Genomic DNA, 48,420 nt, shown 5'->3' with positions numbered 1-48,420 from the left:
AGCCACCACACGAGGCAAGACACCATCAGCCACACCCCATCGCCCTGGGCATTCAGAACATCCCGTCCTGAACACCAACAATCTTATGGAGACACCATGACCGAGCCCACCGAGGTCGTCGTGATCGGCGGCGGATACGCCGGCGTCATGGCCGCCAACCGCCTGACCCGCCGCGACGGCGTCGCCGTCACCGTGGTCAACCCACGCCCGCACTTCGTCGAGCGCATCCGCCTGCACCAGCTCGCCGCCGGCTCCGGCGACGCGGCCGTGGCCTACCGGGACGTCCTCGCCCCGCGCGTCCGGCTGGTCGTGGACAGCGTGACCCGCATCGACGCGGCCGCGCGCAGCCTGGACCTCGCGGATGGCGGCGCCCTCGCTTACGACTACCTGATCTACGCGGTGGGCAGCGCCGGCACGCGGGTACCCGAGTTCGCTTACCCCGTCACGACTTTCGAGGAGGCGCGGCGGCTGCGACCGGTCGTCGACGACGCGGCTTCGGTGACCGTCGTCGGCGGCGGCGCGGCCGGGATCGAGACCGCGGCCGAGCTGGCCGAGGCGGGCCGCGCGGTGACGCTGGTCTGCGGCGGCGAGCTCGGGCCCTACCTGCACCCCCGCGGCCGGCGCACGGTGGCCGCGCGGCTGGCGAAGCTGGGCGTGACCGTGCTGGCCGACGCGGCGGTGACGGACGTGACCCGCGACGCCGTCCGGCTCACGGACGGCCGTGAGCTGCCGAGCGCGGTGACCGTGTGGACCGCCGGGTTCGGCGTGCCGGACCTGGCCGCGCGCAGCGGGTTGAGCACCGACGCGCTGGGCCGCCTGCGCACGGACGAAACGCTGACGAGCGTGGACGACGACCGGATCGTCGCGGCGGGTGACGCCGCGGCGCCGTCGGACCTGCCGTACCGGATGGGCTGCCAGTCGGCGGTCCAGCTGGGCCCGCAGGCCGCGGAGACGGTGCTCAGCCGGCTCGCGGGCGCGGCTCCCGCGGCCGCCGACGTCGGGTTCGCCGGGCAGTGCCTCAGCCTCGGGCGCCGCGCGGGGGTCTTCCAGTTCTCCCGGCGCGACGACACCGCGATCCGGCTGCACTTGCGCGGCCGGCTGGGCGCGAAGGTCAAGGAGCTCGTCTGCGCGAGCACCGTCAAGCAGCTGGCCTCCGAGGCCCGCAAGCCCGGCGCTCGCAAGTGGTGGGTCAAGGACGCGCGGCGGCAGGAACGACTGGCCGCGCGGCCGGTTTCCGTGTGACGGGCCGGGTGCCGGGGCGAGCCCCGGCACCCGGCCGGCTACTGGGCCCCGCGCCGGACTTCGGCGGCCACCGCCGGGACCGGTGCCCCGGTGATCACGAACTGCGAGCCCGGCTCGATGACGACGTCACCCTGCGCCGAACCGGTGATCCGCACGTTCGTCAGCGTCGCGCTGCCGCGGACGCCGCTCATCGCGAGGATCCCGGCGCCGTTGTAGGTGGCCTGGTTCCCGTCGACGGCGTTGGCGACGGGGTAGCCGGGAAGCGCGCTGCTCGCCGACACCGTCCTGGTCAGGGGCACGTCGGCGAGCGCGGCGGGCTGCGCTGCCGGGCCCGGTGGCGGGCCGGCGGCGGAGGCGAGGGAGAGCCCGGCGGCCGACAGCCCCACGGCGAGGAAACCGGCGGCGAGCCGGGACAGGCGCGTTCGAGTCATGGCGGCTTCTCTTCTTCGAGACGGCGGGGAGGGGGCTCAGAGCCACCCGAGCATGCAACAAGTGAGCGCCGTCACGCAAGAACTTGACACCGTTCAGAAAATTTACGACTCCTTGGTCATCACTCGACTGGCTCAACCGGACGAACCAGGGCGAACCGCTCGGCGAACGCCGCCAGCTCCTCGCGCTGGGCGACCGGGTCGGCAGCCGAGGGGCTCACGACGAGCCGCGTCACGCCCTCGTCCGCGAGCCGCTCGACGTCCACTTCGGACATTCCGAGCGAGCCCCATCGCGTGTATTGCAGGGCATCCGGGTCGCGGCCGGCGTCGGCCGCGGCCGCCCGGGCGAGGCCGAGCTGGCGGCGGCGCTCGTCCGGGGAGAGCCGCCCGCCCGGGAAGTAGCCGTCGCCGCGCCGCCCGGCCCGGCGCGCGGCGGCCGGGCTGGAGCCCCCGACGTGGATCGGCAGCCGGCCGGTCGGCTTGGGGAAGCTGCAGACGTCGGCGAAGCGGAAGAACTCGCCGTCGTGGCTGACACCGGTCTCGTCGCCCTCCCACAGCAGCCGCAGGACGTCGAGCGCCTCGTCGGCCCGGCGGCCCCGGGTGGCGAAGTCGACCCCGGCCGCGGCGGCCTCACCCGGCAAAGCGCCGACACCGACGGTGAGCAGCCGCAGGCGACCGCCGGACAGCAGGTCGAGCGTCGCCAGCCGCTTGGCGAGCACGACCGGGTGGTGGTACGGCAGCAGCAGGACGCCGGTGCCGAGCAGGATCCGCCGCGTCCCGGCGGCGGCGAAGGCCAGGCACTCGAGCGGGTCACCGTAGGGCAGCGCCGGGTCCAGCGCCATCGCCCCGATCTTCGCGCCGGGCTGCAGGGCGATGTGTTCTGGGAGGTAGAGCGATTCGAAGCCGAGGTCTTCGGCGTCCCGCGCGAAGCGGGTCAGGGTGACGGGGTCGACGCCGAGGTGCGGGGTGCTGTAGCTGATTCCGAACTTCACGGAAGCCGACGCTAAACACTGCCGTCCACGTCAAGGCAACGCTCACCGCAGCGCGAACACCATCCCGATGTCGGCCGCCCGCTGGACCGGGTCCTGCACCGCCTCGACCGCGAACCCGCGCGCGGTGAACACCTCGCGGACGCGGTCGCGGTTGTCCGCCCACCGCTCCACCTCGACGACCGCCTGGCGGACCAGCGGCCAGTGCCGGTCTTCGATGCCCCGCAGCACGTCCAGCTCGGCTCCCTCGACGTCGACCTTGAGCAGGTCGACGCGGTCGATGCCCTCCTCGTCGAGCACCGGCGAGAGCGGCCGGACGCGGACGCGGTGCGTCTCCAGCTCGCGCATCACCCGCAGCTTCCGGCCGACGAGCCCGCGCAGCACGGGCGCCGGCACGCGGCGGGCCGCCGCGCCCAGGCCGCCCCGGCGGATCATCTCGACGATGCTGGCCGTGACCCGGCGGCGCTCGGCCTCGACGTTGCCCTCGTCGCGCCACGACGAGGAGAAGATCGTCGCGCCCGGGAAGTAGCTGAAGTCGAGTTCGTCCTCGGCGGCCGCGAGCCCGAAGGGCAGCGCTTTCAAGCGGCCCGCGAAGAAGTCCTCGCCGTTGCGCGCCAGCTTCTCGAACAGCGGCGGCAGCGGCTCGAACGCGTAGATCCGCACGTCGCCGGCCAGCCGTTCGTAGACGGCCGCGGAGAAGACGCCGACGTTGGCGCCGACGTCCAGGACGGTCGCGCCGGGCGCGAGCCCGACACCGTTGGCGAAGTAACCGCCGACCTCTTCGCGCAGGAACGACACTTCCCACGGGTTGATGCTGTGCAGGTCCATCGTCACGCGCAGAGCTTTATCAGTCCCGGCGCCCGGGAGCCAGCCCCATCGGTAGGTCACCCGATCGTGGACGGCGGCGTGGGCCACACTGGGAGGCATGACCGCAACGCTGCTCATCGCCCGCCAGCTCGAGGTGCACGACCACCTGCTGGCCCGGGGCTGGCGGCTCGACGGCGACACCGGCCCGGCCGACGTCAAGTTCCTCGACGACGCCACGGCGGGCTGGTCGTACCCGGCCAGCTTCGGCGGCCGGCGCACCAACGACGTCGGCGACACGACGCCGATGGTCCTGCAGTGCTACTTCACCTTCGGCGACGAGGGCGAAGTGGTGTTCGGGGTCCTCCCGGCGGGCAACCTGCGCGGCAGCGGGTGCGCGAAGCACGACACGAAAGAGCGGCTGTTCCCGCTCACCGGGACGGGCCACGTGGACCTCGTGACGCTCACGGCGATGGTGGACGAGCTGGAGCCCCTCGCGCGGGCGCACGACGTGCGCGCCCTGGTCGAATGCCGGTACTTCGGTCCGTGTGACGCGCGCCGGTAGCCGTTCCGGCGCATAACGCGACCCCTTGACGGACCCGCTGAGGGCTCTTTAGGTTGGCCGAACATAGGACGTCAGACATCCCATGTCCTACCTCGACGAGGAGGTCGAACCCGGTGCGCAGACTCGCCGCGACCCTGCTGGCCGCCGCCACCCTGGGCCTGCCCGGCGCCCCCGCCGCCACCGCCGCTCCCGGCTGCCTTTCCTCGGTGCCCTTCACCTCCGGCACCGAGGGCTACGACACGTTCCGCATCCCCGCGGTCGTCCGGGCCGCGAACGGCGCGCTGGTCGCCTTCGCCGAAGGCCGGCGCGACTCGGCCGGGGACTCCGGCGCCATCCAGACCGTCTCCCGGACCTCGCGCGACGGCGGCTGCACCTGGGGCCCGCTCTCCGTCGTCGACAGCAACGGCGACGCCACCGCCGGCAACCCGGCACCGGTGCTCGCGCGCGACGGCGACCTGGTCCTGCTGACCGTCCACAACGGACTCGTCTCGGAGAGGCAGATCATGTCCGGGCAGGCGTCCGCGCAGGACACGCGGCGCGTCTTCGTACTGCGCAGCCGGGACAACGGCCGCACCTGGTCCCCCGCGCGGGACATCACCGCCGACGCGAAGGCGCCGGGCTGGCGGTGGTACGCCACCGGTCCCGGGCACGCCACCCTGCTGCGCCACGGCCCGCACGCGGGCCGGATCGTCGTGCCCGCCAACCACTCCGGCGCCCCGCCCGCCGGCTCACCCGACGCCGGCACCGAGGCGAAGTACTACGGCGGCCACGACCTCTACAGCGACGACGACGGCCGCACCTGGCACATCGGCTTCACCGACGACCGCACCGACGGCGTCGTCGCCCCGAACGAGACGACGGCGACCGAGCTGCCCGACGGCACCCTCTACTTCTCCAGCCGCAACCAGGGCTCCGCCGCCGAGCACCGCGTCGACGGCTACAGCGCCGACGGCGGGAAGACGCTGGTGAAGCCGTACCAAGTGCAGCCAGGGCTCTCGGGACCGAAGGTCGAGGGCAGCGTCCTGCAGACGACCGTCCCGTGGCTGCTCGTGTACTCGGGCCCGGCCGACCCCGCCACGCGGGCGGTCCTGCAGCTGCGGCTCAGCACCGACCGCGGGCGCACCTGGCGCGCGGGCCCCACGCTCACCAGCGGACCCGCCGCCTACTCCGACCTGGTCCAGGCCGACCCCGCCACGCTCGGCGTCCTGTACGAGACCGGAACGGCGGGTCCGTACGAGAAGATCGTGTTCGAGCGGGTGCGCTCGGCCTCGGGACAGCTCGGGAACGCCCCCGCGAGGAGGTGATCGCCGTGGCCGATCTGCTGGGTCCGCGGGTGCCGGGACCGGCACGGCTGCGAGAGCTGCTAGCCGGCGACGAGCCGGTCGTGGCGCCGGGCGCGTTCGACGCGCTCAGCGCCCGGCTGGCCGAGGCGGCGGGGTTCCCGGCCGTGTACATGACCGGCTTCGGCACGACGGCGTCGCTGCTGGGCCGCCCGGACGTCGGCCTGCTGACCATGACGGAGATGGTCCAGGCGGCGGGCCGGCTCCGGCAGGCCGTGGAGGTGCCGGTGATCGCCGACGCGGACACCGGCTACGGCAACGCGCTGAACGTGATCCGCACGGTCCGCGAGTACGAAGCGGCCGGCGTCGCGGCGCTGCACCTCGAGGACCAGGTGGCCCCGAAGCGCTGCGGGCACCTCGAAGGCAAGCGCGTGGTCCCGGCGGAAACGATGGCCGACCGGGTCCGGGCCGCCGTCGCCGCGCGGCACGACCCGGACTTCCTGCTGATCGCCCGGACGGACGCCCGCGCGGTGGAGGGCCTGGACGCGGCGATCGACCGGGCCCGCCGCTACCGCGACGCGGGCGCGGACATGCTGTTCGTCGAGGCGCTGCAGTCCGAAGCGGAGATCGAACGGGTGGCGGACGTCTTCCGCGGCGTGCCGCTGCTGTTCAACTGGGCCGAGGGCGGCAAGACCCCGCCGCTGGGCCGGGACCGCCTGCGGGAGCTGGGGTTCCGGCTGGTCCTCTGTCCGATCTCGACACTGCTCGCGGCCACCGAGGCGATGCGCGCGGTGCTCGGCCGGATCGCCGCCGACGGGACCCCGGCCGGGGCGGTCCGCGACCTGCCGGGGCTGACCGCCTTCGCCGACCTGGTGGGCCTGCCCGAAATCGAGGAGATCGGCGGCCGCTTCGGCGACGGCTGAGCGGTTTTGTCGGTGCTGCCCGGTAATGTCCTGTCCGTGGAAGCACGGGAACGCATTCAGGAGCTCGCCGATCGCATCGTGGTCCTCCGCGACGCGTACTACCGGGGTTCGCCCGTCGTGGCGGACGCCGAGTACGACGCGGTCGAGGACGAGCTGCGCGCGCTCGTCGAAGCGAACCCGGAGCTGACCCCGGACCCGAACCCGCTCGACCAGGTGGGCGCGCCCGCCGTGCTGCACGCGCCGATCCGGCACTCGCGGCCCATGCTGTCGCTGGAGAAAGCCACCAAGCCCGAGCAGGTCGAGGCCTTCTTCGACCGGTTCCCCGGCCAGCCGGTCGTCGTGATGCCGAAGCTGGACGGCCTGTCGCTCGCCGTCGTCTACGAGGAGGGCCGGCTGCAGCGCGCCGTCACCCGCGGCGACGGCACGACCGGCGACGACGTCACCGTGCTGGTCCGGGCGCTGACCGACGGCATCCCGGAGCGGCTCGACGCCCCCGGCCGGGTCGAGGTGCGCGGCGAGGCCGTCATGCTGCGCTCGACGTTCGCCGCGTACAACGAGGCCCATCCGGACAAGCCGCTGATCAACCCGCGCAACGCCGCCGCGGGCACACTGCGGGCCAAGGACCCGGCGACCGTCGCCGAGCGGCGGCTCCAGTTCTTCGCGTTCGACCTCTACACCGACCCCGACAGCGCGGACACCGACCTCGGCGGGGCGCTGCAGACCCTCGGCTTCACCGCCGCCGACATGCGCCGGTGCGCCGACGCGGCGGCCGCGCAGGAGGTGATCGGCGAGATCGAGCGGCGGCGCAACGAGCTGGACTACGACCTCGACGGCGCCGTGCTGCGGCTGGCCGACCGGGACGCCTACGCGGCGGCCGGTACCCGCTCGAGCTCGCCGCGGGGTGCGCTCGCCTTCAAGTTCGCCGCCGAGGAGAAGACCACCGTGCTCGTCGATGTCCGCTGGGACGTCGGCAAGACCGGCAAGATCGCCCCGGTGGCGTGGCTGGAGCCGGTGTTCGTCGGCGGCACCACGGTCACCCGGGCGACGCTGGCCAACCAGGAGGTCATCAAGGCCCGCGGGATCAAGATCGGCGACACCGTGCTCGTGCGCCGCGCCGGGGACGTCATCCCGTTCGTGGCCGGCGTGCTCGACGCGTCGAAGCGCACCGGCGCCGAGCGGGAGATCGTGCCGCCGAGCGCGTGCCCGTCGTGCGGGCAGCCGCTGACCGAGCAGGGCAACAGCCGGGAACTGTTCTGCACCAACGTCTCCTGCCCCGCGCAGACCGTGCGGCGACTGATCCACTGGGCGTCGCGGGCCGCGGCGGACATCGACGCGATCGGCGGGGTGTGGATCGAGCGGCTGGCCGAGTCCGGCGACCTCGAAAACCCGTCGGACTTCTACCGGCTGACGAAGGAGCGGCTGCTGGAGTTCGACCGCATCGGCGAGGTCTCGGCGACGCGCATGATCGAGTCGATCGACGGCAGCCGGTCGGTCGGGCTGCGCCGGGCGCTGATCGGGCTCGCCATCCCGATGGCGTCCGAAGGCACGGCCGCCCGCCTCTGCCGGGCCGGGTTCGGCTCGCTGGAGGACGTCGTCGAGGCCGGCGTCGACGGGCTGGTCGCCGTCGAGGACATCGGGCCGAAGGTCGCCGCGTCGCTGATCGAACACCTCACGCGGCTGCGGCCCGAGCTCGAGCGGCTGCGGGAGCGCGGCGTTTCGCTGGACGTCCGCGAAGAGGACCTGCCGCCGGTCGTCGCGGCCGGCGCTCCCCTGGCGGGCAAGACGGTGGTCGTCACCGGCTCGATCAGCGACCCGCGTTCCGGCGAGAAGGTGCCGCGGCCGACGTTCCAGCGGCTGTGCGAGAAGGCGGGGGCGACCATCGCGTCGTCGGTGTCGGCGAGCACGGACCTGCTCATCACCGGCGCCGACGTCGGGGCCGCGAAACTGACGAAGGCCGAGAAGCACGGCGTCACCGTCGCCGACCAGAGTGAAATCTGGCCCCAGCTCATCGAAGCCGGGATCATCTGAGGCAGGGGCTCGTGAGATGCTGCGACCGCGCAGCAGGCTCGAGGGAGAGGCGGAGCAGGTGACCACCTGGACCGATGTGATCAACTACGTTCGGACGCGGTACGAGGTCTTGGAGGACACCGACGGCTGGCTCCGGTTCCGCTTGGAGGGTCCGGACGGCCGCACGCAGCAGGTGACCGCGCACCACGTGGAAGAACTGCACGGTGGCGCGTGGGTCGAAATCTCCTCACCGGTCGGCTGGGCCGACAAGATCGACCTGCGGCGCCTGCTCGAACTGGCGGGCAGCTCGGCGGTCGGCGGCGCCGCGATCGTGGACGGCGTCGCGCTGCTCAAGCACACCGTGCCGCTGGAAGACCTCAGCATCGAGCTCGAGTTCGAGCGGCCGCTCAAGTCGGTCGTCGCCCGGGCGGATTCGCTGGAGCACGAGCTGACCGCGGCGGACGAGTTCTAGACCCTAGACGTGCATCGCCAGCCACAGCGCCATCCAGGCGAGGCACGCGAGCGCACCCCCGACCCCGAACGCCAGCAGCACGCGGCGCAACCCCGCGACGACCCCGGCCCGGCCCGACACTTCGGTGATCCCTGCTTCAGTCATGGCTCTCTGGTGCCCCAGGCCGGGGACGGCAAACATCCGTTTCAGGAATCTTCGCCCATCACGAGGCCCTCGATCGTGTGCTTCTGCGTGATCGGCGTGAGGCTGTCGACGATCGGGCAGTCCAGGTGCGCGCGCACGGAGTCCGGCAGGGACGCCCAGAACTCGCGCGTCACGGCGGTGTCGTGGCGGTCGTCGTTGCCCGCGCCGGGCGCGTCGAGGCCGAGCACCAGGACCGGCCGCGACTTCGCCGAGTGGTTCGCGGTGCCGCGGTGCACGGTCAGCGCCGAGCGGATCGAGATGTCGCCCATCCGCGGGAACTTGCGCACGGCGAGTTCGCGGTAGCGCGGGTACGCCTCGCGCGGCGGGAACATGCCGTGGTCGAACGCGCTCCCGTCGTCCCAGTGCGTGCCGGGCGCGATCTCGAACGGGCCCATGTCCGGCTCGGTGTCCACAGCGGTCACGTTGACGGCGAGGGAGTTCAGCCTGCGGTGCCGCGCCGTCTCCTCGGGCATCGGGAAGTCCCGGTGCCACGGCTGGTCGACGGCACCGGCGAGCGGGACGTCGAACCCGACCTCGACGATCCGGTAGTCCGGCCCGAGCACGGACTCGGCGACGGCGGCGATCCACGGGTGCCCGGCCAGGTCGGCGAAGCCGCGCAGCTGTTCGGGGTGGATCTCGACGTAGAAGCGGTTCGGACCGCGGCCGACGGCACCGTCCGGCCGGGCGCGGGCCTCGGCGAACGCCGTGTCGATGTCTTCCCCGAGCCGGGCCACCCAGTCCCGGGTGAAGGCCTGGGGCAGGCCGATGATGCCGTCTTCGTACAGCCGGCCGGTCAGGGTTTCGACCTCGGCGGCGGTCAACGGCGAGGTCAGGTTCGTGGTCATGGGGACCTCCAAGGCGTCACGACGGCGTGGCGACTTCAGTTTGCAACGTGGCATGCCACGTTGCAAGAGGTACGCTGCGGACGTGAACCCGAAACTGCGGGACGTGGCCGAGCACGCCGGGGTGTCGGTGCGGACGGTGTCCAACGTGGTCAACGGCTTCCGCTACGTCGCCCCGGCGACGCGCGAACGCGTGCAGGCGAGCATCGACGCGCTGGGCTACCGCCCGAACATGGCCGCCCGGACGCTGCGGCGCGGCCGGACCGGGCTGGTGGCCCTGGTCGTGCCGGAAATCGACTCGCCGTACTTCGCCGAGCTCGCCGCGCGGACCGTCCGGATCGCCGAGCGCCGCGGCCTGACCGTCCTCATCGACCAGACCGACGGGGACGCCGAGCGGGAAAAGCAGCTGCTGCACGGCCGGCGCAGCCAGCTCGTCGACGGGGTCCTGTTCAGCCCCTGGGCCGTGGCGCCCGCCGAGCTGGCCGCCCGGACCGACACCGTCCCGCTGGTGCTGCTCGGCGAGCACGACGGCGCGGCCGGCGTCGACCACGTCGCGATCGACAACGTCGCCGCCGCGCGCGAGGCCACCGGCCACCTCCTCGCCGCCGGCCGCCGACGCATCGCCGCGCTGGGCATCCAGCCGCGTTCGCTCAACGCGACCGCCCGCCAGCGGCTCGCCGGGTACCACCAGGCGCTCGCCGAAGCCGGCGTGCCCGCCGAGCCGGACCTGGCGGTGCCCGTCCGGCGCCTGCACCGCGTGGACGGCCACCGCGCGATGCTGGAGCTGCTCGACCGGGCCGAGCCGCCCGACGCCGTCTTCTGCTTCACCGACGAGCTCGCCCTGGGCGCGCTGCGCGCGGCTGCCGACCGCGGCGTGACCGTGCCGGACGACCTGGCCCTGGTCGGGTTCGACGACATCGAGGACGGCCGGTTCAGCGTCCCGGCCCTGACGACGGTGTCGCCGGACAAGGACCGGATCGCCGAGCTGGCACTCGACCGCCTGTCCGCCGAACCCGGGCCGCCGCGCTCGATCGTCGCCCCGCACCGGCTCGTGGTGCGCGGGACGAGCGTCACGCCTGCCGGTTGACCACCCGCAGGATGAGCCACTGGTCGAACCACGCCCCGGCCGTCGTCACGACCAGCATCACGAGGCCGAGGATCAGGTGCGTGTAGCTGTGCAGCGGCGCGGCGCTGTCGGTCAGCTTGGTGAGGCCGAACTGGAGTCCCAGCCGCAGTGCGAAGAGCACGGCGACGAGTGCCAGGGCCTGCTTGCTGCGCCAGACCGCGCGCAGGTACTTGCGGCGCCGGGACAGCAGCGTGAACCACAGCGTCAGGTGCACCGCGAGCAGCGCGATCGGCAGGAACACGACCCAGTGGTACCGGTCGCTGAACTGCAGGCTGAGGTCGTTGGACGCCACCAGCAGCCCGACGAGCAGGAAGTACCAGCCCGGCAGTCCCTCGATCTTCCCCGGCCGGGTTTCGGCCACCGCGTCGTCCTCTCGCATGAGAAATCGGTTCATGCTCCCAGCTTCGCGAGGAAACGCGGGCAATCGATCAACCGGCGGTAGGAGATTCCGCCGCCGTCTCAGACCCAGGTACGAACTCCGGGCGCGAACGCGGCGCCGGGGCGCCGGGTGCGGCACCATCGGGCAGATGACCTCCGCCAGCCGGATCCCGTGGACCGGCCGCCGCGGCCCGCTGGTGGCCGAAGCGGCCGTGCTCGGCGTCCTGGTGGTGCTCGACATGGTCTTCGCGGCCCGGGCCGTGCCGGGCCAGGGCGAGCTCACCAGCATCGCGATCGAGTTCGCGCCGGGCGCCGGCCCGGTCGTCGCCGTGCTGGCAGTGCTGCGCCGCCGGTTCCCCGGCCACATCGCCGGGCTGGCCACCGCCGTCTCCGGGCTTTCGCTGCTGGGCTCGGGGATCGCGGCGGCGCTGGCCGCCACGGGCACGCGGCTGCCGCCGCAGCCGGGCGCGGCCGAGACCCTCGCGATCGCACTGGTGGTCGGCGCCGCCTGCCACCGGCTCTCGGCGCGCGCGGCCACCGTCCAGGCCGTGCTCGGCGGCTGCGCGGCGACGCTCGCCCCGATCCTGCGCTACGGCACCGGCTCCCCCGCCGCGCTCTACGCCGCGGGCGCCGCGGTGGTGTGGGGCGGCGCGCTGGCCGGCGGCCTGGTGCTGCGCGACGCCGACGTCCGCCACCGCGTCGACGTCCTCGAACTCCGCTCCGCCGAACGGCTCCGGCTCGCCCGCGAGCTGCACGACCTGGTGGCGCACCAGATCACCGGCATCGTCGTGCGCGTCCAGGCCGCGCACCGGGTCGCCGAGCGCAGCGGCGGCGACACCGCGACGTTCGCCGAGCTCGAAACCGCGGGCGCCACGGCGCTTTCCGCGATGCGCCGGCTGGTCGGCGCGCTGCGCACGGGCGACGAAGACCTCTTCGTGCCGCCCGCCGACCTCGCCACCGCTGTGGACCGCGCGGTACCCGACGACGACCGCATCCACCTCGACGTCAGCCCGGACCTCGGTGAACTAGCCGTCGCGCCGGAGGTCGTGACCACCGCACACCGGCTGCTCACCGAGTCGCTGACCAACGTCCGGCGGCACGCGCCCGACGCCGCCGAGGTCCACGTGCTCGTCCACCACGAACCGCCCGGCGAGCTGCGCGTCGAGGTGGTCAACGACGGTGCCGGCCGGCCCGCCCGCCGGGGCGGCTACGGACTGCTCGGGATGGCGGAGCGGGTCGCGGCGGTGGGCGGTACGGTGCACGCGGGACCGGCGGAAGGCCGGCGCTGGCGCGTGGTCGCGCGGCTGCCGCTGCGGCCGGACTGACCGCCGCGGGAGGGGAGAGCGGGTTGCCGACGCGAGTGCTGATCGCCGACGACCAGGCGATGGTCCGCGCGGGGTTCCGGCTGATCCTCGAAGGCGAACCGGACATCGAGGTCGTCGGCGAGGCCGCCGACGGCGACCAGGCCGTGCGGCTGGCCCGCGAGCTGCGCCCCGACGTCACGCTGATGGACATCCGGATGCCCGGCGTGGACGGGCTGCGCGCGACGGAACTGCTGGCGGGCCCGGACGTCCCGGACCCGCTGCACGTGGTGATGGTGACGACGTTCGGGCTCGACGAGAACGTGCACGCGGCCCTGCGCGCCGGGGCCTGCGGGTTCCTGCTCAAGGACGCCGGGCCGAACCTGCTGATCGAAGCCGTGCACGCGGCCGCCCACGGCGAGGCGCTCGTCTCCCCCGCGATCACGACCCGGCTGCTCGCGCACTTCGCGCGCGGCAGTGCCCGGCCCGCGCCCGAAACCCCGCTCACGCCCCGGGAACTGGACGTCGTGAAGGCCGTGGCGCGCGGGGCGACGAACGAAGAGATCTGCCGTTCACTCGTGGTTTCGCTGCCCACGGTCAAGACCCACATCGGCGCCGTCAAACGCAAGCTGGGGGCCCGGAACCGCACCGAAATCGCCATCTGGGCGTGGGAAAGCGGGCTCGTCCGCTGACCTCGGCACGCGTTCGACGACCGTGCGGGCCACGATGTCGCCGAACCGCTGCCGCCGGCGCGACACGAGCATCACGACGGTGCCCGCGAGGCCCCACGCGAACCCGTCGACGACCATGAGCAGGTCGCGGACGAACAACGCGCCCAGCGACGGGTGCCCGCCGTCGAGGGTCCGGATCCGCAGGCGCAGCCAGCGCATCGCCGGCGTCTGCCCGCCGTGCCGGTAGGGCCACCACACGTTGACGAACACCAGGCCGAGGAAGTCCAGCACCAGCATCGTGTAGAGGACGACCTTGAGGAACGTCAGCAGGCCCGGGCCGTGCGGGTGGAAGAGCCAGACCACGGCGATCGCGAGCAGCAACATCGGCAGGAAGACGAGCAGCTCGTCGAGCAGGAACTGCACCAGGCGGCGGCCGACGACGCCGATTCCCGGACGGGTCATCTGCCCATGATCCCGATCCTCCCGGGCGGGCGCGCGCTGAGCGGGCTCATCCCGCGTTGTCCGGCGCGACAACTTCCGCGGCAACGGTTCCGCGCCGCTCGGAAGGTGGCCCGCTTCGGGCCGGGCTCATACCCCGGGCCGAGGCCGCGGCGGCGAGTTCGTCCCCCGGGTTGATCACCGGCGGCGGGCGCCGGGCCAGGCTCGGGCGCACCCCACCCGGCGACGGAAGGACCCTTCGGTGCGCATCTCCCGGACAGGACTGGCGGCCGCGACGGCCGCCCTCTTCGCGGCGGCGGTGCCCGCCGCGGCCGCGGACCCGCTCACGCCGTACACGAGCCAGCAGCTCCAGTGGGGCGACTGCCCGTTCAAGCCGGGCACCGGCGACGCGGCCGTGCAGTGCGCGCTGGTCACCGTGCCGCGCGACTGGGCCGACCCGGCCGCGGGCACCGACTTGAAGGTGTCGATCAGCCGCGCCGCGGCGACCGGCGAGCGGCGCGGCGCGCTCCTGCTGAACCCCGGCGGGCCGGGCGGTCAGGGCACCACGCTGGCCGGCCCGCTCGCCGCGCTGGAGCCGTCCGTGCACCAGCTCTACGACTTCGTCGGCATGGACCCGCGCGGCACCGGCCACGCGGGCACCGACGACAAGGGCTTCCAGTGCCAGGTCCCGACCGGGCGGCTGCCGCAGGGCCCGCTCGACGCGCGCGACCGCTCGGCGGCCAGTATCGCGAACCACCAGAAGGTGCCGCGCGCGGTCGCCGAGGCGTGCCAGAGTGACGCGCTGGCGCCGTACGTCACGACGTGGCAGACCGCGCACGACATGGACCTGATCCGCACCCTGCTCGGCGACGAGAAGCTGAACTACCTCGGCTACTCCTACGGCACCTGGCTCGGCGCCAAGTACGCGTCGCTGTTCCCGGAGCACACCGGCAAGACCGTGCTCGACTCGAGCGTCAACTTCGAAGGCCGGCTGCAGGCGGACTTCGAGGCGTTCCCGGTGATCGACCAGCGGCAGTTCGACGACGTCTACGTGCCGTGGCTCGCGCGGAACTTCGCCGCGCAGCTGGGCGGGACTCCCGCCGAGGTGAAGGCGAAGTGGGAACGCGTCCGGGCCTACTACGCTGCCCACGGCGTCGCCCCCGACGGGTTCGACGGCATCTTCGTCGGCAACGGCAGCGAGATCCAGTGGCTGCTCGGCGCGCTGGTCTTCCTCCAGGGCGCGGCGGCGCTCGACGGCACCACGGCCACTCCCCCGCCGGCGTTCGCCGAGGCGATGGATGCCGCTTCCCGCAAGGCGTTCGGCGTGCCGGCGGCGTCGGTGACCCCGGCCGTGGTGGCCGCGGCGGCACCGGACTACACGCAGCGGTCCGGCACCCGCTACGCCGTCGCGTGCGGCGACCAGCCGACCAGGTCGGCGGCCTGGTACAAGCGGCTCAGCGACCAGCAGGGGCCGCGCTACCCGCTGTTCGGCTGGGCGTACGGCCTCGGCGAGACGTGCGGCTTCTGGTCGGACGCACCGCAGCACGCACTCCCGGACGTGCCCGCTTCGGTGGCGTCGAACATCCTGGTGGTGCAAGGCGAATTCGACCCGCAGACGGGCTACGAGCAGGCCTCGGCGGCAGCGCGCACGGCGAGGGTCCCGCTGGTGTCGGTCGACGACTCGCCGTACCACGGGCAGTACGCGCTGGCGGGCAACCCGTGCGTCGACGGGCTGGTGAACGTGTTCCTCACGAAGAACTCCCGCCCGGGCAGCACGACGTGCCCGGGAGTGCCGCTCCTCGGCGAGGACCAGGTGTACCCGGTGCCGGGCCCGGTGCGGAGCAAGGCGTCCGTCCAAACGCGACTGTCGGCGGAGAGCGGGTTGCGGAAGCGGGTCCAGGACGAAGTCAGCGCGGTGAACCGCTGACGTCCCGGCCGCGGCGCACCCGCTGCGCCGCGGCCGGTACCCCGGCGATCACCCACGCGCCGGAGGGCGACCTCGGCTCACCTCTCGATTCCGCATGGGCTTGGACCACAACCCGTACAGGGAGAAAATGGCGGCGACGACGAAACCCAGCCAGCCGATCTCGGCGACTCCGACGCAGTAGAAGACTATTCCGGCCATGAAGGCGGAATGCTGAGGGCGACAGGCCTGCGTGAGGTAGGCGTGCCAACGCCGATCGAAGAGCCGGAAAGAAACGCGCACCGAATATATCGAGCTCTCGTCGTCCATGGTCTCGGCCACCAGGGGAACCAGCGCCAACGTGAGGATGCCGAACACGATGGAAGTCCCGAGGCTCCACAGCGCGAGAGTCCGCATCGATTCGTAGCGGAAGTCGACGTTCTTCGAGGTGATCCACCCGACTGCCGCGACCGTGGTCACCAGGAGATAGTTGCTCCACTTCTCGAAAGCACCCAACGCCGCGACCTTGGGATCCCGACCAGTGGCTGCGTCGCCCTCTCTGCTCATGAGATCCTCCTCCGCCAAGTGATCCCGGTTCGCCCCGGGAGTCGTGGCCGATCGGTGACTCGGTACCGCCGCGCCCGGGCGCTTCGATCCTCTGAACCGGCCGGATCTCCGTACCGCCTCTCCGTAGTTGCCCCGACGTGCGTACCGCCGATCGGGGCGATCGTGGCCGCATGACGAAACAGCTTGTGGTGACCGAACGGCGGCGGCTCACGGCAGTGCGTGCCGCGAGGTTGTTCGATGGTGTCGGGTCCGCCCTCGTGGCCAACCCGCTGGTGGTGCTCGACGGCGCCACGATCCTGGGCGTCGAGTCCGGAGGGACCGCGCCCGAGGGGGCCGACCTCCTCGAACTGGGCGGGGCGACGCTGCTGCCCGGGCTGATCGACACCCACGTCCACCTCGCCTTCGACGCCAGTACCGAGCCGGTCGCCCGGCTCGCCGCCCGGGATGACGCGCAGGTGGTCGCCGCGATGGCCGAGGCCGGGCGGGCGTCGCTGCGGGCCGGGGTGACCACCGTGCGGGACCTCGGCGACCGCGGCTACCTGTCGCTGGCCTTGCGGGACCTCGCCGGCCAGCCGACGGTGGTCGCCGCCGGGCCGCCGATCACCAGTCCCGGCGGGCACTGCCACTTCCTCGGCGGCGTCGCGGAGGCGAGCGAGGCCGGGGTGCGGGCGGCGGTGCGCGAGCACGTCGACCGCGGCACCGACGTCATCAAGATCATGGCCAGCGGCGGGACGATGACCCCGGGCACGCGCCAGGAGGACGCCCAGTTCGACCGGGACGTCCTGCGCGCCGCCGTCGACGAGGCCCACCGGCACGGCCTGCCGGTGACGGCGCACGCGCACGGCACCTCGGCGATCGCCGACGCCCTCGCCGCGCGCGTGGACGGCATGGAGCACGTGACGTTCTGGACGGCGACCGGTGTCGAGCACTCCGAGGAGCTGCTGCACGCCGTCGTGGACCAGGGCGTGGTGGTCGGGGCGACGGTCGGCATGGTGCCCGTCGAGGGCCTGGCCCCGCCCGAGGAGATCGCGCGCCGGATGCCGGGCGTCGTCGCGAACTACCGGCGGCTGCACGAACTCGGCGCGCGGGTGGTCGCGGGCACCGACGCGGGGATCGCGCCGGTCAAGCCGCACGGGGTACTGCCGTGGGCGCCGCTGATGCTGCACCAGATCGGGCTGTCCCCGGCCGACGCGGTGCGGGCGATCACCTCGGTCGCGGCGGGGGTGTGCGGGCTCGCGCACCGCAAAGGCCGGGTGGCCCCGGGCTTCGACGCGGACCTGCTGGCCGTGGACGGCGACCCACTGGCCGACCCGCGCGCGCTGCTGCGCGTCCAGGCGGTCTGCGCGCGCGGGACGTGGGTCCGGTGAAGGCGTTTTGGCGGGCGTTGGTGGCGGGGTTGGCTCGGGCGTCGTGGTTCCCGGCGCCGATCTGGCCGGCTGGGCCGAAGTTCCGGTGGCCCGGCGAGCCCCGCTGATCGGACGCGGTGCGCGGCCCGGGCGGCGCCACCCGGGCCCGCCGGTCTGGCAAACCACGCCGATCGGACCCCGGCGCCGTATCGTACTGGCGCATGGAGCTCGGCCGGGGCTTCGTCGGCCGGGCCGGCGAGCTGACCCTCTTGCGCGCCGGCCTCGCGGAGGCGCGGGCGGGGCGGGGCCGCGTCGTGCTCGTCGTCGGTGAACCCGGCATCGGGAAGACCAGCCTCGCCCGGGAACTCGCCCGGCACGCCGAAGACGCCGGCGTGCCCGTCGGCTGGGGACGCGCCAGCGACGACGAAGGCAGCCCGCCCTTCTGGGCCTTCCGGCAGCTGGCGCGCTCACTGGACCGGCCGTTCCCCACCGGCGAAGCGAACGGTTCCGCCGAAGCGCGCTTCCAAGCCTTCGAAACCTTCGCCGACGGACTGCGCGAAGCCGCCGCCCCGCACGGGCTTCTCGCCGTGCTCGACGATCTGCAGTGGGCCGATGCCGCGTCGCTCGCCCTGCTCGTGCACCTCGCCCGCGACCTCGACCGCGCGCCCGTGCTGATCGTCGCGACCTACCGGGACACCGAGACGACCGGCCGCGAAGCCCTCACCTCGGCCCTCGCCGCGCTCGCCCGCGAACCTGTGCTGACCCGGATCCGGCTGGCCGGCCTGACCGAGGCCGAGGTCGTCGCGCAGCTCGGCCGCGGGGGCATCCCCGCCGAAATCGCCACGCTCGTCAGCCGCCGCTCGGGCGGCAACCCCTTCTTCGTCTCCGAGCTGGCCCGGTTGGCCGGCGCCGGCGGCGACGCGCTGCCGGACGGCGTCGTGGACACCGTCCGCGCGCGGCTGGCCCGGCTGAGCGAGCCGTGCCGGCTGCTCGTCGCGACCGCCGCCGTGCTCGGCCGCGACGTCGACCCGGCCGCGGTCGCCGAGGTCACCGGCCGGCCCGCCGCCGACGTCCTGACCGACCTGGACGAGGCCGCCGAAGCCGGCATCGTGACCGCGCGCAGCTTCAAGCACGACCTGATCCGGGAGTCGGCGGCGGCGGACCTGCCGACGGTGGCACGGCTGACCGCGCACGCCCGGATGGCAGCGTGGCTCGAGCGCCGCGACCCGGGCCGGACGTCGGAGATCGCCCACCACTGGCTGGAGTCGCTGCCGGTCGGCGACGCCGCGAAGGCCGCGGACCGGGCCGAGCGCGCGGGTGACCAGGCGCTGACCGAGCTCGCTTGGGAACGCGCCGCCGAGCTCTACCGGCGCGCGCTCGACGCGGCTCCCGCGTCCGCCGCCGACCGGGCGCGGCTGCGGCGCCGCGAAGGCGTCGCCCACCTGCGCGGCGGCGAGATCGAACGCGGCTCCCGGGTGCTGGGAACCGCCGCCGAGGCGGCCCGGGAGGCGAACGACCCGGCGCTGCTGGGCGAAATCGCGCTGGCGATGGAAGGCCTGTCCGACCCGTGGGGCAGCTTCAACGGCGGCAAGATCGCCGGCGAGGCGCTCACCGGACTGCCACCCGGCGACGACCCGCTGCGCGCCCGGCTGCTCGCCCTGCACGCGGGCGAAGCCGGGTTCCTCGGCGGCGGCCACGCGGAAGCGGCGTCGGCCGAAGCACTCGCGATCGCCGACCGGCTCGGCGATCCGGACGTGCTCTGCTCCGCGCTGCGGGCCCGGCAGATGGTGCGCTCGGCCCCCGACGGCGTGCACGAACGGCTGACCCTCGCCCACCGCATGATCGCCCTCGGCGAGGACCGCGACGACGCCGATGTGCTGCTGTGGGGCCACCTCTGGCGGTTCGACGCGCTGCTCATGCTCGGCCGGTTCGGGGAGGCCGAACAGGAGCTCGCCGCGCTGCGGCTGCCGGCCGAACGCCTCCGCCGTCCGCTCGCGCGCTGGCACCACCTGCGCAGCCTCGCCACCATCGCCATCGCGCGCGGACGGTTCGACGACGCCGTCGAGGCGCTGCAGCAGAGCTTCGCGCTCGTCGCCGACCGGGCGCACATGTCGCTGCAGGGCGTGCCGATCACCGTGCTGGCTTCGGTCGCCGCGCTCACCGGGCGCGCCAGCCTGGTGACGCCGGCGATGGAGAGCATCTTCACCGAGCACGCTCCGCCGTTCGTCGCGCTGCTGCACTCGGCGTGGCTGCTGCAGATCGGCGACCGCGCCGGAGCAGCCGAGTTCTACCACCGCGGCGCGGTTTCCGAACCCGCGCCGGTACCCGCGACGCTGCCCGTCGCTGCCGCCGCGGTGGAGGTGGGCGCGGAGTTCGGGCCGCCCGAGGCCGTCGAGCGGGCCGCGGCGATCCTGCGGCCGCACGCCGGGCTGTTCGTCACGGGCGGCGCGGGCTCGATCCTCGTCACCGGGTCGGTCCGCCGGTACCTCGCGCTCGCGGCCGCGTCCGCCGGCCGGCTCGACGAAGCCGTGCGGGAATCCCGGCTCGCGATCGCGGCCAAGGACGAAGCCGGCACCCCGCCGTACGCGACGCTGGCGCGCTTCGAGCTGGCCAAGACGCTGGCGCGCCGCGCCCGCCCGGGCGACGTCGCCGAAGCGCTCGGCCTGGCGGCGTCGGTGTCGGCGACGGCCGAGCGGCTCGGGATGGCGCCGGTCCGGCAGGCCGCCGACGCGCTGGCGGCCACCCTGCGCGGGGAGGCGCCGGGCCCGCTGACCCGCCGCGAACGCGAGGTCGCCGCGCACGTGGCCGACGGCCTGACGAACAAGCAGATCGCCGCGCTGCTGCACATCTCCGAGCGGACGGCGGAGAGCCACGTCCAGCACATCCTCACCAAGCTCGGCTGCACCAACCGCGCCCAGATCGCCACCTGGGTGACCACCAACGCCTAACGCGGCACCAGCGACAGAACCGCCTCGACGAGTTCGGGGCCGTCCAGCAGCACCGGGTCGTTGTGGCCCGCGTCCGGGACCTCGACCAGCCGCGCCGACGCCGCCGCGGCCACCTCGCGGCTCTGGGCGGGCGGGACGATCTCGTCCCGCCCGCCGATGACCACCACCGTCGGGACGCGCAGGCGGGCGACCTCGTCCCGCACCGGGAACCGGTCGCGCAGCAGCAGCCGCACCGGCAGGTACGGATAAGCCTCGGTGCCGGCGGCGGCCAGGTCGGTGAACGGCGACCGCAGCAGCAGCCCGGCCGGCGGGTGCTCGAGGGCGAGCTCGGCCACCACCGCGCAGCCGAGGCTCTCGCCGTAGAAGAGGATCCGGCCGGGCGGCACCTGCCGGTCCTCGGTGAGGAACCGCCACGCCGCGCGGACGTCGAGCGCCAGTCCTTCCTCGCTGGGGTCGCCGGGATTGCCGCCGTAGCCCCGGTAGTCGAACCCCAGCACCGCGAGCCCCGCCTGCGCGAGCTTCCCCGCCAGCGGCGCCCGGTCGGCCCGGTTGCCGCCGTTGCCGCCGGCCACCAGCACGGTCGCGATCGGTGCCCGGTCCGGCCGGACGAACCAAGCGCCCAGGTCGAGGCCGTCGGCCGTGCGGAGCCGGACGTCCTCGGCGCCGGGCAGCAAGGTCGTGGCCGAGGGCACCGGTGTGGTGTCCGGCAGGTAGATCAGGCGGCGCTGGAAGACCCACACGAGCGCCAGTACCAGCACGACGACCAGCACCAGCCCGAGCAGCACCCGCACGACCACCGTCCCAGTCACGCGGACCACCCGGGAAACAACCACGCCTCCCGGACGTTGTACCGGACGATGAGCATTCTCCGATTCTGCGTCCTCGGCGACTCGCTGGCCGCCGGCGTTGGCAGTTCGCGCCAGGAGGACACCCTCGGGCAGCGGCTCGCGCGGCGGCTGCGGGCCGAGGGCCACGTCGTCCGGCTGCAGGGCTACGGCGTGCCCGGCGCCCGCTCGGCCGACCTGGACCGCCAGGCCGGCGCCGCGCTGCGCGACGGCGTCGATCTGGCGCTGGTCGTGATCGGCGCGAACGACCTGGCCGGGTTCGTCTCGCCCGCGGTCGGGGCCCGGCAGCTGCACGACGCCGTGGCCCGGCTGGTCCGCGGCGGCGCCCGCGTCCTCGTCGTGCCCGCGCCCGACCTGGGGATCGTGTCGCGGGTGCCGGCGCCCTACCGGCAGCTGGTGTCCGCGGCGAGCGGCCAGTACGCGAGTGCCCAGGCGGACGCCGCGATCCGGGCCGGCGGGGCCGTGGCCGCCGCGGGTCCCCAGCTCACCGCGCGCTTCGCCGCGGACGCGACGCTGTTCTCGGCGGACCGGTTCCACCCGTCGTCGGCCGGTTACGCGGTGATCGCGGACGCGCTGGCGCCCCACTTGCTCACGGTGGCGGCCGACCTCGCCGCGTAACGCTTCAGCAGACGCCGTGCAACAGCCCGGCGAACTCCGCCTCCGCGGCCGCACCGGCCAGTGTCCGATGTAGACCGTCTCCGGTGACGCCGAAGCCGTGGGTCTCGGCGCCGTCGCGTTCGCGGGCCGCCGTCACCCGGGCGGGCTGACGACGGCGCTGCCGTGTGTAGCGAGCCGGGTGCGCGGGTACCCCCGCCGCACGTTCGGAAGGAGCTGACATGGGTCTTCTCATCGGGTTGCTGGTGGTCTGGGCCATCCTGGCCGTCCTCGGCATCGTCATCAAGGGCCTGTTCTGGCTGATCATCGTCGGCGCGGTGCTGTTCGTCGCGACCGCGGTCATCGGTTTCGTCAAACGGGAGGCCCTCAGCCGCAAGCACTGACGATCGGACATCACGTTTTCGCGCCGGAAACGGCCGTTCGGTCTGCGCGTGTCCCGTCGGCGTGCTATTCGATCTCCATGACCGAATCACCGAACTATCCGAACTACCCCGAATCGACGGCGGCCGGGCAGCCGGCCGCCGCCCCGGCCCGGCCCACGACCATCGAAGGCGCTTTTTGGGCGTTCATCGCTTCGACTGTCATCGGCCTCGTCGGCGGCTTCCTGATCTTCGCAAGCCGTGACTCGCTCGCCGATACACTGCGGAATTCGAACAGACAAAGCGGCGGCTCGCTGACCGACGCGCAGATCGACCAGGCCGTGACGATCACGATGGTCGTCGCGCTCGTGATCGCCGTGATCATCGCCGCGCTGTACCTGCTGTTCGCGTTCAAGCTGCGCGCCGGCCGGAACTGGGCGCGGATCGTGCTCACGGTGATCACCGCCCTGCAGCTGATTTCGGTGCTGGCCGGGCAGTCGACGGTGCTGGGCTACGTCAGCGTGGTCGTCGCCGTCATCGGCGTCGTGCTGTCGTTCCTGACCCCGTCGAACGCCTACTTCGCCGCCGCCAAGACCATCCGCTAAGACCGGCCCCGGGCCCGCCACCCCCGCGGCGGCCCCGGGCCGCTTTCAGCCGAGGTGCTCGAGTTCGAAAGCCTCCGGGACGCCGTCGAGCGGCGCGCCCACGGCGATCGCCGCGCCGCTGCCGGCACTGTCCTGTTCGGACGGTCGCCACCGGCCGATCGGACGCGGCCGCGTTCAGCGACCGGCCGGGCGGGCGATCTCCGCAGCGCGACCCGGCTTCAGCGGCCGTCCCACGGGCGGCCGGACAGCAGGTTCGTCACCCACCGCACGGCGGTCTCGCACAACGCCGCCTCCGGACCGCGCCGGTGGGCCACCACGTCGTCGTCACACCAGAGCATCAGCGCCGTCGCGCCGCCCGCCGTCGGCGTCAGCCCGACCACCCAGCGCCGGCCGCCGAGGGTGAGGACGCGCTCGGCGGTGACCCAGCGCCCGCGCGACCCCGTCACCGTCCACGCGGACAGCCGCGCGAGGTCCGCGACCGACGCCGGCCGGCGGGGGTTCGGGCCGTTCATGCCGCCACTGTCGCACATCCGGAGCACCCGGTCCGGGAGGCCGGGGGCGGGTCACCGGCCCGTCGACCCGTCGATCAGCTCGCGCAGGATGTCGGCGTGGCCCGCGTGGCGGCCGGTCTCCTCGATCATGTGGACCAGGGCCCAGCGCATCGACGGCGGCGTCCCGGTCGGGCGGGCCACCGGCTCGGTCAGGTCGGCGCACGCGTCGATCACCGCGTTGGCCTCGGCGACCGCCGCCCGGTAGCCCGCCAGGAGCGCGACGGCCGTTTCCCCCGGGCGCGGCCGGAAGGTGGCCTGCCAGTCGGCCGTCGGCTCGCCGAGGAACGTGAAGCGCTCGACATGCGTCAGGTGCCGGATCAAGCCGAGCAGCGACGTACCCGAGGGCACGCCGGGCGTTCGGACCTGCGGCTCGGGCACGCCCTCGGCCTTGGCCGCCATCGCGGCGCGCAGCTGGTCGAGGAACCCGCGCAGCACGTCCTTCTCGGCGGGGCCGGTCCGCGGGGGCGGGGTGTCACGACGGCGGGGCATGGTCTGTCCTCCTCGGACGGTCACCGGGCTCGGCGGATCAGCAGCAGGTGGTCGACGACGTCGGCGATTTGCCCGCCGGGTCCGGTCGCCCGGCGGGCGAGGGCTTCGGCGCGCGAGACGGTCCACTCGCCGGCGTCGAGCTCCAGCGACCGGGCCACCTCCCGCGGCGAGGGGAACCGGGCTTCCTGGTCCCACGACCACGGCGCGACGGACCCGTGGTCGACGACCAGCAACCGGCCGCCCAGCACCAGCGCGTGAGCGGCCCGGCGCAGCACGCGGTCGCGCGGGAACGCGTAGGACGTGTGCAGGTAGTGCGCCGAAACGAGGTCGAAGCGGCCGTCGGGGAACGTCTCGGCCAGGTCGTGCCGTTCGGCGGTGACGCGGCCGCCGAGCCCGAGGTCGCGGGCGCGCTCGGCCAGCCGCGCGATCGCGACGCCGGAGATGTCGGCCGCGGTCACCCGCCAGCCGCGGCGGGCGAGCCACAGCGTGTCGCCGCCGGAGCCGCTGCCCAGGTCGAGGGCCGCGCCGGGCGGCAGCTCCGCGACGGCTTCGGTGAGCCGGACGTTCGGGCGAGGTGCGGCACGCGGGGTCGCGTAGTGGGTGTCCCAGAATTCCGTGGCGGTCATGGGTCCACCGTGGCGCGGCTGTGCCGGAGTGGCACGCCTTCTTGCGGTTTCGGCAAGATGGCCGGATAAGCGACGACATCGACGACGTCCTGCACGCGGTCGGCCCGCGGCTGCGCGCCCTGCGCCGCACCCGCGGGCTGACGCTGGCCGAGGTCGCCGGCACGACCGGGGTGTCGGAGAGCACGCTGTCGCGGCTGGAAAGCGGGCAGCGGCGGGCCAGCCTCGAACTGCTGTTGCCACTGGCGCGCGCCTACCGCGTCCCGCTCGACGACCTCGTCGGCGCGCCCCGCACCGGCGACCCGCGCGTCCACCTCGCGCCGATCCACCGCCACGGCATGACGTTCGTGCCGCTGTCCCGGCGGCCGGGCGGCATGCAGGCGTACAAGATGCTCATCCCGAGCACCGACCGCCCACCGGAGCCGACGCACCAGACCCACGACGGCCACGAGTGGCTCTACGTGCTCCACGGAAACCTGCGGCTGGTCCTCGGCGAGCACGACCTGGTGCTGCCGGCGGGCGAGGCCGCGGAGTTCGACACGACGCCGCCCCACTGGCTCGGCAGCGCCGACGGAAAGGCCGTCGAGCTGCTCATCCTCTTCGGACAGCACGGCGAACGGGCGCACCTGCGCGCCCGCGCCACCCGCGACTGACCCGCCGCCGGGATCGATTTCCGGAGAGGGAACAGGCGCACCCGTTCCCGGCCGCGCGAACTCCCAGGGTTCTCCCAGAACCTCCCAGGAACCGGCCAGGCGGCCGGGCCAGGCTCGCCGCCATGACCACCATCGAAGTGCGCAGCCTGACCAAGCGGTACGGCCCCGACACCGTCGTGGACGACCTGTCGTTCACCGTCGAACCCGGGCAGGTCACCGGGTTCCTCGGGCCGAACGGCGCGGGCAAGTCCACGACCATGAAGCTGATCCTGGGCCTGGCGACGCCGACGCGCGGGTCCGTCACCGTCGGCGGGTGGCGCTACCGCGACCTGCCCGTCCCGCTGACCGAAGTCGGCGCGCTGCTCGACGCGGGTGCCGTCCACGGTGGCCGGAAGGCGCACGACCACCTGCTGGCCCTCGCGATGAGCAACGGCCTCCCGCGGCGCCGGGTCGGCGAGGTGCTGGCCCGGACCGGCCTGGAGAGCGTGGCGGGCAAGCGGGCGGGCGGGTTCTCGCTCGGCATGCGGCAGCGTCTCGGCATCGCGGCGGCGCTGCTCGGCGACCCGCGCGTGCTCATCTTCGACGAGCCGGTGAACGGGCTCGACCCCGAAGGCATCCGGTGGATCCGCGACTTCATGCGCTCCCTGGCCCGCGAAGGCCGGGCCGTGCTGGTGTCCAGCCACCTGATGAGCGAGATGGCGCAGACGGCCGACCACCTGGTCGTGATCGGCCGTGGCCGGCTCGTCGCCGACACCGCCGTGAGCGAGCTCGTACGCGGTGAAGGCACCGTGCTCGTCCGCACGCCCGACGCGGGCTTCGCGCGGCTGCTCGTCACCGCCGGCGCGACCGTGCGCGAAGGCGCCGAGGCCGCGCTCGTCGTGTCCGGCCTGACGAGCGGGGAGATCGGCAAGCTCGCGGCGTACCACGGCGTCGCGCTCGCCGAGCTGACCCCGCAGCGCGTCTCGCTCGAGGACGCCTTCATGGATTTGACCCGCGACAGCGTCGAGTACGAGGGAGCGAGCGCGTGAGCTTCGCCCAGTCCGTCCACGCGGAGTGGATCAAGCTCCGCAGCCTGCGCTCGACCTGGTACACGCTGGCGTGCCTGTTCACGGCCGGGCTCGGCATCACGGCGCTGGCCATGAACGCCGCGGCGAAGACGTACGCCGAGGATCCCCAGGCCTGGGACCCGACCAACCGCAGCCTGACGTCGTACGTCGTCGCGCAGCTGATCGTCGGGGTGCTGGGCATCCTGGTCGTCACCGGCGAGCACGCGACCGGGCTGATCGGGACGTCCCTGATCGCCACGCCCCGCCGGCACCGGCTGCTGGCGGCCAAGGTCGTGGTCGCCGTCGGCGTAGCCGTGGTGGCGGGCCAGGTGCTGATGTTCGCCGCCTTCCTCCTCGGCCAGGCCGTCCTGGGTGCGCAGGGCCTGCCGCGGGCGGCGCTCGGCGACCCGGGCGTGCTCTCCGCGGTGACGGGCGGCGGCCTCTACCTCGCGGCGATCGCGCTGCTGGCGGTCGGGCTGGGCACGCTGATGCGAGCGACCGCGGGCGCGCTGGCGACGCTCGTCGGGATCGTCTTCCTGGTCCCCGCACTCGCGGGCCTCTTCCCGGCGTGGGTGCGCGGGCTGTTCTTCTCCTGGCCGACGCTCGGGGCATCGGCGGTCCTGAAGACGGTGCCCGACCCGGACTTCCCGCACCCGTGGGTCAACCTGGCCGGCATGTGCGTGGGCGTGGCCGCGGTGCTGGCGGTGGCGTTCGCGGACTTCCGGCGCCGGGACGTGTGATGCGCGAGGTCGGCCGAGGCCTGACGGCGGCGGCCGCAGGGCTGCTCGCGATGGCGGTCATCGCGGCGGCGGGGTTGCTGCTGCTGGGGGTGCCGGACGTCGGCGGTTTGACGGCGGCGGTGGTGGCGTCGGCGGCGGGCGGATCGGTCGATGTCCAGGCGGCTGCCGCCGGTGGGCTTCCGGTTGAGGTGCATGGTGGCCTGCACGGGATTCCGCTGGGGGTTTCGCTTGCGGGGGCGGTGGTTTTGGGGTGGCTGTTGCTGCGGCGTCGGGAGGGGTTGCTCGTGCGTGGGGCTGTGGCCGTGGTGGGTTTTGTGGGGGCTTTGGGTGGGGTTGCGTTGTGGGGCGCGGGAAAGGTGAGTTTGCCGGGTGGGGTTGGTGGGCCTGGGGGTTGCGTTTCGGGTCGGTTGCCGTTCTCGGGCGCCGGTTCTTCCGCAGGGGTGAGGCCGGGCTCGGCGGGTGGGCTTGGCGCCGGATTCCCTGCCGCGGCTGGTGAACCGCTCTCCGGCGGGCTTCCCACGCAATCCGGCATGCCCACCCCAGCCGACCTACACACCGGACTCCCCGCACAAACCAGCCTGCCCAACCCGGCCGACCTACACACCGGACTCCCCACGCAAGCCGGGCCGCCCTCCCCCACCCACCTGGAAGCCGCGTTCTCCGTGGCCGCCGCCCCCACCCTGGCCGGCGCCCTGGTCTTTGCCCTCGTGGTCGTCGCGGCCTGCGGGCTGATCGCACATTTCCCTTCCGTGGCAACAACTCTGCGCACCCTCCGATGGCCACTGGCCGGGCTCGCCGTGGTCTGCCTCACCGCCGCCGGAGTGCTCGGTGGCGCGACCGCCGCGGGGGCCGTCCTGCTGCTCCTCCCCCAGCTGCTCCCCGCCGCCGTTCTGACCGGCCTCGGCGTCCCCTGGCACCTCAGCACCACCGGCCTGCTCTCCTGCCCACTGGACACCGACCTCCCGGCCACGCACTGGATCGCCGCCGCGGTCCTGCTCGGCTGCGGCATCGCCGTCGCCCTCCGATGGCGCCACCCACCACTGCGGCAAGCCGCGGTGCTCGCCGCCGTCGTCGGTGGCGTCCTGGTCGTCACCGCACTCCTGTCGCGGTTCTCCGCCGACCTCTCGGTGAGCGCGTTCGGCTTCTCGGTGCCCGTCCTCGGCGCGCAGCTGACGGCGGACCCGCTCCTCGCGCTGGTTGCCGGGGCCGCGGGCGGCGCCGTCGCCGGGCTCGCGGGCAGCCTGCTCGTCCGCGCGATCTCCGTATCCTCGCGGGCATGGACGCGATGAACCGGCTGCTGGTCGTGGACGACGAGCCCACCGTCCGCGAGCTGCTGTCGGCCGCCCTCCGGTTCGCCGGCTTCCGGGTGACCTCCGCGGCGACGGCGCGCGAAGCCGTCGCCGCGGCCACCGAAGAACCGCCCGACCTGGTGCTGCTGGACGTCATGCTGCCGGACCTGGACGGCTTCGAAGTGGTCCGGCTGCTGCGCGAACAGCACCGTCCGGTGCCCGTCCTCTTCCTCACCGCGCGGGACGGCCAGGCCGACAAGGTCACCGGCCTGTCCCTCGGCGCCGACGACTACGTCACGAAGCCGTTCGACCTGGCGGAGCTGATCGCGCGGATCCGGGCGATCCTCCGCCGCACCTCCGGGCACCCGGCCGCCGTGCTGACCGTGGGCACCCTCGCCCTCGACGCCGACGGCCGGCAGGTGACGCGCGCGGGGCAGCCCGTCCGCGTGTCCGCCACCGAGTTCCGCCTCCTGCGCTACCTGATGGAGAACGCCGGCCGCGTGGTCTCGAAGGCGCAGATCCTCGACCGCGTGTGGCGCGAGGACTTCGGCGGCGACGCCAGCATCGTCGACACCTACATCTCCTACCTGCGACGCAAAGTCGACACCGAGGAGCCCAAGCTGATCCACACCGTGCACGGCGTCGGCTACGTGCTGCGCGAGCCCCGGCGATGAGGCGGCTGTCGCTGCGGGCGCGGCTGCTGCTGCTCACCGCGGGCCTCCTGCTGGCCGGCCTGACCCTGATCAGCGCGCTCGTCGCCGGGCAGCTGGAACGCTTCCAGCTCGACCGCCTCGACGGCCAGCTGCGCCCGATGACCGAGCTCATCGCCCGCGCGGCGGGCCCGCCCCCGGCCGAAAACGCCGCCGTGCGGCCGGATCTGCTCGACCCCGCGCTCGACCTGTTCGGCACCCCGTACGTCGTCTACCTGGACGCCGCCGGCGCCCCGGTGGGCGGGTTGCACTCGTCGCGCGTGTCCGGCGCGACGCTGCCGCCGTTCGACGCGCTGCGCACGGTCCCCGCCGACGGGACGGCCGTCGACCTGACCGCCGCCGACGGCTCGGAACGCTGGCGGGCGGTCGCGCGCCCGGCCCTCCGCTGGGGCGGCACGGTGGTTTCGGCCGCGCCGCTCGCCGAAGCCGACGCCACAATCGCCCAGCTGCGGGTGAGCAGCCTGGTCACCGGCGCGGGGCTGCTCGTCGTGCTGACCGCGGCCGGCTGGTTCGCCCTCGGCCGGGGCCTGCGGCCGCTGCGCCGGATCGAGCACACGGCGGCCGCGATCGCCGGCGGCGACCTCACCCGGCGCGTCCCGGTCCTCGCGCCGCCGGGCACGGAGATCGGGCACCTCGCGGCGTCGCTCAACACGATGCTCGGCCAGCTGGAGGGCGCCTTCGCCGGCCGGGCGGCGTCGGAGGCGCGGATGCGCGCGTTCGTCGCGGACGTCAGCCACGAGCTGCGCACGCCGTTGTTCGGCATCAAGGGGTCCACGGAGCTCTACCGGATGGGTGCGCTGCCCGGACCGTCCGATGTGGACGAAGCGATGCACCGCATCGACCGCGAAGCCACCCGGCTCACCGCGCTCACCGAGGACCTGCTGCTGCTCGCCCAGCTCGACGACGCACCGGAGGAGCAGCTCGACCGGGCCCCGATGGACCTGCGCACCCTCGCCGGCGACGCCCGCCACGACCTGCGCACGCTCGACCCGTCCCGCACGGTCACCCTGACCGGCCCGGGTGGCGACGGACCCCCGGGCCCGGCCCCGGTCGACGCGGACGAGGCCCGGCTCCGGCAGGTGGTCACGAACCTGGTCGGCAACGCAGCCGCGCACACTCCCCCAGGCACGAGCGTCCGCATCGGCGTCGGCACGGCGGCGGGCCGCGCGGTCCTGGAGGTGGCCGACGCCGGGCCGGGGATGCCGGCCGAGCAGGCGGCGAAGGTGTTCAACCGCTTCTACCGCGCCGACCGGTCCCGCACCCGCTCGGGTGGCGCCGACGCGGGGCTGGGGTTGTCGATCGCGCGCTCGCTGGCCCGTGCCCACGGCGGCGACGTCGAGCTGGAGACGGCGGCCGGTGAAGGCGCGTGTTTCCGGCTGTCGTTGCCGTTGCCGGACTGAGGTTCAGGAACGCTTCGGGCCCAGCGCCGCCACCAGTTCCGCCACGCGGTGGTGGGCTTCCAGCGGGTGCCGCAGACGGCCTTCCGGGTGGATCGTGTAGTGGTTGCGGCGGCCCACGCGCTCGCGTTCGACGTAGCCGTCCGCGATCAGGTCCGCGAGGATCAGCTGCACGCCGCGTTCGGTGATGCCGACCCGCTCGGCGATGTCGTGCAGCCGGTGGTCCGGATCCTCGGCCAGGCACAGCAGGACGTGCGCGTGGTTGCTCAGGAACGTCCACGAAGCCATGCGGGCAGCTTAGCCGTCCACACTTGACAGACGAAGCAGAGTTCGTCATTCTGGAGTGGACGGAGGGGAGTACCCGCCCCGGTCCGGCATCGTCAATACGGCTGCCCCAGCGCACGCCCGGTGCCGGCGCCACCTCGCGGTGGCCGGGAAGACCTCCGGTTCGCACGAACCGGAGGAGTGTGCTGTGACCGTCCCCATCTGGGCCTGGGCCGCCGTGCTCGGCGTCATCCTGCTGATGCTCGCGGTCGACTTGTTCGCCCACCGCAAGGCGCACGTCGTCGGCGTCCGCGAGGCGCTGGCGTGGTCGGGCGTGTGGGTGGCGCTCGGCGTCGCGTTCGGCGCCGTCATCTGGTGGGTCTGGGGCGCGGAATTCGCGGGCCAGTACTTCGCCGGGTACGTGATCGAGAAGTCCCTGGCGGTCGACAACGTCTTCGTGTTCGCGATCATCTTCGGCTACTTCGCCGTGCCGCGCGAACACCAGCACCGGATCCTGTTCTACGGCGTCATCGGCGCACTGGTGTTCCGCGCGGTGTTCATCGCGGCCGGCTCGGCATTGCTCGCGAGCTTCGCCTGGATCCTGTACGTGTTCGGCGCTTTCCTGGTCCTGACCGGCATCCGGATGGCGCTGCACCGCTCGGAATCGGTGGACTACGAGAAGAACATCGTCCTGCGCGTGTTCCGCCGGCTCGTCCCGTCGACGGACGTCCACCACGGCAAGAAGTTCCTCGTCCGCGAGGCCGGCCGCTGGGTGGCGACGCCACTGCTGGCGGTGCTGGTGCTGATCGAGGTGACGGACGTGGTCTTCGCGGTCGACTCGATCCCGGCGATCTTCGCCGTGACGCAGGAACCGTTCCTGGTGTTCACCTCCAACGCGTTCGCGATCCTGGGTCTGCGGGCGTTGTACTTCCTGCTGGCGGACTTGATGCACCGGTTCGTGTACCTGAAGCTCGGCTTGGCGCTGGTCTTGGTCTGGGTGGGCGTGAAGATGCTGCTGCTGGAGGTCTGGAAGATCCCGACGGGCCTGTCGTTGGGCGTGGTGGGCGCCATCCTCGCGACCGCCGTCGTGGCCAGCTTGGTCCGGACCCGCATCGCCGCCCGCTCGTCTTGACGGAAAGGAATCCGGAATGCGTGCGGCGCGGCCTGCGGCCTCTGAGCGGAGCCGCTCAGGACGGCCGGTTGGTTTCCGGGATCTCGATGCTGATCGGCCGGCCCTCCGACAGGAACAGCAACGCCGCCTGGCGGAGGAACTCGTCGAACGTCCAGTACGCCGCCGGGGCCAAGGGGAAGGGCAACAGCCCCTCGCGGACCGCGATGAACGGGCCCCACGCCGTCGCCAGGAGCGGGTCCCACACCGGCTCGCGCGGGATGTGCAGCCAGTTCGCAATCCGGTCGCCCAGCATGAACCTCGTGAACGCGCCCAGGACGTGCGTGCTCAGCACGCCACCGTCCACCGTGGACCCCAGGTTCAGCAGGATCTCGGCCAGGGCGTTGCCCTCGTCCGTCGGGGCCAGTACCGGCGTCAGCACCTGGTCGGCCTGGGCGTTCGCCTCGGCCCAGGACGCCGGGAGGTACTCGTCCATGATGCCGAGCAGGTGCCCGGTCAGCTGCCACGAGTGCAGGTACGCCTCGGACTCCGCGCGCGGGATCGGGACCTGCCACTCGACCAGCTTCTTCATCACCGTCGTCGGCAGGCTGTGCCACGTCACCAGCAGGTCGCGCTGGCTGATCGGGACGGTCTGGTCGGCCGTGCCCGTCCACTGCGGGGACTGCGGCAGCAGGTGGCGCACCGCCGCGTGGACCAGCCGGGTCTTCACGCACGTCACGACCATCTCGCCGTCCGGCGCGAACGCGTTGCGGGTCATGATGTCGTAGCCGAGCTTGGCGGTCTTGGAGATGCGGTCCTTCATCGCCGCGCCGCCCTTGGAGTAGTACACCGCGCGGGCCTCGTGCGGGATGACCGTGCTGATCATCCCGCTCGCCAGGCCGTACAGCACGCCCAGGTAGAGCCCGCGCTTCTCGGTGAACGCGAACGACGTCGCGAGCTTGCCGGGATCCGCCCACGACGGCAGCTGCCGCGCCCGCTCGACGAAGTCGCGCACGTCCGCGGGCAGGCCGTCGGGCAGGGGCTGGCCGTTCGTCATCCACGTCCGCAGCAGCGCGTTCACCGTGGGCACGTCGCCGCGGTCGATCACCGACGCCAGCAGCGCGTCGGCCTCGGGGTCCCACACCCACCGCGGGTCCGCGCCCGCCCCGGTGCGGGCGACCGACGCTTCGGCCGGCCACGTCCACAGCGCCGCGCCCACCACTCCCAGTGCTCCGCCGCGCTTCAACGCGTTCCGGCGGGTCAATTCGGCCATCGCTGCTCCTCAGGAGTCGAGATCATCGATGATACTCAGATACGCGAACTGGCACTCTGTATCACAGCATGTCCTGCCGCCGCCTGCAAGACCTAGGCTGAGAGGATCAGGAGGTGGCCGTGGAACCCGTGGTGTCGCCGTTCACCTCCGCGCCGGGCGCGGAGTCGCTCCTGCAGCGCGCCTACACCGACGCGCTCGAGCAGGTCGGCGACGCCGACGAGATCCGCGTCCGCGTGCTCGACGCGGCCTACGAACAGTTCTGCCGGATGGGCATCCAGCGCTCCACGATGGAGGACGTCGCCAAGCGGGCCGGGCTGTCGCGCATCACCGTCTACCGGCGGTTCGCCACGAAGGACACGCTGGTCGAGCACGTCGTCCGCCGCGAGTACCGCCGCTACTTCGACCGGTTCCTCGTCGAGATCACGCAGGCCGAGACCGTCGCCGACCGGGTCGTCCTCGGCTTCGTCAGCTCATTGCGCGCCATCCGCGGCAACCCGCTGATCGGCGGGCTGATCGCCGCCGAACCAGGACTGCTCGCCTCGTCCATGATCACCGACGGCGGCCGGACGCTGGCCACCGTGCAGCAGTTCGTGGCCGGCCAGCTCCGGCGGGAACAGCACGCCGGGACGGTGTCCACCGGGCTCGACGTCGAGGTCGTCGCCGAGCTGATGGTCCGGGTTTCCGCGTCGTTCCTGGCGATCCCCAGCCACGTCGTCGACCTCGACGACGACGCGCAGCTGGCCGATCTCGCCCGCCGCTACCTCGTTCCCCTGCTGGACACCTGAGCCGCGCCCGGATATGAAGATACAAAGCAGGTAGCCTTGTATCTGTCCGACCGCCGGGAGCGCCCGTGAGCCTGACCACCGAACAGCGCGACTTCGTCGCCGCCGTCGACGACTTCTGCCGGCGGGAGGTGGGCACCCGCGAGAAGTGGCTGGCGCTCACCGACGACGGCCGGAGCCCGCACAACGACGCGCTGTACCGCAAGATGGCCGACCTGGGCTGGCTCGGCGTCGCCGTGCCGGCGGAGTACGGCGGCGCCGGCCAGGGCATGCTGGACCTGGTGCTGTTCCTGGAAACCACGGCGTACCACCAGGCGCCGATCGGCGGGTTCGCCACGTCGGTGATCACCGCGGCGTCGTACGAGAAGTTCGCCGGCGAGGAGCGCAAGCAGGAGGTGCTCGGCGCGTTCCTCCGCGGTGACGTCCTCGCCGTCTCGATGTCCGAGCCCGGCGCCGGCTCCGACGTCGGCGCGCTCGCGTGCAAGGCGGTGCGGCAGGACGACGGCTGGGTCGTCGACGGCCAGAAGACGTGGTGCTCCAACGCCCACATCGCCCAGCACATCCTCCTGGTCGCACGCACGTCCGCCGACGGCGGCAAGCACGACGGCCTGACGATGTTCTCGGTCCCCGCGGGCATCGACGGCCTCGCGGTGCACGGCATCGACACCATGGGCGGGCGCGAGGTCAACGACCTGTACTTCACCGGCTGCACGCTGCCCGGCGACGCGGTGGTCGGCGAGGTCGGGCAGGGCTGGCGGCAGCTGATGGCGGGCCTGAACCTCGAACGCATGATCCTGGCGGCCCTGATGCTCGGCACCGCGCGCCGCGCGTTCGACGACACGGTGTCCTACGTGCGCGAACGGCACCAGTTCGGCCGTCCGGTCGGGTCGTTCCAGGCGCTGCGGCACCGGATCGCCGACCACGCCACCGAACTGGAGTGCACCCGCCTGCTGGTGCACGACGTCGCCCGCAAGATCGACGCGGCAGCCGGGAAACCACTGCCGCGCGAGGCGTCGATGGCGAAGCTCAAGGCGACGGAGTTCGCGAAGGCGATGGCCCTCGACGGCATGCAGATGCTGGGCGGCTACGGGTACGCGACGGAGTACGGCATGGAACGCCTGCTGCGGTCGACCGTGGTGTCCACTGTGTACGGCGGGACGAGCGAGATCCAGCGCGACATCATCGGCAAGACCTACGGGCTCTAGCCACACCTGCCTGAAAAGACGGCGCGCGCTAGCCGGTTCACGCCGCGACTGGCGTGACGCGCTTCGCCCGCGCGGTCAACGTCGCGATCGCTGTCGCTCCCACCAGTGACACCGCGATGCCCACCACCACCGCGCCGTTCCAGCCCGCGGTCAGGTCCGCCGGGGACGGGTGGACGGCCAGCACGCTGACCACCGTCACGCCGAGCGCCGCGCCGACGTAGCGGCTCGTGTTGTTGATGCCGCTGCCCATCCCGGTCCGGTGCGGCGGGACGCTCGCCACCGCTTCGCGCCCCAGGGACGCGTTCACCACGCCCGTTCCGAACCCGGCCACCACCAGGCCCGGCAGCAGGGACGCCGGACTGGACGCCGGGGTCACGAACGCGAGCGGCACCAGCCCCGCCGCCACCACGAGGAAACCGGCGCTCAGCCGCGCGCCACCGGAGAACGACGCCGGCAGCCGGCGCGTCAGCAACGCCGAAAGCACGCTCGTCGCCGACCAGCCGAGCACCACCAGCGCCGCGGCGAGCGGGCGCAGCGCCAGGCCGTTTTCGAGCATCGTGCAGAGGAACGCCATCAGCGCGGTGACGCCCGCGCCCGCCACGAACGCGCCGGCCGTCGCCGACGCCAGGGCCGGGCGGCGGAAGAGCGTCAGGTCGAGCATGCCGCCGCCGGAGCGGTTCTGGTGGGCGAAGAACGCGGTGAGCAGCACGACCGCCGCCGCGATCAGGATGAGCTCCAGGGGGCTCGTCCAGCCCTGCCTGCCTTCGGTGAGCGCGGCCAGCAGCGCCGCGAGGCCGCCGCCGAGCAGCAGCGCGCCGGGCGCGTCGACCGTCCGCGGGCGCCCTGACACCGACTCCGCGAGCAAGACCCGGCCGAGCAGGGCGACGCCGAGCGACAGCCCCGCGATCACGACGTAGAGCACGCGCCAGTGGTGGTCGAGGGCCGCGCCGGCCAGCGGGCCCGTCGCGATGCCCGCGCCGAGGCAAGCGCCCCACAGGCCGGTCGCGCGGGCGCGGCCGGCGGCGTCCGGGAACGCCGGGCCGAGCACGGCGAGCCCGCACGCGATCAGCGCGGCGGAGCCGAGGCCTTCGACGACGCGGCCGGCGATGAACGTCAGCGGCCCGGGCGCGACCGCGCACAGCACCGAGCCGGCCGCCGTCACGACGGCACCGGCGACGAACACGCGCCGCCGGCCGAAGTCGTCGCCGATCGCCCCAGCCGGCAGCAGCGCGACGGCCAGCCCGAGGCTCATCGAGCTGAGGATCCACGACGTCGCGACCACGCCGGCGCCGAGCCCGCCGGCCACCGCCGGGACGATCGACAGCGGCGCGGTGAAGACGAAGAGCGCGAGCAGCGTGGCGCCGCCGGAGGCGACGAGGACGGCTCCGGGGCGGCTGGCCATGCGGACTCCCACGTTGATTCGGTCACCGAACTCTTCCGCCCGGGAGACTAGCACGGTTGGTTCGATGAACGAACTTTTTTGTGGCAGACTGGACGCATGGCGCTGCCCCGCGAGTACACGAACCAAGCCTGTTCGATGGTCCGCGCGCTGGAGATCGTCGGCGAGCGCTGGACGCTGCTGATCGTCCGCGACGCGGTGTTCGGCGTCCGCCGCTTCAGCGATTTCGTCGAGCACCTCGGCATCCCACGTGCGGTGCTGACCGAGCGGCTGGAGTTCCTCATCGGCGAAGGCGTGCTGGAGCGCGTGCCCGGCCCCGGCAAGCGCAGCGAGTACGAGCTGACGGCGAAGGGCCGCGGGCTCTGGCCGGTCGTCCGCGCCCTGTCGGCGTGGGGCGACGAGCACTACGCCCCGTCCGGCCGGCGCCGCGTGTTCGTCCACGCGGGCTGCGAGGGCGAGGTGGCGCAGTCGGGCACCTGCCTGCGCTGCGGCGAGGACGTCACGCTCACCGAGACGGTGATGACTCCGGGGCCGGGTCTGACGCCGTCGCCGGAGGACGGCCAGGTCAGCGCCATCCTTTCGCAGCCACGTCCGCTCCTGCGGCCCATCCACTGAGCACCTGCCGCACACCGGCGAGAAGACCACGTCTGGCTTCTGTACCTACTGGTATGTACAGTGCCGGACGTGGACACCAGGGACCAGCTCATCGACAGCACCCGCGAGCTGCTGTGGGAGCGCGGGTACGTCGGCACCAGCCCCAAGGCCATCCAGCAGCGCGCCGGCGCCGGGCAGGGCAGCATGTACCACCACTTCTCCGGCAAGCGCGCGCTCGCGCTGGAAGCCGTGCGGCGCAGCGCGGACGAGCTGCTGGCCGCCGCCGACGCGCAGCTGCGCGGGCCCGGGACCGCCGTCGAGCGCATCACCGCGTACCTGCGCCGCGAGCGCGAAGTGCTCCGCGGCTGTCCCATCGGCCGGCTGACCCAGGACCCCGAGATCGTCGCCGATCCGGAGCTGCGCGCTCCCGTCGACGACACCCTGACCCGCCTGCGTGCGCGCCTGGCCGAAGTCCTGGAAGAAGGCCAGGCCGCGGGTGAGCTGCCCGCCGGGCTGGACCCGGCCGCCCTGGCCGCCACGGTCGTCGCCGTGCTGCAGGGCGGCTACGTCCTCGCCCGCGCCGCCGACACCCCCGAACCCTTCGACCAGGCCGTTTCCGGTGTCCTCGCCCTGCTCACCGTCCACTGAGGAGTCCTTCGTGCACGTCCGTCCCGTCCCGCAGACCAGCGCGCCCGCGCCCGCCGACGCGATCAGCGGCAGCGCGTGGGTCACGTCGCTCGCCGTCCCCGAAGGCCCGTCGCGCACGCGGGTCGACCGCGTGCAGTTCGCGCCCGGGGCCCGCACGCGCTGGCACCGGCACCCGCTCGGCCAGGTCCTCGTCGTCACCGAGGGCACCGGGTACGTGCAGCGCCGCGGCGGGCCGGCCCAGCTCATCCGGCCCGGCGACACCGTCCGCGTCGGCGCCGGGGAGTGGCACTGGCACGGCGCCACCGACACGACAGCGATGACCCACCTGGCCATCGAAGAGATCCCGGGCGACGGCACGACGACCGAGATCGGCGAGCCGGTGGCCGGCGGCGAACCGGCGCCCGTCCCGGCCGAGCCCGTCACCCGGACGCTCGTGCTGGAACAGCGGCTCCCGGCCCCGCGGCTGGTCGACCTCGTCGAGGTCCGCCGGATCACCATCACGCCCGGCTTCGGCGCCGGCCTGCACATCCACAATGGACCGGTGTTCGGCAGCATCGAAACCGGTTCGGCCGTCTACCAGATCGAGGGCGAGCCCGAATCGGTGCTGCGGCCCGGAGACGTCTTCTACGAACCGGAAGCGACCCGGATCGCCCGCTTCGACGCGCGGGAGGACGGCGTCACGTTCCTCGCCCAGTTCCCGGTCGGCCCCGGCGAAACCCCGCGCCTCGACCTGATCGCGGAGGACGGCCGGTGAAGGGCGTGCTCGTGACCGGCGGGTCCCGCGGGATCGGCCGGGCCACCGCGAAGGCGTTCGCCGCCCGCGGCTACCGCGTGGCGGTCCACTACGGCACGCGCCGCGACGACGCCGAGACGACGCTGGGCGAACTCGAGGGGTCCGGGCACGTGTGCCTGGCCGGCGACCTGGGCGACCCGGCCGCGGCGCGGCGGGTCGCCGACGACGCGGTCGCCGCGCTCGGCCGGGTCGACGTCCTGGTCAACAACGCCGCGCAGGCCCCGACCGAGCGGACCCGCCACGCGGTCGCCGAAGTCGGCTACGACCAGTGGGTCGAGGTGTGGCGGCGCACGGTGGAGGTCAACCTGCTCGGGGCCGCGAACGTCACCTGGGCGGTGGCCCGGCACCTGATCGAGCAGGGCCGCCCGGGCAGCGTCGTCAACGTCGGCTCGCGCGGTGCGTTCCGCGGCGAACCCGAGCACCCGGCCTACGGCGCGAGCAAGGCGGCACTGCAGGCGTTCGGCCAGTCGATGGCGATCGCCCTGGCCCCGCACGGGATCTCGGTGACGTCGGTGGCGCCGGGGTTCGTCGCCACCGAACGCCAGGAGACCAAGCTCGCCGGCGCCGGTGGCGACGAACTGCGCGAGCAGAGCCCCTTCGGCCGGGTGGGGACGGCCGAGGACGTCGCCGCCGCGATCGTCCACCTGGCCTCACCCGGGGCCGTGTGGAGTTCCGGCGCGGTCCTCGACGTCAACGGCGCCTCCTACCTGCGGTGACCGGCGGGCGCGGAGGAACGCGACCGCGACGAGGACCAGCACCGCGACCTCCGCGAGCACGCTCACGAGTGCTTGCGGCGCGGGCTGGAACCCGCGTTCGGAGAAGCCGAACAACCCGGTGGTCCGCGACAGCGCGAACCCGGCCAGGGCCCCCGCCGCCAGTCCGGCCGCCGCCAGCCGGATGAGCGGCGGGCCGCCCGCCAGCACCAGGATCGCCACGGCGAGCGCGCCCGCGGCCTGCAGCAGGAAGGCCGGCCCGATCACCGGGATCACCCGGTACCCGCCGACGTAGAGCTGGGCGTGGACGTAGCCGCTGACCCCGAGGCACACCGCCGTCGCGAGACGCAGAAGGACGTTCATGCCAGCTTCACGTCCTTCACCGCGAGGCCCGGCGTGCCCGGCCGGTAGGTCACTTCGCGGATGCCGAGCGCGTCCGCGAGCTTGCCCGCGGGCAGCGTCACAGGCGTCGGCGCGGGCCGCGTTCCCGGCTGGGGCAAGGGGTACGCGGTCGTCGTCGCGCTGTGGAAGGTGATGTTGCCTTCGGTCTTGGTGAACAGCTGGTGCACGTGCCCGTTGAGGCAGGTCACCGACGAGAACCGCCGCAGGTACGACAGGGCCTGGGCCGCGTCGTCGGTGCCCCAGCCCCACGCCGGGTACATCGCGAACAGCGGGATGTGGCTGAACACCACGATCGGCGTGTCCGCACCGAGCTTCGCGACGTCCTTGCGGACGAACTCGAGCTGGTCCGGCCCGAGATGGCCGAGCTTCTCCAGGCTGAGGGTGTTGACCAGCGCGATGAAGTGGACGCCCTTGACGTCGAAGCTGTACCAGCCGTCGCCCGCCGTGCCCGCCCCGAAGGTCGCGCGGTACTTCTGCCCCGCGTCGTCGATCGAGTCGTGCTCGCCGGGCACCGTGGACACGTGCCCGGTGTCCAGCGTGCCCAGCATCTGCTTGACCTGGTCGAACTGGGCCGGCGTCGACAGGTGCGTCAGGTCGCCGGTGTGCATGACGAAGTCCGGGCGGTACCCGAGCCCGTTGATCTGCGTGAGCGCGTGGGAGAACGACGCCTCGACGGCGGTGTTGGCGGGTCCGGTGAAGCCGAGGTGGCTGTCGCTGATCTGGACGAACCGCAGCGCGTTCGGGTCGTCGGCGGCGCCGGCCTCGCCCGGCCCGGCGATCCGGCTGATCACTTCGCCGCCGGACACCGTGAGGACGACCGCGGCGCCGAACCAGGCGGTGTGGCGCAGCAGCTGGCGCCGTGTCATGCCTTCGGGGTCGCCGTCTTCGCCGGTCACGGCGTCACCGTCACGGTGGCGGTCATGAACGGGTGGATCGTGCACAGGTAGTCGAACGTCCCCGGAGTGGTGAAGGTGTACCGGTAGGACTGTCCGGTTTGGAGGGTGGGCGAGCGCAGCGGGCCGCCGGACCCGGTGCTGGTGACCGTGTGCGCGTCCTGGTCCTGGTTGGTCCACGTGACGGTCGTGCCCACCTTGACCGTGGTCGCGGCCGGCGTGAACGCGAACTCCTTGACGGCCACGGCGTTCGCGGTCGAGTTCGTGGCCACCGGCGGTGGCGGCGGTGTCATGCTCGCCATCCCGGGCATCGACGGCGCGGGCGCGGCGGCCGGCTGCGCGGCGCAGGCCGTGAGCGCCAGCGCCGCCACCGTGACGAGCAGGAAGTGTTTCACCCCAACGGAATTCCTCATACCAGGAATACGCGCGGGGGTTACGCTCCCGTCGAGGGGACCAGCACCTCGACCACTCCCCCGGCCTCGCGCACCACCAGGTGCGGCAACGGCGGCGGCGTCACCGGCAGCTGGTGCATGAGCACCGCCCCGTCCACCGCGAAGGACGTCCGGTGGCACGGGCAGTTCAGCCGCCGGGCCGGGGCGTCGAGGTTGAGCCGGCAGCCGAGGTGCGTGCACGTCGCCGAGACCGCGCGCACCTGCCCGCCCGAACGCTGCACGAAGCCCGCCACCGCCCCGAAGTCGAACGGCAGCACGCCGCCCTCGGGCAGGTCGTGCGCCGCCACGACGGCCCGCCACTCGCCGTTCTCCGGCCGCAGCACGTCCTCGGCGGGCGGTGGGGCCGCGGCCGGCTCGGCCCCGGACGTCACCAGGTACTCGACGCCCGCGCCCGCCGCGGCCGCCACCGCGGCGGCCGACGACACCTGGATGAACCGCCGGCGGTTGCCGGCCGGCGCGGCGTCGCCGAACTCCTGGGCGAGCCGTCGGTGCAGCCCGGCGACGAACTCCTCGCCCGCCGCCCCGGCACCCGGCCGGGCGGCGCGCAGCAGCACCGCGGTCCGCAGCTCGGCCTCGTCGCCGGCGTCGGCCGCGAACGGGCGCGGCCGACGCCGGCGCAGGAGGTCCTTGACGAACCGGCGGACGCCTCGAGTGGTCACGGCTCCATCCCTTCCGCCACCTGGGCCGCCTGCCGCAGCGCGCGGTGCTGCAACACCTTCGCGTTGCCGACGGTGGTGCCCAGCTCCGCCGCCGCCTCCTTGAGCGAACACGCCTGCAGGAACCGCAGCCGCAGGATGCGGCCATACCGCTCGGGCAGCTGCGCGAGAATAGCCTCGGCGCGGGCCGGCGTGCGCGGGTCGACGACGTCGGCTTCGAACGCCGCGATGTCGCGCTCCTCGTCGAGGGTGGTGATCTCGCGGCCGAGCGTGCGCCGCCAGTGCCCGGCCAGCACCGTCCGCGCGGTGGCCAGCAGGTACGCCCGGACCTCGCCGACGCTCGCGGAGACGCGCAGCGGCCGCAACGCCGTCAGGAAGACCTCGGTGGTGAGGTCCTCCGCGTCGGGCCGGTTGCCGACCTTCGAGAACATCAACCGGTACAGGCGATCGACGTTGTCGCGGTAGACCGCCTCCCAGTCCGGGTAGACGTCCGCGCCGACCGCGTGCAGCCGCGGCTGCGGCGCCGCGCCCGCTTCGTCCTGTTCGGCGCGCCTGCGCCGGAACCGCTGTGCCACCGGCACCGCCCGCCTTCTCCCCTGCCGATTCTTCCCGCCACCTGAGGGATACGGACGGGGGTTACGCCGTAACCAAGGAACGTATCGGGAAGCGGACCATCCGCCGAACCGGGGAGAGAAATGACCACATCGATGTCGCGCCGGCACCTGCTCGTCTCGGGCGGGGCGGCCGCCGCCGTGCTCGCCACCACCGGCCTGCCGTCGCCCGCCGCCGCGGCCCCGCCGGCCCGGCGGGGCGGTGCGGACGTCGTCCTCGCCTGGAACCGGGAGCTGCTGGCCACCGTCCGCACCGCCGGCCTCCAGCCCGCGACCGTGCACCCGACCCGGAGCTTCGCCCTGCTGCACGCGGCGATCCACGACGCCGTCGTCGCGACGACCGGGACCGGACGCCCCTACCTGTTCACCGTCGACGTCCCGGGCGGGGCGGACCCGGAGGCGGCCGCGGCGCAGGCCGCGCACGACGTGCTGGCCGCGCTGTACCCCACCCGCGCGGGCGAGTTCGCGGCCCTGCTGGCCGGCCAGCTGGCGCAGGTGCGTCCCGCGGGCCGGGCCGCCGGCGTGCGGGCCGGTGGGCTCGTCGCCCGGCTGCTGCTGGGGTTGCGCGCGAACGACGGCTCGGCCGCCGTCCCGCCGGCGATCCCCCCGGGCACCGCGCCCGGGCAGTACCGGCCGACGCCGCCCGCGTTCGCCCCCGCCGCGTTCACCCACTGGGCCGCCGTGACGCCGTTCGTGCTCGACCGCGCGGACCGGTTCCGGCCCGGCGCCTACCCCGCGCTGACCGGCGCCCGGTACGCGAAGGCGTTCCACGAAGTCGCGGCGGCCGGGCGGGACACCAGCACCACCCGCACCGCGGACGAGACCGTGCGGGCGCGGTTCTGGGCGGCGCCGATCTGGAACTACTGGAACGAGATCGCGCAGTCCGTCGTCGGCGGGTCGCACGCCGGACTGGTGGTCGCGGCGCGGGTGTTCGCGCGGCTGAACCTGGCCTTCGCCGACGCCGTCATCGCGTTCTACGAAGCGAAGTACCACTACCGGATCTGGCGGCCGATCACGGCGATCCGCCTGGCCGGCGACGACGGCAACCCGGCGACGGACGCCGTCCCCGACTGGTCGAGCCTCGCCACCACCCCGGCCGACCCCGCGTACCCCGGCGCGCACAGCGTCATCTCGCAGGCGGGTTCCCTGGTGCTGCGGCAGGAGTTCGGGCCGCGGTGGCCCCTGGCCGTCACGTCGGAAGCGCTGCCCGGGGTGGTCCGGCGGTTCGCGACGTTCCAGGACGCCGCCGACGAGGCCGGGCTGAGCCGGATCGTCGCCGGCGTCCACACACGGCTCGACCACGAGGCCGGACGGCAGCTCGGCCTCGACGTCGCCGCGTTCGTCCTCCGGTCGTAGCCCTACCGGCGGGCACCGGTCAGCGACGGCGGGTCGAACCGCACGTACCGGCCGGTGCCGCCGGCGGCTTCGTTGAGCCGCCGCGGCTCGGCGACGTCACCCCACCGCCCGGTCCCGATCCGCGATTCGAGCGCGTGCAGGGCCGCGACCGTCTCCGCCGTCCGGAACGCGCAGTGCCCGGTCGCGCCGACGTAGGCCTGGCGCAGCAGGGACCCGGCGCCCGCCCGGTGCACCTGCTTGCCGTACCAGTCTTCCTGCTCCACCGGCACGAGCTGGTCGGCGATCGTGTGGATGTCCAGCGTCGGGACGCGCAGCCGGCCGGCCGCCGCCGACGTGCGCGCGAGGGTGCGCACGGCCTGCGGGTCCGGCCGGATGCCGGCGTCGCGGGTCAGGGTCGCGAGGTCGGCGTCCAGGTCGAGGCCCGCCGTGCGGTAGAGGGCCCGGACCTGGCGGGCGTGGCTGCTGCCGGCCAGCAGCGCGCGGTAGTCGACGCCGGCGGTGAACGCGCTGTTGCCGCCGGCGGCCAGCTCGATCTGGTAGCGGCCGGAGACGACGAACCCGAGCACGAACTGGGAAAGTTCCTGCTGCTGCTGGACTTCCTGGCCCGGGTAGTCGGCCGGCGGGGTCGGGCCGGTGAACCAGCCGGGCTCGTTCATCAGCGCGGCGGCGAGCGCGATGCGCGCCTGCCCGGCGGGCGTGGCCTGCGCGGCGGTGGCGATCTTCGTCAGCGCGGCGGCCGATGCGCTCGCCTCGGCCGGGCTCGCGAACCGCACGAGCTTGACGTCTTGGGCAGGCGCGAGGAGGTGGGCCAGCGCGTACTCGCCGTCCAGCTGGTAGTTGTTCAGGTTCAGGCCGCCGGCGACGAGCCCGCAGGTGCTCAGGACGCCGTCGAGCCCGCCGCGTTCGGCTTCGAGGGCGCTGACGAGGCCGCCCATCGAGGTGCCCCACGCGATCGTGCGGCGCGGGTGGCCGGTCAGCCGCCCGGCCGCCGCCAGCGCGCCGAACTGGTCGTCGACGGCGGAGGCGAGCGCCCACCACGACGGGCCGCTGTAGGACGAGCCGACCAGGGCGTACCCGCTGTCGAGCAGTGCTTCGCGGGTTTCGTCGTCCGGCGCGTCCTGCGCGGCGAGCGGGCCGAAACCGTGGCTGTAGAGGATCGTCGTGCCGTTCCAGGCGGCCGGCACGTCCGCCACCCAGGTGGCGCCGTCCGGCAGCTGCCCCGTGTGGTGTTCGCTCGTGGCCGCGGCCGCGGTCCCCGCGACCAGGCCGGTCGTCAGCAGGATCGCGCCGAGCAGCGCCAGGACGCGCATGGTGGTGCCCCTCACCCCGGACCGTCAAGCCCGGCTCGATGTGGCACCGAGAGTCCCACGCCGAGCCGAAGATGTACAGGTTTCCTGTCTTTTTTTAGTGCGACGGCCGGTCGGCGAGCGCCGCGTGGCACGCGACGACGTAGGCGCGGAACCGGGCCGCGTCACGGGGGTTCAGCTGCGAGACCATGCGTTCTTCGAGCGCGGCGACGTCGTCGCGGACCCGGTCAAGGAGCTCTTGCCCGGTTCCGGTCAGCCCGATCACCCGTCGCCGCCGGTCCTGCGGATCGCCTTCCCGCGCGATGAGGCCCCGCCGTTCGAGCGCGACGACCATGTCGGCCATCGCCTGGTCGGTAACGAAGGAGTTGCGCGCCAGCTCGGCGGTGGTGAGTCCGGACCGGCGTTCCAGCACGGTGAGCGCGGTGTACTGCAGGGGCGTGAGCGCGACCGGGCGGAGCACCTCGTCGAGCCGGGCCCGCACGGCGAGCTCGAGCTGCTTGACGAGGTACAGCAGGCCGGGGCCGGCGGCTTCGGGCACGGGAACGGGCTGGGACACGGTCCCATGGTGACCGACGGCGGGGTCCGGCGCCCGAGCCGGTCAGGCTTTCGGGCGCTTGAAGACCTCGGTGGGCAGGCCCAGGTTCTCGACGATCCGCTCGACGGCGTCGCCGAACCCCACGAAGTCGGCGCCGAGGGGTTCGATCACCAGCCGCCGGACGTTCGCGACGTGCGCGGGGGACGCGGTCGCCAGGTGCGCGCGCCCCGCGTCGGTCAGGGTCGCGATCGTGAAGCGGCGCCCCTGGCCGGTGCACACCGTCCGCGTCACCCACCCGCGATCCTCCAGCCGGGCCACCGCGTGGGAGATCCGCGGCAGCGACCCGTTGGCCATCTCCGCGATCTCGCTCATCCGCAGGCTTTCCCCCGGCACCACCGAAAGCCGCGCCAGGATCATGTAGCCGAGCAACGTCAGGTCGGAATCCCGCAGCAGCTGGCTTTCCAGCGCGCCCGGCAGCGTGAGCAGCACCTTCGCCAGGTTGACCCACGCGCGCCGCTCGTCATCGCCGAGCCGGTCGAACGGCTCCACCGCTTCGTTCTCGCCCACGCTTGACTTTAACACGCAACTCAAACTACCTTTGGGTTTAACACGCAACCCAAGGAGGAGCGATGCCGACCACCGCCACCCCGACTTCCGCCATGGTTGTTCGCCTGGGGATCGCCCTCGTGGCGGCCGCGGCCGTGAACACCCTCCTCGCGCTCGGCGCGTCCTCCCTCGACGACGGGGGGATCGGCATGGGCCTCAACGCCGGGTCCTACCTGCCGGCGACGGTCGTCGGGCTGCTCCTCGGCACCGCCGGCTGGTTCCTGATCGCCCGCCGCGCCCCGAAGGCGCTGCGGATCGTCGTCCCGGTGGCCCTGGCCGCCACCTGGATTCCGGACCTGCTGCTGTTCACCGCGGGCGCGACGGTGGCCAACGTGATCGGCCTGATGCTCATGCACCTGACGGTCGCGACGGTCGTCGTCCTCGCCCTGCGCCCGACCCTGCCGGACTCAGCTCCGGCGCCGGTCGCGGGAGACGTCCAGCAGGTCCGAGGCTGACGCGGGCCGGGGGAACAGGCGGCCGCAGTTGGCGGTCGTCAGCTCCCGCCAGGTCGTGCCCTCGGGCTGAGCCGCCGCGTCGATGCCCGCCAGCTGGGCGTCGACGGCGGCCGGCGGGGTCCAGCAGAAGTCGCTGCCGTACCGCAGTCACTCGGTGCCGAACGCTCGCTCACGCGACCGCCACCCCGGCCGCCCAGACGCCGCGGATCTTCGCGGTCGCCGTGATGTCGCGGGTGGGATCGCCGTCGACGAGCACGACGTCGGCGCGCAGGCCTTCGCGCAAGGCACCGCGGTCGGGGCAGCCGAAGTACCGCGCGGGCAGGTCAGTCGCCGCGCGTAAAGCGTCCACTTCGGACAGTCCGGCGGCGACGAGCAGCGCGAGCTCCTGGTGCAGGCTCGCCCCCGGCACGACCGGGACCGGTAGCATCGGCGCGGAGAACGCGTCGGTGCCGGCGAGGATCGGCACGCCGGCCGCGTGCAGCGCGGTGACCGAGTCGCGGCTGAAGCCGTAGCCGTCGGCGCCGAGTTTCGTGGTGAGCGCGTCCATCATGGTGAGCGTGGGGACGGCGATCTGGCCCTGCTCGGCCATCCGGGACGTGGTCTCGGCGTCGAGGACGCCGTCGCGCGGGACGTGGGTGATGACGTCGGCGCCCGCGTGGACCGCGCGCCGGTAGGCGTCGACCGAGGAGGCGTGGGCGACGGTGAGCTTGCCGTGCGCCTTGCCCTCGGCGACGACCGCGTCGATCGTCGCCTGGTCCAGGAGGTCGCCTTCGATGACGACCTTGAGGTAGTCCGAGCCCTCGGCGACGCGGCGCGCGACGAACTCCGCGGCCTGCCCGGGCGCGGTGAGGATCGCCTCCGCGGGCATGCCGGGCATCTCCGAGTGGTTGCCGCCGGGCCCGATGGCGGGCAGCCCGGCGCTGCGGATGTCGGGGATCTGCCCGCGGAAGGAGTCGACGCGTTCGCGTGGCCAGCACGCCATGTCGAGCGCGGTGGTGACGCCGTGCCCGGCGAGGGCCCGCAGGTCGCCGGGGGTGAGGAGGTGGACGTGGGCGTCGAAGAGCCCGGGCAGCAGGGTGGCCCCGGCCCCGTCGACGACCTCGGCGCCGGCCGCGTCGGTGCCGATGAGCGGCCCGTCGAGGACGACGGTGGTGGGTTCGGCCAGGCGCGCGCCGTCGAAGACCCGGACGCCGGTCAGGGCGGTCCTGGTCATGACGCCGGCTCCGCGCTGAAGCTCGACTCCATCACGATCTCCTTGGTGCGGTTGATGTGCGCTTCGAACCGGGCGACCGCCAAGTCGGCGTCGTGCGCCAGGGCCGCGTCCACCAGGCCCTGGTGTTCGCCCGCGACGTCGCGGTGGCGCTCCTCGCCGCCCGGGCCGGACCACGCCCGGTAGAGCTCCGCCGCGTCGGACAGGCGGGTGCAGATGTCGAGCAGCACCGCGTTGCCGCACGCCTTGATCAGCGTGTGGTGGAACTCCAGGTGCGCGCGGGCCCACTCCTCGTTGCGCCGCATCGGCCGGCCGGGCAGCAGCATCGGCTGACCGCCCAGCCGGTGGTGCGCGGCCAGCACCTCCGACTCCCACGTGACGCCGCCGCGCTGCACCGACAGCCGCAGCGCCGAGCCTTCGTTGATCGCCCGGGCCTCGGTCAGGTCGGTCAGCGTCTGCATGGACAGCGGCGTGACCCGGAACCCGCGGTTGCGGTCCACCTGGACGAGGTCCTTGGCCGCGAGCAGGCCCAGCGCCTCCCGTACGACGCTGAGGCTGACCCCGAACTCCGCGCTCAGCTCGGCGGGTTTCACGCGCTCGCCCGGGGCCAGTTCACTGTTGAGGATCGCCGACCGCAGCCGGTGGTACACCGAAACGGCCAGGCTTTCGCCTCCCGCTCTCTTCGCCATGATCAGACGGTAACACGCTATTCACATAATAATCGATTCTTAGAGCGTGTCTCATTTGGCGAGTTTCCTGTAGCAAGTGATGGCGGCGCCGAGGGTGAGGAAGGCGAGGTAGTGGCTGGGTTTGCGTTCGTAGC

The 48,420-nt window shown here is 73.5% G+C and carries 56 protein-coding genes; 30 read left to right on the top strand and 26 right to left on the bottom strand.

The features are described 5' to 3' along the window. Positions 1-96: 96 nt before the first annotated feature. On the top strand, positions 97-1,242 hold the full coding sequence (locus ACZ7OH_RS50340) for an NAD(P)/FAD-dependent oxidoreductase (protein ID WP_470287464.1): 1,146 nt from the start codon (positions 97-99) through the stop codon (positions 1,240-1,242). 38 nt (positions 1,243-1,280) lie between these two features. Here ACZ7OH_RS50340 and ACZ7OH_RS50335 read toward each other — a convergent pair whose 3' ends face one another. The 3 genes from ACZ7OH_RS50335 to ACZ7OH_RS50325 form a co-directional block, all read right to left on the bottom strand. After that, positions 1,281-1,673 (bottom strand): hypothetical protein, encoded by a 393-nt coding sequence (locus tag ACZ7OH_RS50335; RefSeq protein WP_470287463.1) that lies wholly within the window; start codon positions 1,671-1,673, stop codon positions 1,281-1,283. A 119-nt stretch (positions 1,674-1,792) separates the two neighbouring features. Next, positions 1,793-2,662, bottom strand: coding sequence for a TIGR03619 family F420-dependent LLM class oxidoreductase (locus tag ACZ7OH_RS50330; protein ID WP_470287462.1), 870 nt, complete (start codon positions 2,660-2,662; stop codon positions 1,793-1,795). Positions 2,663-2,704: 42 nt separating this feature from the next. Continuing rightward, positions 2,705-3,586: an FkbM family methyltransferase gene (locus ACZ7OH_RS50325; protein WP_470287461.1), complete on the bottom strand. Its 882-nt coding sequence runs from the start codon at positions 3,584-3,586 to the stop codon at positions 2,705-2,707. Between ACZ7OH_RS50325 and ACZ7OH_RS50320 the strand changes: the two genes are divergently transcribed. The 5 genes from ACZ7OH_RS50320 to ACZ7OH_RS50300 all read left to right on the top strand — a co-directional run bounded on the left by ACZ7OH_RS50320 (position 3,585) and on the right by ACZ7OH_RS50300 (position 8,710). Next, positions 3,585-4,028: a hypothetical protein gene (locus ACZ7OH_RS50320; protein ID WP_400892323.1), complete on the top strand. Its 444-nt coding sequence runs from the start codon at positions 3,585-3,587 to the stop codon at positions 4,026-4,028. The genes ACZ7OH_RS50325 and ACZ7OH_RS50320 overlap by 2 nt on opposite strands. Positions 4,029-4,141: 113 nt before the next feature. Continuing rightward, positions 4,142-5,332: a sialidase family protein gene (locus ACZ7OH_RS50315; RefSeq protein WP_470287460.1), complete on the top strand. Its 1,191-nt coding sequence runs from the start codon at positions 4,142-4,144 to the stop codon at positions 5,330-5,332. 5 nt (positions 5,333-5,337) lie between these two features. Next, positions 5,338-6,231, top strand: coding sequence for an isocitrate lyase/PEP mutase family protein (locus ACZ7OH_RS50310; protein WP_470287459.1), 894 nt, complete (start codon positions 5,338-5,340; stop codon positions 6,229-6,231). Positions 6,232-6,267: 36 nt separating this feature from the next. Then, the gene (gene ligA / locus ACZ7OH_RS50305; protein WP_470287458.1) at positions 6,268-8,259 is read left to right on the top strand and encodes an NAD-dependent DNA ligase LigA; all 1,992 of its coding nucleotides are present in this window, start codon (positions 6,268-6,270) and stop codon (positions 8,257-8,259) included. A gap of 58 nt (positions 8,260-8,317) precedes the next feature. Next, positions 8,318-8,710: a hypothetical protein gene (locus ACZ7OH_RS50300; RefSeq protein WP_470287457.1), complete on the top strand. Its 393-nt coding sequence runs from the start codon at positions 8,318-8,320 to the stop codon at positions 8,708-8,710. Positions 8,711-8,713: 3 nt separating this feature from the next. Here ACZ7OH_RS50300 and ACZ7OH_RS50295 read toward each other — a convergent pair whose 3' ends face one another. Together ACZ7OH_RS50295 and ACZ7OH_RS50290 are read right to left on the bottom strand one after the other, a co-directional pair. Beyond that, on the bottom strand, positions 8,714-8,854 hold the full coding sequence (locus tag ACZ7OH_RS50295; RefSeq protein WP_167379510.1) for a hypothetical protein: 141 nt from the start codon (positions 8,852-8,854) through the stop codon (positions 8,714-8,716). 41 nt (positions 8,855-8,895) lie between these two features. Then, a complete protein-coding gene (locus tag ACZ7OH_RS50290) occupies positions 8,896-9,738 on the bottom strand; it encodes a phytanoyl-CoA dioxygenase family protein (protein ID WP_470287456.1) in 843 nt (280 codons plus the stop codon). An 82-nt stretch (positions 9,739-9,820) separates the two neighbouring features. On the opposite strand from ACZ7OH_RS50290, the gene ACZ7OH_RS50285 reads away from it, so the two are divergent. Next, on the top strand, positions 9,821-10,822 hold the full coding sequence (locus tag ACZ7OH_RS50285) for a LacI family DNA-binding transcriptional regulator (RefSeq protein ID WP_470287455.1): 1,002 nt from the start codon (positions 9,821-9,823) through the stop codon (positions 10,820-10,822). On the opposite strand, the gene ACZ7OH_RS50280 is transcribed toward ACZ7OH_RS50285, so the two are convergent. After that, the gene (locus tag ACZ7OH_RS50280) at positions 10,806-11,255 is read right to left on the bottom strand and encodes a hypothetical protein (protein ID WP_470287454.1); all 450 of its coding nucleotides are present in this window, start codon (positions 11,253-11,255) and stop codon (positions 10,806-10,808) included. The two genes, ACZ7OH_RS50285 and ACZ7OH_RS50280, sit on opposite strands and share 17 nt — an antisense overlap. Positions 11,256-11,388: 133 nt before the next feature. Here ACZ7OH_RS50280 and ACZ7OH_RS50275 point away from each other — a divergent pair, with 133 nt between their 5' ends. After that, positions 11,389-12,564, top strand: coding sequence for a sensor histidine kinase (locus tag ACZ7OH_RS50275; protein WP_470287453.1), 1,176 nt, complete (start codon positions 11,389-11,391; stop codon positions 12,562-12,564). A gap of 23 nt (positions 12,565-12,587) precedes the next feature. Beyond that, entirely contained in the window at positions 12,588-13,232 is a 645-nt protein-coding gene (locus ACZ7OH_RS50270; RefSeq protein ID WP_470287452.1) for a response regulator, read from the top strand. Here the strand turns inward: ACZ7OH_RS50270 and ACZ7OH_RS50265 are convergent. Further along, positions 13,113-13,673, bottom strand: a complete 561-nt coding sequence (locus ACZ7OH_RS50265; protein WP_470287451.1) for an RDD family protein — start codon at positions 13,671-13,673, stop codon at positions 13,113-13,115. The two genes, ACZ7OH_RS50270 and ACZ7OH_RS50265, sit on opposite strands and share 120 nt — an antisense overlap. 238 nt (positions 13,674-13,911) lie before the next feature. Here ACZ7OH_RS50265 and ACZ7OH_RS50260 point away from each other — a divergent pair, with 238 nt between their 5' ends. Further along, on the top strand, positions 13,912-15,576 hold the full coding sequence (locus tag ACZ7OH_RS50260; RefSeq protein ID WP_470287450.1) for an alpha/beta fold hydrolase: 1,665 nt from the start codon (positions 13,912-13,914) through the stop codon (positions 15,574-15,576). 48 nt (positions 15,577-15,624) lie between these two features. On the opposite strand, the gene ACZ7OH_RS50255 is transcribed toward ACZ7OH_RS50260, so the two are convergent. After that, positions 15,625-16,119 (bottom strand): hypothetical protein, encoded by a 495-nt coding sequence (locus ACZ7OH_RS50255; protein WP_470287449.1) that lies wholly within the window; start codon positions 16,117-16,119, stop codon positions 15,625-15,627. Between the two features lie 170 nt (positions 16,120-16,289). Here ACZ7OH_RS50255 and ACZ7OH_RS50250 point away from each other — a divergent pair, with 170 nt between their 5' ends. After that, a complete protein-coding gene (locus ACZ7OH_RS50250) occupies positions 16,290-17,486 on the top strand; it encodes an amidohydrolase family protein (protein WP_470287448.1) in 1,197 nt (398 codons plus the stop codon). A gap of 200 nt (positions 17,487-17,686) precedes the next feature. Further along, complete coding sequence (locus ACZ7OH_RS50245) at positions 17,687-20,413, top strand: helix-turn-helix transcriptional regulator (protein WP_470287447.1); 2,727 nt, start codon at positions 17,687-17,689, stop codon at positions 20,411-20,413. Here ACZ7OH_RS50245 and ACZ7OH_RS50240 read toward each other — a convergent pair. Beyond that, on the bottom strand, positions 20,410-21,222 hold the full coding sequence (locus tag ACZ7OH_RS50240; protein WP_470287446.1) for an alpha/beta hydrolase: 813 nt from the start codon (positions 21,220-21,222) through the stop codon (positions 20,410-20,412). The genes ACZ7OH_RS50245 and ACZ7OH_RS50240 overlap by 4 nt on opposite strands. A gap of 48 nt (positions 21,223-21,270) precedes the next feature. Here ACZ7OH_RS50240 and ACZ7OH_RS50235 point away from each other — a divergent pair, with 48 nt between their 5' ends. Then, positions 21,271-21,876 (top strand): SGNH/GDSL hydrolase family protein, encoded by a 606-nt coding sequence (locus tag ACZ7OH_RS50235; protein ID WP_470287445.1) that lies wholly within the window; start codon positions 21,271-21,273, stop codon positions 21,874-21,876. A gap of 4 nt (positions 21,877-21,880) precedes the next feature. Here the strand turns inward: ACZ7OH_RS50235 and ACZ7OH_RS50230 are convergent, their stop codons facing one another. Continuing rightward, positions 21,881-22,096, bottom strand: coding sequence for a hypothetical protein (locus tag ACZ7OH_RS50230; protein WP_470287444.1), 216 nt, complete (start codon positions 22,094-22,096; stop codon positions 21,881-21,883). On the opposite strand from ACZ7OH_RS50230, the gene ACZ7OH_RS50225 reads away from it, so the two are divergent. Both ACZ7OH_RS50225 and ACZ7OH_RS50220 read left to right on the top strand, forming a co-directional pair. Then, on the top strand, positions 22,095-22,256 hold the full coding sequence (locus tag ACZ7OH_RS50225) for a hypothetical protein (protein ID WP_400892289.1): 162 nt from the start codon (positions 22,095-22,097) through the stop codon (positions 22,254-22,256). The genes ACZ7OH_RS50230 and ACZ7OH_RS50225 overlap by 2 nt on opposite strands. 77 nt (positions 22,257-22,333) lie before the next feature. Continuing rightward, complete coding sequence (locus ACZ7OH_RS50220; protein ID WP_470287443.1) at positions 22,334-22,837, top strand: hypothetical protein; 504 nt, start codon at positions 22,334-22,336, stop codon at positions 22,835-22,837. Between the two features lie 218 nt (positions 22,838-23,055). On the opposite strand, the gene ACZ7OH_RS50215 is transcribed toward ACZ7OH_RS50220, so the two are convergent. From ACZ7OH_RS50215 to ACZ7OH_RS50205, 3 genes are read right to left on the bottom strand one after another with little or no spacing between them, the layout of a single operon-like run. Further along, complete coding sequence (locus ACZ7OH_RS50215; RefSeq protein ID WP_470287442.1) at positions 23,056-23,349, bottom strand: hypothetical protein; 294 nt, start codon at positions 23,347-23,349, stop codon at positions 23,056-23,058. 51 nt (positions 23,350-23,400) lie between these two features. After that, positions 23,401-23,877 (bottom strand): DinB family protein, encoded by a 477-nt coding sequence (locus ACZ7OH_RS50210; protein WP_470287441.1) that lies wholly within the window; start codon positions 23,875-23,877, stop codon positions 23,401-23,403. A gap of 20 nt (positions 23,878-23,897) precedes the next feature. Continuing rightward, complete coding sequence (locus ACZ7OH_RS50205; RefSeq protein WP_470287440.1) at positions 23,898-24,503, bottom strand: SAM-dependent methyltransferase; 606 nt, start codon at positions 24,501-24,503, stop codon at positions 23,898-23,900. A gap of 65 nt (positions 24,504-24,568) precedes the next feature. On the opposite strand from ACZ7OH_RS50205, the gene ACZ7OH_RS50200 reads away from it, so the two are divergent. From ACZ7OH_RS50200 to ACZ7OH_RS50175, 6 genes are all read left to right on the top strand, one after another. Further along, positions 24,569-25,153: a helix-turn-helix domain-containing protein gene (locus tag ACZ7OH_RS50200; protein WP_470287465.1), complete on the top strand. Its 585-nt coding sequence runs from the start codon at positions 24,569-24,571 to the stop codon at positions 25,151-25,153. A gap of 122 nt (positions 25,154-25,275) precedes the next feature. Then, on the top strand, positions 25,276-26,181 hold the full coding sequence (locus ACZ7OH_RS50195) for an ABC transporter ATP-binding protein (RefSeq protein WP_470287439.1): 906 nt from the start codon (positions 25,276-25,278) through the stop codon (positions 26,179-26,181). Further along, positions 26,178-26,939 carry an ABC transporter permease gene (locus tag ACZ7OH_RS50190; RefSeq protein ID WP_470287438.1) on the top strand — a complete coding sequence of 254 codons (762 nt, stop codon included), beginning with the start codon at positions 26,178-26,180 and terminating at the stop codon, positions 26,937-26,939. The genes ACZ7OH_RS50195 and ACZ7OH_RS50190 overlap by 4 nt, the downstream gene beginning before the upstream one ends. Before the next feature lie 749 nt (positions 26,940-27,688). Then, positions 27,689-28,228 (top strand): hypothetical protein, encoded by a 540-nt coding sequence (locus ACZ7OH_RS50185; RefSeq protein ID WP_470287437.1) that lies wholly within the window; start codon positions 27,689-27,691, stop codon positions 28,226-28,228. Beyond that, positions 28,216-28,902: a response regulator transcription factor gene (locus ACZ7OH_RS50180; RefSeq protein WP_400892271.1), complete on the top strand. Its 687-nt coding sequence runs from the start codon at positions 28,216-28,218 to the stop codon at positions 28,900-28,902. Before ACZ7OH_RS50185 ends, ACZ7OH_RS50180 begins: the two co-directional genes overlap by 13 nt. Continuing rightward, positions 28,899-30,338 carry a sensor histidine kinase gene (locus tag ACZ7OH_RS50175; RefSeq protein WP_470287436.1) on the top strand — a complete coding sequence of 480 codons (1,440 nt, stop codon included), beginning with the start codon at positions 28,899-28,901 and terminating at the stop codon, positions 30,336-30,338. The genes ACZ7OH_RS50180 and ACZ7OH_RS50175 overlap by 4 nt, the downstream gene beginning before the upstream one ends. Before the next feature lie 3 nt (positions 30,339-30,341). Here the strand turns inward: ACZ7OH_RS50175 and ACZ7OH_RS50170 are convergent, their stop codons facing one another. Beyond that, complete coding sequence (locus tag ACZ7OH_RS50170) at positions 30,342-30,623, bottom strand: helix-turn-helix transcriptional regulator (protein WP_400892266.1); 282 nt, start codon at positions 30,621-30,623, stop codon at positions 30,342-30,344. Between the two features lie 184 nt (positions 30,624-30,807). Here ACZ7OH_RS50170 and ACZ7OH_RS50165 point away from each other — a divergent pair, with 184 nt between their 5' ends. Then, a complete protein-coding gene (locus ACZ7OH_RS50165) occupies positions 30,808-31,731 on the top strand; it encodes a TerC family protein (RefSeq protein WP_470287435.1) in 924 nt (307 codons plus the stop codon). 55 nt (positions 31,732-31,786) lie between these two features. Here the strand turns inward: ACZ7OH_RS50165 and ACZ7OH_RS50160 are convergent, their stop codons facing one another. Beyond that, complete coding sequence (locus ACZ7OH_RS50160; RefSeq protein WP_470287434.1) at positions 31,787-32,980, bottom strand: oxygenase MpaB family protein; 1,194 nt, start codon at positions 32,978-32,980, stop codon at positions 31,787-31,789. Positions 32,981-33,093: 113 nt separating this feature from the next. Here ACZ7OH_RS50160 and ACZ7OH_RS50155 point away from each other — a divergent pair, with 113 nt between their 5' ends. Both ACZ7OH_RS50155 and ACZ7OH_RS50150 read left to right on the top strand, forming a co-directional pair. Then, positions 33,094-33,765 carry a TetR/AcrR family transcriptional regulator gene (locus ACZ7OH_RS50155; protein ID WP_470287433.1) on the top strand — a complete coding sequence of 224 codons (672 nt, stop codon included), beginning with the start codon at positions 33,094-33,096 and terminating at the stop codon, positions 33,763-33,765. Between the two features lie 65 nt (positions 33,766-33,830). Beyond that, positions 33,831-34,967 carry an acyl-CoA dehydrogenase family protein gene (locus ACZ7OH_RS50150; RefSeq protein WP_470287432.1) on the top strand — a complete coding sequence of 379 codons (1,137 nt, stop codon included), beginning with the start codon at positions 33,831-33,833 and terminating at the stop codon, positions 34,965-34,967. A gap of 37 nt (positions 34,968-35,004) precedes the next feature. On the opposite strand, the gene ACZ7OH_RS50145 is transcribed toward ACZ7OH_RS50150, so the two are convergent. Beyond that, positions 35,005-36,369, bottom strand: coding sequence for an MFS transporter (locus ACZ7OH_RS50145; protein ID WP_470287431.1), 1,365 nt, complete (start codon positions 36,367-36,369; stop codon positions 35,005-35,007). A 96-nt stretch (positions 36,370-36,465) separates the two neighbouring features. Between ACZ7OH_RS50145 and ACZ7OH_RS50140 the strand changes: the two genes are divergently transcribed. The 4 genes from ACZ7OH_RS50140 (at position 36,466) to ACZ7OH_RS50125 (ending at position 39,117) form a co-directional block, all read left to right on the top strand. Then, positions 36,466-36,981, top strand: a complete 516-nt coding sequence (locus ACZ7OH_RS50140; RefSeq protein WP_470287430.1) for a winged helix-turn-helix transcriptional regulator — start codon at positions 36,466-36,468, stop codon at positions 36,979-36,981. A 69-nt stretch (positions 36,982-37,050) separates the two neighbouring features. After that, positions 37,051-37,608, top strand: coding sequence for a TetR/AcrR family transcriptional regulator (locus ACZ7OH_RS50135; RefSeq protein WP_470287429.1), 558 nt, complete (start codon positions 37,051-37,053; stop codon positions 37,606-37,608). 10 nt (positions 37,609-37,618) lie between these two features. Then, the gene (locus ACZ7OH_RS50130; RefSeq protein WP_470287428.1) at positions 37,619-38,362 is read left to right on the top strand and encodes a cupin domain-containing protein; all 744 of its coding nucleotides are present in this window, start codon (positions 37,619-37,621) and stop codon (positions 38,360-38,362) included. Beyond that, a complete protein-coding gene (locus tag ACZ7OH_RS50125; protein ID WP_470287427.1) occupies positions 38,359-39,117 on the top strand; it encodes an SDR family NAD(P)-dependent oxidoreductase in 759 nt (252 codons plus the stop codon). Before ACZ7OH_RS50130 ends, ACZ7OH_RS50125 begins: the two co-directional genes overlap by 4 nt. On the opposite strand, the gene ACZ7OH_RS50120 is transcribed toward ACZ7OH_RS50125, so the two are convergent. The 5 genes from ACZ7OH_RS50120 to ACZ7OH_RS50100 are packed head-to-tail and all read right to left on the bottom strand — an operon-like array spanning position 39,052 to position 42,098. Next, the gene (locus tag ACZ7OH_RS50120) at positions 39,052-39,477 is read right to left on the bottom strand and encodes a hypothetical protein (protein ID WP_470287426.1); all 426 of its coding nucleotides are present in this window, start codon (positions 39,475-39,477) and stop codon (positions 39,052-39,054) included. The two genes, ACZ7OH_RS50125 and ACZ7OH_RS50120, sit on opposite strands and share 66 nt — an antisense overlap. Then, complete coding sequence (locus ACZ7OH_RS50115; RefSeq protein WP_470287425.1) at positions 39,474-40,412, bottom strand: metallophosphoesterase family protein; 939 nt, start codon at positions 40,410-40,412, stop codon at positions 39,474-39,476. The genes ACZ7OH_RS50120 and ACZ7OH_RS50115 overlap by 4 nt, the downstream gene beginning before the upstream one ends. Further along, positions 40,409-40,804: a cupredoxin domain-containing protein gene (locus tag ACZ7OH_RS50110; RefSeq protein WP_470287424.1), complete on the bottom strand. Its 396-nt coding sequence runs from the start codon at positions 40,802-40,804 to the stop codon at positions 40,409-40,411. The genes ACZ7OH_RS50115 and ACZ7OH_RS50110 overlap by 4 nt, the downstream gene beginning before the upstream one ends. Positions 40,805-40,842: 38 nt before the next feature. Further along, on the bottom strand, positions 40,843-41,520 hold the full coding sequence (locus ACZ7OH_RS50105; protein ID WP_470287423.1) for a QcrA and Rieske domain-containing protein: 678 nt from the start codon (positions 41,518-41,520) through the stop codon (positions 40,843-40,845). Beyond that, on the bottom strand, positions 41,517-42,098 hold the full coding sequence (locus ACZ7OH_RS50100) for an RNA polymerase sigma factor (protein ID WP_400892241.1): 582 nt from the start codon (positions 42,096-42,098) through the stop codon (positions 41,517-41,519). Before ACZ7OH_RS50100 ends, ACZ7OH_RS50105 begins: the two co-directional genes overlap by 4 nt. 114 nt (positions 42,099-42,212) lie before the next feature. Here ACZ7OH_RS50100 and ACZ7OH_RS50095 point away from each other — a divergent pair, with 114 nt between their 5' ends. After that, positions 42,213-43,484 carry a vanadium-dependent haloperoxidase gene (locus ACZ7OH_RS50095; protein ID WP_470287422.1) on the top strand — a complete coding sequence of 424 codons (1,272 nt, stop codon included), beginning with the start codon at positions 42,213-42,215 and terminating at the stop codon, positions 43,482-43,484. 2 nt (positions 43,485-43,486) lie between these two features. On the opposite strand, the gene ACZ7OH_RS50090 is transcribed toward ACZ7OH_RS50095, so the two are convergent. The 3 genes from ACZ7OH_RS50090 to ACZ7OH_RS50080 form a co-directional block, all read right to left on the bottom strand. Next, positions 43,487-44,809, bottom strand: coding sequence for an alpha/beta hydrolase (locus tag ACZ7OH_RS50090; protein WP_470287421.1), 1,323 nt, complete (start codon positions 44,807-44,809; stop codon positions 43,487-43,489). Positions 44,810-44,888: 79 nt separating this feature from the next. After that, the gene (locus tag ACZ7OH_RS50085; RefSeq protein ID WP_470287420.1) at positions 44,889-45,347 is read right to left on the bottom strand and encodes a MarR family winged helix-turn-helix transcriptional regulator; all 459 of its coding nucleotides are present in this window, start codon (positions 45,345-45,347) and stop codon (positions 44,889-44,891) included. 42 nt (positions 45,348-45,389) lie between these two features. Beyond that, the gene (locus tag ACZ7OH_RS50080) at positions 45,390-45,893 is read right to left on the bottom strand and encodes a MarR family winged helix-turn-helix transcriptional regulator (protein WP_470287419.1); all 504 of its coding nucleotides are present in this window, start codon (positions 45,891-45,893) and stop codon (positions 45,390-45,392) included. A 62-nt stretch (positions 45,894-45,955) separates the two neighbouring features. Here ACZ7OH_RS50080 and ACZ7OH_RS50075 point away from each other — a divergent pair, with 62 nt between their 5' ends. Further along, positions 45,956-46,387, top strand: a complete 432-nt coding sequence (locus tag ACZ7OH_RS50075; protein WP_470287418.1) for a DUF6069 family protein — start codon at positions 45,956-45,958, stop codon at positions 46,385-46,387. A 169-nt stretch (positions 46,388-46,556) separates the two neighbouring features. On the opposite strand, the gene ACZ7OH_RS50070 is transcribed toward ACZ7OH_RS50075, so the two are convergent. Continuing rightward, positions 46,557-47,600, bottom strand: a complete 1,044-nt coding sequence (locus tag ACZ7OH_RS50070) for an amidohydrolase family protein (protein ID WP_470287417.1) — start codon at positions 47,598-47,600, stop codon at positions 46,557-46,559. Beyond that, on the bottom strand, positions 47,597-48,286 hold the full coding sequence (locus ACZ7OH_RS50065; protein WP_470287416.1) for a GntR family transcriptional regulator: 690 nt from the start codon (positions 48,284-48,286) through the stop codon (positions 47,597-47,599). The genes ACZ7OH_RS50070 and ACZ7OH_RS50065 overlap by 4 nt, the downstream gene beginning before the upstream one ends. Between the last annotated feature and the right edge of the window lie 134 nt (positions 48,287-48,420).

The organism is Amycolatopsis sp. NPDC114478, from assembly GCF_055633805.1.
The sequence above is the reverse complement of the archived record's forward strand: the minus strand, read 5'-3'. Positions and strand labels throughout refer to the sequence as shown.

Bases quoted from the DNA above. Each gene is read 5' to 3' on its own strand.
- ACZ7OH_RS50340 (WP_470287464.1), top strand. From the start codon at position 97: ATGACCGAGCCCACCGAGGTCGTCGTGATCGGCGGCGGATACGCCGGC.
- ACZ7OH_RS50335 (WP_470287463.1), bottom strand. From the start codon at position 1,673: ATGACTCGAACGCGCCTGTCCCGGCTCGCCGCCGGTTTCCTCGCCGTG.
- ACZ7OH_RS50320 (WP_400892323.1), top strand. From the start codon at position 3,585: ATGACCGCAACGCTGCTCATCGCCCGCCAGCTCGAGGTGCACGACCAC.
- ACZ7OH_RS50325 (WP_470287461.1), bottom strand. From the start codon at position 3,586: ATGCCTCCCAGTGTGGCCCACGCCGCCGTCCACGATCGGGTGACCTAC.
- ACZ7OH_RS50295 (WP_167379510.1), bottom strand. From the start codon at position 8,854: ATGACTGAAGCAGGGATCACCGAAGTGTCGGGCCGGGCCGGGGTCGTC.
- ACZ7OH_RS50290 (WP_470287456.1), bottom strand. From the start codon at position 9,738: ATGACCACGAACCTGACCTCGCCGTTGACCGCCGCCGAGGTCGAAACC.
- ACZ7OH_RS50280 (WP_470287454.1), bottom strand. From the start codon at position 11,255: ATGAACCGATTTCTCATGCGAGAGGACGACGCGGTGGCCGAAACCCGG.
- ACZ7OH_RS50275 (WP_470287453.1), top strand. From the start codon at position 11,389: ATGACCTCCGCCAGCCGGATCCCGTGGACCGGCCGCCGCGGCCCGCTG.
- ACZ7OH_RS50265 (WP_470287451.1), bottom strand. From the start codon at position 13,673: ATGACCCGTCCGGGAATCGGCGTCGTCGGCCGCCGCCTGGTGCAGTTC.
- ACZ7OH_RS50255 (WP_470287449.1), bottom strand. From the start codon at position 16,119: ATGAGCAGAGAGGGCGACGCAGCCACTGGTCGGGATCCCAAGGTCGCG.
- ACZ7OH_RS50250 (WP_470287448.1), top strand. From the start codon at position 16,290: ATGACGAAACAGCTTGTGGTGACCGAACGGCGGCGGCTCACGGCAGTG.
- ACZ7OH_RS50245 (WP_470287447.1), top strand. From the start codon at position 17,687: ATGGAGCTCGGCCGGGGCTTCGTCGGCCGGGCCGGCGAGCTGACCCTC.
- ACZ7OH_RS50235 (WP_470287445.1), top strand. From the start codon at position 21,271: ATGAGCATTCTCCGATTCTGCGTCCTCGGCGACTCGCTGGCCGCCGGC.
- ACZ7OH_RS50225 (WP_400892289.1), top strand. From the start codon at position 22,095: ATGGGTCTTCTCATCGGGTTGCTGGTGGTCTGGGCCATCCTGGCCGTC.
- ACZ7OH_RS50230 (WP_470287444.1), bottom strand. From the start codon at position 22,096: ATGTCAGCTCCTTCCGAACGTGCGGCGGGGGTACCCGCGCACCCGGCT.
- ACZ7OH_RS50220 (WP_470287443.1), top strand. From the start codon at position 22,334: ATGACCGAATCACCGAACTATCCGAACTACCCCGAATCGACGGCGGCC.
- ACZ7OH_RS50215 (WP_470287442.1), bottom strand. From the start codon at position 23,349: ATGAACGGCCCGAACCCCCGCCGGCCGGCGTCGGTCGCGGACCTCGCG.
- ACZ7OH_RS50210 (WP_470287441.1), bottom strand. From the start codon at position 23,877: ATGCCCCGCCGTCGTGACACCCCGCCCCCGCGGACCGGCCCCGCCGAG.
- ACZ7OH_RS50205 (WP_470287440.1), bottom strand. From the start codon at position 24,503: ATGACCGCCACGGAATTCTGGGACACCCACTACGCGACCCCGCGTGCC.
- ACZ7OH_RS50195 (WP_470287439.1), top strand. From the start codon at position 25,276: ATGACCACCATCGAAGTGCGCAGCCTGACCAAGCGGTACGGCCCCGAC.
- ACZ7OH_RS50180 (WP_400892271.1), top strand. From the start codon at position 28,216: ATGGACGCGATGAACCGGCTGCTGGTCGTGGACGACGAGCCCACCGTC.
- ACZ7OH_RS50175 (WP_470287436.1), top strand. From the start codon at position 28,899: ATGAGGCGGCTGTCGCTGCGGGCGCGGCTGCTGCTGCTCACCGCGGGC.
- ACZ7OH_RS50170 (WP_400892266.1), bottom strand. From the start codon at position 30,623: ATGGCTTCGTGGACGTTCCTGAGCAACCACGCGCACGTCCTGCTGTGC.
- ACZ7OH_RS50160 (WP_470287434.1), bottom strand. From the start codon at position 32,980: ATGGCCGAATTGACCCGCCGGAACGCGTTGAAGCGCGGCGGAGCACTG.
- ACZ7OH_RS50145 (WP_470287431.1), bottom strand. From the start codon at position 36,369: ATGGCCAGCCGCCCCGGAGCCGTCCTCGTCGCCTCCGGCGGCGCCACG.
- ACZ7OH_RS50140 (WP_470287430.1), top strand. From the start codon at position 36,466: ATGGCGCTGCCCCGCGAGTACACGAACCAAGCCTGTTCGATGGTCCGC.
- ACZ7OH_RS50120 (WP_470287426.1), bottom strand. From the start codon at position 39,477: ATGAACGTCCTTCTGCGTCTCGCGACGGCGGTGTGCCTCGGGGTCAGC.
- ACZ7OH_RS50095 (WP_470287422.1), top strand. From the start codon at position 42,213: ATGACCACATCGATGTCGCGCCGGCACCTGCTCGTCTCGGGCGGGGCG.
- ACZ7OH_RS50075 (WP_470287418.1), top strand. From the start codon at position 45,956: ATGCCGACCACCGCCACCCCGACTTCCGCCATGGTTGTTCGCCTGGGG.
- ACZ7OH_RS50070 (WP_470287417.1), bottom strand. From the start codon at position 47,600: ATGACCAGGACCGCCCTGACCGGCGTCCGGGTCTTCGACGGCGCGCGC.
- ACZ7OH_RS50065 (WP_470287416.1), bottom strand. From the start codon at position 48,286: ATGGCGAAGAGAGCGGGAGGCGAAAGCCTGGCCGTTTCGGTGTACCAC.